The organism is Pseudomonas oleovorans subsp. oleovorans, assembly GCF_002197815.1.
Classification (GTDB): Bacteria; Pseudomonadota; Gammaproteobacteria; order Pseudomonadales; family Pseudomonadaceae; genus Aquipseudomonas; species Aquipseudomonas oleovorans.
The window spans coordinates 1-57,295 of record NZ_NIUB01000009.1; the positions used below are offsets into that span (position 1 = coordinate 1).

The following is a 57,295-nucleotide window of genomic DNA, read 5'->3' on the forward strand; positions in this document are numbered from 1 at the left end:
TAGGCTCGTCCGGAGAACGAGAAATCTCGCCTAGACAGCCGGAACAGACGATGATCACATCACCGCCAGCCCAGCTAGACCGCCTGATTGAGCGGCAGAGGCCTGGTCATCGCCCGACGGCCATGGCGGCTGGCTGCTTCGGGGGGCTTGCCTTGGGCAGGGCTGCAGCTTAGGTTGATGACATTGGGGCTACTACCGGCCCAATAGCAGTCCTTCAATGAGCGGTGCTCGAGTTGCCGCGCGTTTTTTCAAGGGCAAATGGAGACTCCTTCCGTCGAGACGCAGGGACCTCCATATGAAAATCGACGCTGAACGCCGATAGATGTCGTCATTATCGGTGGTAGGCAAGCCGCTTTAGCCACCGCATATTTTCCTGCGTCGTACTGGTTTGTTATTCGTGATGCTCGATGCCGATGATGGCCCCCGGCGGCGCCTAGCGTCACGGCTGGAACTCCTTGCGACTATTATCCCCAGCGAACTGGAGTTCAATTCCCGGCTGAATGATGCCTCCGGTTGAGGATGGCTACCCCACGCGCGATCACGTCGTCGATTACCTCGCGCGCTATGAAGATCGCTACCAGCTTGCGGTCCAGCGCCCCGTGCGGGTCAACTCGGTGGAACGCATCCCGGGGGCGCTGCGCGTTCGTGCCGAGCATGAGCATTGGGCGCCAGGGCGGTGGTAAGCGCCACCGGTACCTGGAGCCATCCACATATCCCCCACTATCCCGGCAGCGAGATCTACGGCGCCAGCAGTTGCACTCGGCCCACTATGTCGAGGCGCAGCCGCTCGCAGGTAAACGCGCGCTGGTGGTAGGCGGTGGCAACTCCGGGGCGCAGAACTAGCAGAGGGTTCTAAAGTGGCCGATGCCACCTGGGTGACGCCCATCAGCAATGGCCGCATTGACCTGCTTGGAGAAAGCGCGCATTTCGCACATCACCCGATCCGACTCCACTGCATCTAAATTAGATTCAGCACAGGCCGGACAGAACTCGCCAGTTACAGCAGTGATGACGGTGGTTGCACCCTTGTAGGTATAAGGCAGGTCGTGGGTGTCGTGGATCAATTCCGCTACGCCGCAAACAGGACATTTCATGTTCATAGCTCCTTGAAGGACACGATCAGCATGCCGTCAAAGATCGCCAGCGTAAGAATGCTTGCCTGGCGCCTGATGGCACTGAGCAACCTTTTTGTCCAAATGCCTTGCGACAACATAGCCTACGAAGCCCGCCACACTCAAGGCTACGAGTACGCCCCCTAATGCGATCATCAGCATGCTTGCCTGGTTCATCTGATTCTCCGTTCGCTGTGCCAGATATGACAATACCATCAGCTTGGCCTGCGCCTCATCGACTACACATAGCGGCATGATATCAACGGTCCGGGTCTGAGCGTGTTTGCCCGGCTCTTAACGACTACAAATTGCGGCAGCGTATCAGCGGTCCGCATGTGGTCGTGCTTGCGCCGGCTCTTAACAACTACAATGAATGCTCATGCTACTACCCGCCAAAAGTGTAAGCGATGGAACTGGTTGCGCCTAACTCCGCTGATTGAAACGATGGCTGCAGGTTCGATCGCAGATCCGCAACCTGAACCTCAAGTGAAGCCAGTCATGCGCTCTAAGTCATTTGATTTTGTTCTATCCAAAAGCGCTGGTTCCACTGGGCGATAGTCAAAGAGTGCTTCTGGCCAGAAAGGGGCCGACCCCGGCATTGGTGAGCCGGTCAGAAGCTGGGAATTACCAGCCGGCTGTAATTGGCCCAGAGTGTGTAAAAACACTTTCTTATCGTGTGTGCCTCAGCCCATTGCTCTTGGGCGTGGTGATTTCCCGATTACTTACCACGATCAGCGCTGGTAACGCCTCAGAGCGCGTATGAAGCGCTGCGGCACCTCCTGGAGCAGCAAAAAAAGGGGCTTTTACGCCGTCATCGCCTTCAACAAGCCTTCGGTGCCGATGATTTTCATCACCCGCTTCAAGTTATAGGCGAGCACATTCAAGCTCATTTCTGCACTCACCCCGTTCAGTTTTCGAGTCAGGAAGTGCATTGCCCCCATCCATTGTTTGAGCGTCCCGAAGGGATGCTCAACAGTCCGCTTTCGAACCCGCATCATCTCCGGTGCTTGGTTCAGCCGGCGTTGCATTTCCTCCAGCACAGCTTCATGTTCCCAGCGCCGTACTCGACGATTTGTGCTTGGCGTGCACTGGGTTTTCAGCGTGCAGCTCTGGCACTTTGAACTCCAGTAGCAGTGCATATTCATGCCTTTCTCAACGCTGGAGAATCGCCAGATCAGTGCCTCTCCCGCCGGACAGGTGTATTCGTTTTTCGTCGGGTCATACACGAAGGCATCTTTGTTGAATCGGCCATCAGCCTTGGCGCTTGAAGTCATTGGCTTAGGCACGTAGGCCATGATGTTTGCGTCGTGACAGGCAAGGATTTCTTCACCCTTGAAGTAGCCTCGGTCAGCCACCACGGACAGCGTTTCTTCGCCGATGGCTTCACGAGCCTGCTTCGCCATTGAACTGAGTTGGTCACGGTCGGAACCGCTGTTGGTGACCTCGTGAGCAACTATTAAATGGTGCTGCGTATCGACAGCCGTCTGCACGTTGTAGCCGACGATACCGCTGCCGCGCGTCATCATCGAACGGGCATCCGGGTCGGTCAGCGAAACCTGTTTGTCAGGGGCATCGTTGAGCTGAGTTTCGATCCCCTGAAGCTCTTTCATCTGCGCTTTGAGCTTGGCGATTTTATCTTCCAGGCTGGCCGTGTCTGGCGCGGCGGCGCCAGGAATCTGTCGATCAGCCGCATCGAGCGCAGCCAAATAACGGCTGATGCTCGCCTCGATTTCTTCCATGCGCCGCTTCAGTTTGGCGCTAGTGAAATTGCGGTCACGGTTGTTCACTGCCTTGAATTTGCTGCCGTCGATGGCAACCAAGTTTTCGCCAAACAACCCCAACTGCTGGCAGAGCAAAACGAACTGTCGGCAGGCGCCGCGAATGGCCTTGCTGTTGTCTTTTCGGAAGTTGGCGATGGTCTTGAAGTCGGGCATCAAACGCCCGGTTAGCCACATGAGTTCGACGTTGCGCTGGGCTTCTCGCTCAAGACGTCGGCTCGATTGAATGCGGTTTAGGTAACCGTAGATGTAGATCTTCAGCAGGATCGCCGGGTGGTAGGCAGGTCTGCCGGTTTCGGCTGGAATGACGCCATCAAAACCTAGCTTGGCCAAATCGAGTTCATCGACGAAAACGTCAACCACCCGAACCGGATTGGTATCGCTGACGTAATCGTCGAGGCTTTCGGGAAGTAAGGTGCTTTGGCCTCGATGTTCACCTTGGATAAACCGTTTCATGGGCGCCCCTTGCGGTGAGATTCTCCGAAATCATAGCAAAGGTTTACCGGGGCGTTTTTACACACTCTGGGCCGGATAGCGCCCTTCCACCGCCGGCACCATGCGGCAGGCATTTTTCTGAGTTCGGATCTCATTGATGTGCTGCCAATTGCGACTGGACGATATTCCGTAGTCCATCAGGTTACCGCCTCTAAGTTGTAGACGAGCTCACCAGCAGTTTGCGGCGGTGCGACAGGTCACGAATGATCAGTAATTGCGGGGGAACAACACAGAGGGCAGCGCGCAGACGAAATCGCTGCGACACAACGTACTAGGTATAAGGGACAATTGCGGCAAGGTGATTACCACGTTGCGACTCCGTCCGGCGCAGAAGCCCCAGATATCAGAAGGCTTTGTTGTAGAACAATGAGTAGGATTCGATTCCGTCGTTCGGCTGCTTGATGCCGGCGTTGGAGTAATGCATGGCACGCAGGCCGACCTTGCGCTCGCCCGGCAGCTTCAGGCCGGCGCCGATGCGGTTTTCGAAGTTGAACGAGGAACCCAATTGCTGCTCGCCGACATCGGTCTTGGAGAAGAATGCAACGCCAATCCCGGCTTCGACGAAGGGCGTGTATTTGAAGCCGCTGAACTCATAGACAAATACCGGGGCGAAGGACAGCGAGTGCGCACCGCTGTAGTCGTCACCGCCTTCCCAATAGGTATAGGCAGCTTCCCAGTAGCCGGTCAGCTGGCCAGTGCCGCTGTTCAGCCAGGTTTTGTCCCAGTCGAACGCCAGGCCGGCGCGGTAGCTCATGTCACCTTGACCGGTCATGCCCAGCGCGCCGGAAAACTCGGCGGCGCCAGCGGTGGCTGTGCCGGTAAGAAGTGCGATTGCCAACGACAGTGCGAAGCGGATTTTCATGCTTTCTCTCCTCTGGCTTTCCAAAACAATCAAACGTTGTCATAGCGGCCGGCGTAACGCCGACCGCCTTTTTATTGCGCGGACTCGTCGCGGTGCGCGATGTTCTCCGTCCATCCGCCGCCGAGCGCTCGGAACAGCTGCACCTCGCTGTTGAGCTGCAGCAGTCGGTCGCTGAGCAGCTGTTGCTGGGCAGAGAACAGTTCGCGTTGCGCATCGAGCACGGCCAAGTAGTTGTCGACACCCTCGTCATAGCGCTGCTGCGCCAGTTCCAGGTATTCCTGGGTGGTAGTGGTCAGGTCGGCCTGGGCCTGCAGCTGTTCTTCGAAGGTGCCGCGTGCGGCCAGGCCATCGGCGACTTCGCGGAATGCGGTCTGGATGGTCTGTTCGTACTCGGCGATGTTGATGTCCTTCTGCACCTCGGCGTAATCGAGGTTGGCCTTGAGCCGGCCGGCGGTGAAGATCGGGATGTTGATCTGTGGCATGAAACTCCAGGTGCCCGAACCGCCCTCGAACAGGCCGTCTAGCTCACCGCTCAGGGTGCCGGCGGCGGCTGTCAGGCGGATGCTCGGGAAGAACGCCGCGCGTGCTGCGCCAATGTTGGCGTTGGCCGCATGCAGGCGAAACTCGGCTGCGATGATATCCGGGCGGCGTAGCAGCAGGTCGGCCGGCATGCCCACCGGCAATTCTGCGAACATGCGATCACTGCCGGGTTCATCCGTGATATCGGCCGGCAGCTCGGTGCCGAGCAACAGGCGCAGCAGGTTGGCATCCTGCGCGACCAGGCGCGAATAGCGGGCGAACTGCACGCGCGCCTGCTCCACCAGGCTGCGGGCCTGACGCACATCCAATGCCGATGCCGTGCCAACGTCGTGGGCGGCCTGCACCAGGCTCAGGCTTTTGCCATAGCTGTAGAGCGTGTCGTGGGTCAGTTCCAGCAGGCCCTGGTCGGTGCGCCAGGTCAGGTAGGCCATGGCAACCTCGCTGACCAGTCCGATCTGCACGCTGCGTTGCGCCTCTTCGGTGGCCAGATAACGAGCCAGTGCGCTTTCTTCAAGGCTGCGCAGGCGACCGAAGAAGTCCAGCTCGTAGGCACTGACGCCGAGCGTCACGCCGTACTGGCTGGCGATATCCGCCTCGCCGGTGTTCGACAGATCGGCCGGCAGACGCTGACGCTGGCCGCTGCCGTCGATGCCGATGCTGGGGAATAGATCGGAACGGCTGATGCGATACTGCGCGCGGAAGGCTTCGACGTTCAGTGCCGCCTGGCGCAGGTCTCGGTTGTTCTCCAGCGAGATGCCGATCAGGCGTTGAAGCGTCGGATCGACGAAGAACTCCCTCCAGCCCAGCTCGGCGGTAGTGGTGCTCGCCGCTGCGCCCTGTTCATAGGCCGCGCCTTCCGGCCACTGCGCCTGCACCGGCATGTCCGGGCGCTGGTAGTCAGGAATCAGGCTGCAGCCGGACAGCGCCAGCGTCATCGCGACGGTCAGATGCTTGAGTCTCATGCGGATTCTCCTTCGCCATCGGCCTGAGCCTTCTTGCGTCCTTCAAACAGCTTGACCACCACCACGTAGAACAGCGGCACGAAGAACACCGCGAGCACGGTGGCGGTAATCATCCCGCCGACCACCCCGGTCGCCACCGAATGCTGGCTGCCGGCGCCGGCACCACTGGCCAGGGCCATCGGCAGCACGCCGAAGGTGAAGGCCAGCGAGGTCATGACGATGGGACGCAGGCGCAGACGTGCCGCGTGCACCGCCGCCTGGACCAGCGGCATGCCTTCCTTCTCGTAAAGGTCCTTGGCGAACTCGACGATGAGGATGGCGTTCTTCGCCGACAGACCGACCGTGGTCATCAGGCCGATCTGGAAGTAGACGTCGGCGGTGAGGTCACGGAACAGCGTGGCGAGCACCGCGCCGAGGATGCCCAGCGGCACCACCAGCATCACCGAAGCCGGCACCGACCAGCTCTCGTAGAGCGCGGCCAGACAGAGGAACACAATCAGCACGGTCAGCGCATAGAGCATCGGCGCCTGGTCGCCGGTCTGGATTTCCTCGTAGGACAGCCCGGTGTAGCTCAGGCCGATACCCGGCGGCAGCTGCTGCATGATTTCGGCGATGGCCACCATGGCGTCGCCGGTGCTGTAGCCCGGCGCCGGTTCGCCGAGGATTTCCACCGAGGAGATGCCGCCGTAGCGCTCCAGCTTGGGCGAGCCGAAGGTCCATTCGCCGGTGGCGAAGGCCGAGAATGGCACCATCTCGCCGAGGGCGTTGCGCACGTACCACTTGTCGAAGTCTTCCGGCGAGATGCGCGAAGCGTCTTCGCCCTGGATGTAGACGCGCTTGACCCGACCGCGGTCGATGAAGTCGTTGACGTACATCGAGCCCCAGGCCGCCGACATGGTCTGGTTGATCGAGGCGATGCTGACCTGCAGGGCGCGGGCCTTCTCATCGTCGATGTTGACCTGGAACTGCGGCTCGTCGTCCTTGCCGTTGGGGCGCACCGCGCGCAGCTTCGGATGCTGGTTGGCCAGCTGCAGGAACTGGTTGCGCGCCTCCATCAGCGCGGCGTGACCGACGCCGGAGTTGTCCTGCAGATAGAGGTTGAACCCCATCGCGTTACCCATTTCCAGGATCGCCGGCGGCACGAAGGCCATGACGGTGGCGTCCTTGATCTGGGCGAAGCGGGCGTTGGCGCGCTGGGCCAGGCTGAACACGTCCTGGCCTTCCGCGGCGCGCACGCTCCAGTCCTTGAGCATGACCAGACCGAGGCCGGAGTTCTGCCCGCGACCGGCGAAGTTGAAGCCGTTGACGGTCAGCACGTGCTGGATCAGCTGGCCTTCCTCATTGCGCAGGTAGTCGCTCACTTCCTGCAGTACCGCTTCGGTGCGTTCGGCGGAGGAATTCACCGGCATCCGCACCTCCACCATCATCAACCCCTGGTCCTCGTTGGGCAGGAACGCCTTGGGAATCTGGGTGAACAGGTAGCCGGTGCCGGCGGTGATCAGCACGAAGGCCAGCAGGTAGCGGCCGCGGTGCCTGAGCATGCCGCCGACGCCGCGCTCGAAGCGCGTCGCGCCGCGGTCGAAGCTGCGGTTGAACCAGCCGAAGAAGCCTTTTTTCTCGTGGTGGGCGTCGCCCTTGGGCTTCTTCAGGATGGTGGCGCACAGCGCCGGGGTGAAAATCAGCGCGACCAGTACCGAGAGGCTCATGCAGAGCACGATAGTCACGGCGAACTGCTTGTAGATGATGCCCGCTGAACCGCCGAAGAAGGCCATCGGCACGAACACCGCCGACAGCACCAGGCCGATGCCGACCAGCGCGCCCTGAATCTGCCCCATGGATTTGCGCGTCGCTTCCAGCGGCGTCAGCCCTTCTTCGTGCATCAGACGCTCGACGTTCTCAACCACCACGATGGCGTCATCCACCAGCAAACCGATGGCCAGCACCATGGCGTACATGGTCAGCACGTTGATGCTGAGGCCGAAATAAGGCAGCAGGGCGAAGGCGCCGAGCAGAACGACGGGCACCGCCAGGGTCGGAATCAGGGTGGCGCGGAAGCTCTGCAGGAACAGGAACATCACCAGAAATACCAACGCCACGGCTTCGATGATGGTGTAAATCACCGAACTGATCGAGGCTTCCACCACCGGGGTGGTGTCGTAGGGATAGAACACCTCGACCCCTTCCGGCAGATAGGCCTTCTGCTTCTCCATCACGGCTTTCACCGCCTTCACGGTTTCCAGCAGGTTGCCGCCGCTGGCCAGGCGCAGGGCCAGGCCCGCCGACGGTCTGCCGTTGTGCTTGCTGGAAATGGCGAAGTTGTCGGCGCCCAGCGCGACCCGGGCAACGTCCTTGACGCGGATCTGCGAGCCGTCGGTTTTGACCTTGACCAGGATTTCCTCGAACTCCTCGGGCGTGGTCATGCGCGTCTTGCCCAGCACTGTGGCGTTGAGCTGCACGCCGCTGCGGGTCGGCAAGCCGCCGAGCTGACCAGAGGAAACCTGCACGTTCTGCTCGCGAATCGCGTCTGCGACATCGCCCGGCGTCAGCTGATAGCTGTTGAGCTTGGCCGGGTCGAGCCAAATACGCATGGCGTAAGGCGAGCCGAACAGCATGTAGTCGCCGACGCCGTCGATGCGCGAGATCGGGTCCTGCAGCTGCGAAGCGATCACGTTGCCGAGGTCGAAGTTGCTCATCTTGCCGGTGCTGTCCGCCAGCCCGATGATCAGGAAGAAGTTCTGCTGGTACTTCACCACGCGCAGCCCTTGGCGCTGCACTTCCTCAGGCAGCCTGGGTGTAGCCAGCTGCAGTTTGTTCTGCACCTGGACCTGGGCGATATCCGGGTCGGTGCCCTGCTCGAAGGTCACGATGATGGTCATGCTGCCGTCGGAATTGCTCTCCGCGGACATGTAGCGAAAACCGTCGAGGCCGCTGAGCTGCTGCTCGATGACCTGCACCACGGTGTCCTGCACGGTCTGCGCGGAGGCGCCGGGGTAGCTGACCTGGATGGCCACGGCCGGGGCGGCGATGTTGGGGTACTGGCTGATCGGCATTTTCACCAGCGACAACGCGCCGGCGAGCATGGCGACGATCGCCAGCACCCAGGCGAAGATCGGCCGGTCAATAAAGAAACGGGACATTAAGCTTCAGCTCCTCAGTTGGCCGCGGCGGCGGTTGGCGTCGGGCCGAACTCGGCGACCAGCTTGACGTTCGTAGCTTCTACCGGCTTGACCTTGGTGCCGCTGCGTACCCGCTGTACGCCTTCGGTGATGACCTGCTCACCGTCGGCGATACCCTTGCCGATCAACCAGGCGTTGCCGACGGTGCGCAGGGTCTCGACTTCGCGAAGCTCGACGCTGTTGTCTTGCTTGACCACCCAGACGCTGGGTACGCCGCGGGCATCGCGACTGACCGCCTGCTGCGGCACGAGGATGGCGTCCTGCTGGGTGCCTTCCTTGAGCAGCGCATGCACGAACATGCCCGGCAGTAGCTTGCGGTCCGGGTTGGGAAACTCGGCGCGCAACGTCACCGAACCGGTGGTCGGGTCGACGCTCACCTCGGAGAACTTCAGGGTGCCGGGCAACGGATAGGCGCTGCCGTCATCGAGCGTCAGGCTGACCTCGGCCTGGTCACTGCCGGTTTTCTGCAGGCGGCCGGATTCCAGCGCGCGGCGCAGGCCGAGCAGCTTGGTGATCGGCTGGTTGACGTCCACGTATATCGGATCGAGCTGGGTCACGGTGGCCAGTTCCTGGGCCTGGCCGTTGGTGACCAGCGCCCCCTCGGTCACTGCCGAGCGGCCGATGCGCCCGGAGATCGGCGCCAGCACCTTGGTGTACTGCACGTCGATGCGTGCCACCTGCACTTCCGCCTGCGCCTGCTTCCAGGCGGCCTGGGCGTCGTCGTACTGCTGCTGGCTGACCGCATTGGTCTTCAGCAGGCGCTCGTAGCGGCGGGCCAGGTTCTCGGCGGTGGTCAGGTTGGCTTCGGCGCGGGCCAGGCGCGCCTCGTAGGTGCGCGGATCGATCTGGTACAGCTGCTGGCCTTTCTTCACCTCCGAGCCCTCGGTGAACAGGCGCTGCTGGAGGATGCCGGAAACCTGCGGGCGCACCTCGGCGACCCGGTAGGCGCTGGTGCGACCCGGCAGGTCGGTGGTCAGGGTCAGCGGCTGCGCCTGTACGGTGTAGACGCCGACCTCGGGCACCGGCGCCGCGGTTTGCGTCTTGTCCGACTCCACGCAGCCGGCCAGCAACAGTGCCGCCAGCGGAACGGAATGCCATGCGCGCGATTTAGCTTTTCGGTGATTCACCTGTTGTCTCCCCTCAAATGCACAAAGGCTGTACCATATAGCGATTCAGTGTATCACTATACAGTTCAGTAGAGACAACTCGGAATATGTAACAGGCCTGAACAAGGAACTGGCAACTCCGGTCCGCGACGTTGAAGAATGCCTGTTCACTCTTGCGAAGCTGCTGGAAAACCCCCGCAACCCAAGTGGGCGTAGTACATAAGAGGATGCTATGACACAGACAGACCAGGCCGCTGAAGCCGGCCGGCACAACGGTATTCAGGTAATCGCCCGCGCAGGAGCGATCATGCGGGCCCTGGGCGACAACCCCCAGGGACTGAGCCTGGCTGCTATCGCGCAGATCGTCGACCTGCCCCGCTCCACGGTGCAGCGCATCATCACCGCGCTGGAGGCCGAGTACCTGGTCGAGCCCCTTGGCCCCAGTGGCGGCTTCCGCCTGGGGCCGGCACTCGGGCAGCTGATCAGCCAGACCCAGACGGACATCATCACGTTGCTCAAGCCCTACATGCTCGAGCTCTCCGAGCAGTTGGGCGAGTCGGTTTGCGTCAGCACGCTGGTCGGCGCGAAAGCCTACGTGGTCGACCACGTCGTGGCCGAGCGTGAGCTACGTGTCGTGTTTCCCATTGGTATCAAGGCGCCGGCCTACGCGACTGCGAGCGGCAAGGCGCTGCTGGCGGTCCTGGCCGATGAGTGGCTGCAACAGCTGCTGCCCGACCCGTTGCCGATCGTAACTCCATGCACGCCTGACCGGATTACGCTGCTTGAGCAGCTCGGCCAGATCGCTGAGGGCGCCGTTGCCGAAGAGCATGGCGAGCTGATTGAAGGACTCAGCTCGTTTGCGATCACGCTGGAAACCTATTTGGGTCGGTACTCGATCGCAATCGTCGGACCGACAGCGCGACTAGTGACTCGACGTGAGCCATTTCAGCAGGCGCTGCGTCGCTGCCAGCAGAGCGTCGAGCGGGCGATCGGTCGGCGCGCCACGCATACATCCTGAGAGGCGAAAGCATGGCCAGACGAACCGCCGCTGAAGCGGAGCTGACCCGACGCAAGATTCTCATGGCTGCCAATGAAGTGTTCTGGGATGAAGGGGTCGATAACGCCGCGTTGGCGACGGTGGCCAAGATGGCGGGCGTCACACGCGGTGCGGTCTATTGGCATTTCAAAGACAAGCACGCCATCTTGAACGCGCTGTTCGACGAGTTATCGATTCCGCTTCGACAGCCGGTGCCTCGCAATGCCTGCCTTGACAACGCATGGACGTGGCTGGCGCGCGTTCTGCTGAATACGGTTGGCGACGACACGGCTCGAAAGCTCTTGAGCATCATGTTCCTTCAAGGTCCTACAGGCGAATGCGGAATCATTCGGGACGGCTTAACGCGGCTGCGCAAGCAGTTCATGCGGCAAATTGCGGCCATCCTCGAGTCCGCTTCTAGAAATGGCGAAATTTCTCCAGACATAAATCTTGAAATGGTCGAGGCGCTATTTCAGAGCGCTATCAGCGGTCTTTTATATGAATGTCTGCAACAGCCAGAGAACAAAGAGTCGCTAATACGTTCTGTGCTCGAATCACTGCTATGTCTGATCAAGTCGCCACCTGAGCATTTGTTAAAAGTGTCTGTGGCATCAGGAAATTGCCCGAACTCATGAGGGAGCGGAGTTCTTACCTGCCGCCAGGCACGTCTCGAACTGGATAGAGTGTTCAACGTAATTGAGGACTGTCGGCGGCGCCTCTCGAAAGGGCATGGTATGTAGCGAAACTGCCTGGCGCACGCAAACTCGCGCAAGAGCTACAAACAGCACCAGCTTGGTCGCAACTGGATCTGCCTTGCCACTGCATTTTTGTAGCAGCAACATTGCATCGATATTGAGTACGTGCGTCTTCACGACACCTGCGCCTGCAGCTCAGCATTACTGTCTATGAATCTGCGATGCTCGTTGCTAACTACGGTGAGGTAATATATCAATGAGTTTCCAGCGTGCACTACATCGGAGCGCGACGGCAGTTAAGCAATTAGCTTCACTCAGTTTTGAATCTCTACCTCATGGTGGGCTAGTCCCAAGTTTAGTGGCCAGTTGCATAAAATCAATCAGCCCTGCATTCGTGAGCACCTGATGACCGCTTTTGGCCGATTGTTCGCCCGGGCGAGCGGCAGCTTTGGGTCCAGAGTGTGTAAAAACACTTTCTTATCGTGTGTGCCTCAGCCCATTGCTCTTGGGCGTGGTGATTTCCCGATTACTTACCACGATCAGCGCTGGTAACGCCTCAGAGCGCGTATGAAGCGCTGCGGCACCTCCTGGAGCAGCAAAAAAAGGGGCTTTTACGCCGTCATCGCCTTCAACAAGCCTTCGGTGCCGATGATTTTCATCACCCGCTTCAAGTTATAGGCGAGCACATTCAAGCTCATTTCTGCACTCACCCCGTTCAGTTTTCGAGTCAGGAAGTGCATTGCCCCCATCCATTGTTTGAGCGTCCCGAAGGGATGCTCAACAGTCCGCTTTCGAACCCGCATCATCTCCGGTGCTTGGTTCAGCCGGCGTTGCATTTCCTCCAGCACAGCTTCATGTTCCCAGCGCCGTACTCGACGATTTGTGCTTGGCGTGCACTGGGTTTTCAGCGTGCAGCTCTGGCACTTTGAACTCCAGTAGCAGTGCATATTCATGCCTTTCTCAACGCTGGAGAATCGCCAGATCAGTGCCTCTCCCGCCGGACAGGTGTATTCGTTTTTCGTCGGGTCATACACGAAGGCATCTTTGTTGAATCGGCCATCAGCCTTGGCGCTTGAAGTCATTGGCTTAGGCACGTAGGCCATGATGTTTGCGTCGAGACAGGCAAGGATTTCTTCACCCTTGAAGTAGCCTCGGTCAGCCACCACGGACAGCGTTTCTTCGCCGATGGCTTCACGAGCGTGCTTCGCCATTGAACTGAGTTGGTCACGGTGGGAACCGCTGTTGGTGACCTCGTGAGCAACTATTAAATGGTGCTGCGTATCGACAGCCGTCTGCACGTTGTAGCCGACGATACCGCTGCCGCGCGTCATCATCGAACGGGCATCCGGGTCGGTCAGCGAAACCTGTTTGTCAGGGGAATTGTTGAGCTGAGTTTCGATCCCCTGAAGCTCTTTCATCTGCGCTTTGAGCTTGGCGATTTTATCTTCCAGGCTGGCCGTGTCTGGCGCGGAGGCGCTAGGAATCTGTCGATCAGCCGCATCGAGCGCAGCCAAATAACGGCTGATGCTCGCCTCGATTTCTTCCATGCGCCGCTTCAGTTTGGCGCTAGTGAAATTGCGGTCACGGTTGTTCACTGCCTTGAATTTGCTGCCGTCGATGGCAACCAAGTTTTCGCCAAACAACCCCAACTGCTGGCAGAGCAAAACGAACTGTCGGCAGGCGCCGCGAATGGCCTTGCTGTTGTCTTTTCGGAAGTTGGCGATGGTCTTGAAGTCGGGCATCAAACGCCCGGTTAGCCACATGAGTTCGACGTTGCGCTGGGCTTCTCGCTCAAGACGTCGGCTCGATTGAATGCGGTTTAGGTAACCGTAGATGTAGATCTTCAGCAGGATCGCCGGGTGGTAGGCAGGTCTGCCGGTTTCGGCTGGAATGACGCCATCAAAACCTAGCTTGGCCAAATCGAGTTCATCGACGAAAACGTCAACCACCCGAACCGGATTGGTATCGCTGACGTAATCGTCGAGGCTTTCGGGAAGTAAGGTGCTTTGGCCTCGATGTTCACCTTGGATAAACCGTTTCATGGGCGCCCCTTGCGGTGAGATTCTCCGAAATCATAGCAAAGGTTTACCGGGGCGTTTTTACACACTCTGGGCCGCTAGCCGCCGTTTTGGAGCGAAAGCAGTCAACCACAATCAGACATTGGTTGGATTGCTATGACGAGGCGCCATCAGCTCGTTGCTTGAGTTTCAGGCAAATGTTTTCCTCTCCCGCCTCAACTGACAGCTCATCACCCACACTCCATCTGAGCTGCTTAAGTAGCTCTGATGGAAGCTCAACGATGACGTCTCCGCTGCCATCCCCTGGGTCTTGGCATACAACTCGCCAGCTTTCAGATGTAGTAGTCATAGATTCACCCTCACGCACTAGGCACAGTATGGCAGCTTCATCTTGGGCAGATCCGCTGCAACCTTTCCTAAGCCGCCTCGCGTCCCCTGCCAATGAGCCAGGCATGCCTTTAACGCTCCGAGACAGGCATCGGCCGGCAAACCGTCAGGCTGAAACGATTCTGTCCTTGCCCAGGTTCTTGGCGTCGTACAGTGCACGGTCGGCCCGCTTGAGGGTGTCCTCGTAGGAGCGGTCTTCCGCTGCGATGGCGGTCACGCCCATGCTCGCGGTGACGACCACACTTTTTGCGGAGTACTGGCCCAGCTCTTGTCGGAAGCACTCATGCAGGCGCCTGGCGAGCCGCATGGCCTGCTCGAGGTCGGTTTTGGGCATGGCAACGACGAACTCGTCGCCTCCAAGGCGGCAGGCGGAATCGGTTTTTCGCAGCGTGGAACGGCAGATGTCGGCCACGGCGCGAATGATCTCGTCCCCGACGTGATGCCCCCTGGTGTCGTTGATTGTCTTGAGGTTGTCCAAGTCGAACATCAGGATCGATGTCGGCAGCGCATAGCGCATGGCGGATTCGTAGTGAAGCTTGAGGTCGCGTTCGAGCTTTCTTCGGTTGAATAGCCCGGTCAGCTGATCGGTATCGCTGAGCTCTCGAAGTCTGACTTCCAGCTGGTGCCGTTCCGAGATGTTGCTGGCCACCCACAGCACCACTTCCTCGTCGTCCACTCGGAAATCCAGCGCCTGGATGCGTCCTTCGAACCAGATCGGCTCCGTCGGGCCTTCGTCGGTCAGGCCCTTCACGTCCCGGTTGCTCAGCTCGTACTCCTCCACCAGAAGCTTGCGCGTCTCCAGCGCCCGGCCGATCTGTTCGAGAAACCAGCTGGCCTTCTCGGGCTTGATCAGATCCGGGATGTACAGCCCCACGAGGCCCTTGCCGTCATGGTAGTAGCGCGTGTCCCGGCCACCGAAAACCGCGACGTACCGGCCGCTGCGGGAAAGGATGAAGGCCGGGTCCGGCAAGGCATCGAGGATCCGGGACATCTGGTCAACGTCGATCATGGAGCACTTCTTCTGGAGCCGCCTGGGTGGCGGAGCCTGGTCAGGTGAAAGAAAGAACGCGGTCGTTCCAGCAGAGCGCCGGCGGCAGCGCACGATTGCCGGCGGTGCACGGACCGGCGTCCGACCTATAGTTTTTTGGTGCCGGCATCAAGATACGGAAAATATCATTACGCCATCACAAGGTGAACAGATAACGGTTGCGCGGGATTGCCCCTCCGCTCGCCAGCGGACCGGTGCGCCCAGCATGGTGGGCGCTCACGAGGCTACGCGCACTAGGGGTCGCAGGTATCGAGCCGGCTGCCTGGGTCGCCATACGGTGCCTCCCAGCTTGGCCTCGAGGCGTCACAGCCTCTTCGACAGGTCGTGGCGCCGGAATAAAACGTTCAGTGCGCCGAGACGACCGCCGGCTCGCCCTAGCCCCTCCCCTGGCGCCGGGCGCGGATGCCCTCGATCACAAGCACCAGAACCGCCGCCCAGATGCGCCATAGGTCAACCGCGCCGGCGCGATTCTTTCGCCGAGCAGCAGCGCCACCAGTACCAGCAGTACCGGCTTGACATAACTGAGCAGGCCGAACAGCGCGAGGTTTAGGCGCGTGGCGACGATCATCAGCGCCAGTGCCAAGGCGCTGAGGGCGCCGAGGCCGAAAATCAGCGATTGCAGCCGTGGGTTGTGCATGACCAGCTGCAGGACGGCGCCATCGGCCAAGGCAAAGGCGGCGGCGGCGGCGGCGGCGGCGGCGGCGGCGGCGACCGGCAGGCTGATCATCAGGTCCAGCCAACAGAAAGGAGGACAGATTTATTTAATGGGATCACTGCCCGCTTCTGGCCGGGAGTAGCCCTTTACCAGTGTCTAACTCTGGCCGAGCCCGGCCCGAAGCGTCTGACAGTAGTCGGCCAAGAGGTGACCTTGCAGACCTTGGGCCGCTGATTGGACTGAAGCGTGACAGCGCGAGGCGGTTCCTGAAGAGTTGGCTGAATCAGCAATGAAGTCTTGGCTTCTATTAGTAGTTCCATGTGCTAGATCAGGTTCTGATTTTACAATCTTCCTCAATCGGCTTCTGAATACGACCAGTTTCATCCAGCCTGGCGGTAATGAGCAGGTGAGCTGGAACGGTTCCACCCATTCTGCGGATGTATCCCTCTTTCTCAGCAAGCATGTTCACCTCTCTTGCAGAAGGGTAATGACGCAGAGCGCGCGTAGCCTGGCGTTTTATCTCATCGCTGACCTCGCTGCTGGTTGTCAGGCTGTTGAGGAATCGGCGCACCTCCATAAGTGCGGCAGTGCGTTCGATCGGCATAGTCATGGTGTCTCCGCAGCTCATCAAAATATGCTGGCCACGACAGCTGGTTCTGCTGTCTTCCGGGTTCCTGTGCCCAAGAGGATGTAAACGCTATTTTGGGTTTCAAAAAGGCAGTTACTTTTTCGATCGACCAGGAGCGTGCTTCTGACCCAATCGCCTGGAGAAAATCGACGAGCACTATCTGTTACTACGGTGTGGGCATAGAGAACGATTGGCTGAAAACCTTGCTCTGTAACCAGCGCTTTTTTGTCATCTGAAATATCGAGATCGACGAGAATCCATCGTCTCACTGAACAGTATGGTTTTCCAGGGCAGAGCTCTTGAGCCAGCGCGATGCCAGCTGCCTCATCGTCAGAGGCGTTATGTATTTCCTCGCTTTCACTTGATAGGAAATCACTGATTATTTTGATGCGTGTATCTGTCATTTAATGACCTCCGGCCTGCGACCACGATTACTTTTGCCTGCACTTTGATCCACGTGCTTGCCGTCGATGATTTGCCGAGCCAATGACGCGAACGATCACACAGAATCCACACGCTTCCACTACTCGGGCTATGCGGCGCGACATCAAAAACAAGCCAACAACTGCTGCCTGTAATGTTGAGAAAAGCTGACCTGATAAGCTGGCTCAGCTGCAAAAACAGCTAGCGAAATTGTGTTCGTTGCCCCCGACTCAATAGCCTGACCAGCCCGACCTAAGGCTGCACCATCCATCCCATCGATATGGCCGGCTGTAACAATCAAGTCAGGGTCCAAATCCGGGGTCGGTATCGAAATCCGTACTTCATTCAATACCGCCAAGTCATCCGGCAAGTCATTTGCTATTCGCTCCGCAAAGCCCTGCAGTTTTGGTTCCGCCAGCATGAATAGCCATGCTTGGTGATCAGATTCACCTGTGCGCCGAAGCACCCGTCCAAGTACTTGCCGGTAATGCAGCTCGGTGCGGATACGACTGAGATAGCAGCACACTTGCAGGCGCGGGATGTCGGTGCCTTCGCTGATCATTCCCACGGCGACAATCCAGCGGCAGCCGCTGCTCCGGAATGCATTGATCACCTGCTGCGCATCTGGGGTTTTGTTGGTCACGATACGGCACTCTTCCCCCATTGCTTCCAGAGCGAGTGCAACTTGCTGAGCGTGTTCAATATCGGTGGCCACCACCAAACCAGCTGCATCGGGTTTGGTCTGGTGTAGCTCGTTCAGCTTGTTGCGGCCAAGGTCGAGGGTTGGATTGATCACCTCGTCATGGCGCAGCAGTTCTTCATAGGTGACAGGCGACTCGCCCAACAGCTTGGCTATGCTGGGAAACAGCCTTACGGAACTGTCCGCACCCAGTTCTTCCGTGAGTTTCACTTTCTGATTGTCGAGCAGAACAATGCGAGGGGATCGGCACACACCATCCGCAATGGCATCTTTCAAGCCATAACGGTAATCGCAGATCAGATACCCCTCGGGCGACGAGTAGCGCGCCAGGGCGATGGCCTTGTCGTCCGAACGCCAGGGCGTACCAGACAGGGCTAATGTGAAGGCAGCGCGATCCTGTATCCGGTGCAGTATCTGCTGCCCCCAGGCATTACTGAGCAGGGGATCATGGCCGGCGCAATGGTGGATCTCATCGAAGACCACCAGCACTCGGTAGTCATCAAACAGCTGCCAGAATCCCTCATCACGGTATTCCATGGCCTGATAGGTATAGGCGCCACCGACGGCACCTATCTGGCCGTCGAGACGTCGGCCTAGCACAGTGGCAAAGGTCGAACGAAAACCCTCAACGACCTGGCAGGACGGCGCAAAGCACAGCACCAGATCAATTCTGCCCTGTTCAATCAGTCTGCTGGCCAGCTCAGCGGCCATGCGCGTCTTCCCAGCCCCCGGCGTTGCCTGGCAAAAGAAGTGCGGCGTGACGGTGAAGTGCTCCAGCGCCTTGGTGATGCAGTTGTTCTGCCAACTGCGTAGCGATCTACTCATCGTGGCGTAGCGAGCGTTTTGAGGGTCTTTTCGATGGCGCGTAGATGGCCCAGAAGACGAGAACTGCGATCCCTAGCCTCCAGGTAATCGCCTTCAACCTTGTCCCGCAAATGTGGCATCTCGTCCAGAAGCAGCTTGAATCGCTCCGCCTCGCCCATTGAAGTGAGAAAGTCCAAGCGGATTTCCTTGTGGAGCGCCTCCAGCTGCAAATCCGTATTGGCTGATGGCTTAAGCGGCAAAGCTTCCACGTCGAAAACTGCCGTGTCTGGTTCGGGCATTCCGGCAGCCATCAGGCTGTTCTCAAAACCGTTTTCGATCAGTTCCAGTTGCAGATGTGCCGGAATCGGCTGCAGGTGGTAGACCTGCCCTCGAACACGACGATCCTCATCCTGCGCAACCCAGCCCGCGCGCACTAATCGACGAATCTGCTCATACACATAGCGGCGCACATCGGTGATACGAAAATGTGTGCCACTCAGGCGAGCGGCATAGGCATCGCGCAGTTCACGGGTCGTAAAGGTTGTACGCCCTTGCTCCTGAAGCAGCTCATACAGACGCCTGTCGAAGATAAACGAGGCCGATTTCATTGAGGCACCAGAAGAGTTAACGCGAAAGAAATGCGGATTATAGTCCGTGGCCTGTGTGTCCGCAAACGCACGATAGTGCCGCCTCAAGTTGAATTGAGACGGTCATGGATAAGTTGGCGAAAGCGTTAGGGGAACGCATTCGAGTGCAGAGGAAAGCTTGCCGGATTTCCCAGGATGCACTCGCGCTGTCCTGTAACATCGACCGCAGCTACATGGGCCGAATAGAACGTGGTGAGGTCAACATCACGGTCGAGAAGCTATACCGCATCGCAGGCGAACTCGCCTGCGATCCCTCAAGCCTTCTTCCACGGCCGTCTGAAGTTTAGCCAGCGCAAGTAATGCCACCGCGCAAGAAATTCAGACAGCAGCGCCGCTGTTACTTTGTCCCAAGTCGCCAGCCGACGTCAGCATCTTCAAAATCACCAACGCAAATGCCCGGCTTTTGGTTTCGTTGTCCAGCACTTCCAGCGACAGCTTTTCGTGGTCGGTCATGGCGTCGAGTACGGTGTCGAGCACGCGCTTGGGGAACAGGCCGTGCATCACTTGCTCCACCGAGTGGCTGTTCACCTGGGCCATCACATCCTCTTGGCGGCTGATGCGCTGGGCGATGCCGGTGAGGAATTGCAGTTGGTCGTCGTCGCTCACTTCGGCACCGAAGATGTCGTTCAGCGCCTCGATGATTTCTGACAGGCGCTTTTTCTCTGGGTCATGCGGTTTACCGCTGCCCACGTCACTGCCGGGCTTGAGGGTGTACTCGCCTTCTTCTTCGCTCAAGCGCAGTTGGTGCTCGGCGCGTTTGCTCAGGCGGTAGTGGCTCAGTTGCAGCTCGCCCACGTCCACGTCGTCTTGTAGCAGGCGATCCACGCGCAGCAGCGGGTGCAGGTGCTTGGCGTACACGCAGAGCTGCTCCAGCTCGCGGTCCTCATAGGGCACGATCTGCGAGAGGAACTCGTACAGGCGCACAAAGCTCTGCAGGTTCTTGCGGAACAGGTCGAGCTGGTCCACCTGCTCGCCGGCCTCTTTCAGCGCGTGCTCAGCTTTTTTCAGGCCGGCGCTGTCACCGTTGGCTTCGGCTGTACGCTTGTAATCCAACGCCTGCTGGCGCGACTCCAGCGAGAAGGCATAACGCTTGGCAAAGCGCTCCTTGGCCGGTGTGCAGTAGTAACTCAGCTTGCTGGCCGCCGCCTTGGGGTCGAAGAAGGCCAGCGCAAACGCCGCCACTTCCTCCCAGTGGTAAATGCCCTCGGCATCCAGCTTCTTCTGCAGGTCATAGATGAGCTGCGGGTCGGTCACGTCGGTCAGCTCGGCCTTGGTGTAGTACGGCAGGAAGGCGTCGAGAATGTCCTGGGCGTCGTTGAAGAAGTCGAGGATGAAGGTGGGTTTGCTGTCGCCGAAGGTGCGGTTCAGCCGCGACAGGGTTTGCACGCAGTCCACGCCCTGCAGCTTCTTGTCCACGTACATCGCGCACAGCTTGGGCTGATCGAAGCCGGTCTGGTACTTGTTGGCGGCGATCATCACGTTGAAGTCCTGGGTGTCGAAGGCTTCCGCCAGGTCGCGCCCGTTCAGGCCGGGGTTGAGCAGGCTGCTGCTTTCCGTCACCTCTTCGGGGATCACCCCATCCGGCAGCACACTGCCGGAGAAGGCCACCAGCGGGTGCACATCGGTGTAGCCCATCTGCTGCACATAGGCCTGCACTGCCAACTGGTAACGCACTGCTTCCTGCCGGCTGCTGGTGACCACCATGGCCTTGGCCTGGCCGCCCAGCAGGTGGCGGATATTGGCGCGGAAGTGCTCGACGATCACCTCGACCTTCTGGCTGATGTTGTACGGGTGCAGGCGCACCCAGCGCGCCAGCTTCATGCGCGCCTTCTTCGAGTCCACTTCCTCGTCGTCGCCGTCCGGGTGGGCGATCTTCCAGGCGGTGCTGTAGGTGGTGTAGTTCTGCAGCACGTCGAGGATGAAACCTTCCTCGATGGCCTGGCGCATGGAGTACAGGTGGAATGCCTCGGGCTTGTTGTCGGCACTTGCCGGCAGCGCCGGGTTGGCCGGGCGCCCGAACAGCTCCAGGGTCTTGGCCTTGGGCGTGGCGGTAAAGGCGTAGTAGCTGATGCGCTCGTTGGGCGCACGGGCGGCCACGGCGGCGTCCAGCAGTTCTTCGGCGCTGATCTCTTCGGCATCCGGCGCATCGCTGCCGAGAATCTGCTTGAGCTTGCTGGCCGATGAGCCGGTCTGCGAGGAGTGCGCCTCGTCAGCGATCACCGCATAGCGGCCGCTGGCCAGCTTGGGGTACTTGTCCAGGGCATCGAACAATGCCGGAAAGGTCTGGATGGTGACGATGATGATGCGCGTCTGCTCGGCCAGCGCCTCGGCCAGTTGCTCGGATTTGCTCTGGCTGCCGATATCGCGGGTGATGCACTTGACCACGCCCTGGGCGTGCTCGAACTGGTAGATGGTGTCCTGCAGCTGCTTGTCCAGCACGGTGCGGTCGGTAATCACGATCACCGAGTTGAACAGGCGCTGGCCCTCGGCATCGTAGAGCGAGGCCAGTTGATGCGCCGTCCAGGCAATCGAGTTGGACTTGCCCGAGCCTGCGCTGTGCTGGATCAGGTAACGCTTGCCCGGCCCTTCGGCGCGGGTGGTCTCGATCAGCGTGTTGACCACTTCCCACTGGTGGTAGCGCGGGAAGATCAGGGTTTCCTTGGTGACGCGCTTGCCGTCTGCATCTTCCTTCACGCTCTTCTGCAGATGCAGGAAGCGGCCCAGCACCTTCAGCCAGGCATCCGGTTGGAACAGGCGCTGCCACAGGTAGCCGGTGGCGTACTGGCTGTCATCCGGCGCAGGCGGGTTGCCGGCACCGCCGTCGAGGCTGCCGAGGTTGAACGGCAAAAAGAAGGTGTCCTTGCCGGCCAGCTGGGTGGTCATCGCCACTTCATCCTGGCTCACGGCAAAGTGCACCAGCGCGCCGCGCTTGAAGCTCAAGAGCGGCTCGGGCTTGCGCGTGAGCGGGTCTTTCACCGGGCGGTCGTAGCGGTACTGGCGTTTGGCGTTTTCCACGCTCTGCTTGAACTCGCTTTTCAGCTCCAGCGTGGCGACAGGAATGCCGTTGACGAACAGCACCAGATCCAGACGGGGGTTGTATTCCCCCTCGCGGAAGTGAGGGGAATAAGACACCTCCGGCACCACGCGCAGGCGGTTGCACTGGTAGCGTTTGAGGGTGTCCGGGTTCATGCCGTGGTCGGGCTTGAAGCTGCACACCTCGATCTTCACCCCCGGCAGCTTGAAGCCATGGCGCAGCACATCCAGGGTGCCGTCCTGCTCCAGCTCGCGCACCAGCTTCTGCACCAGCACGCCTTCCGGGTTGTTGGGGTTGGCCTTGGCGAACTTGTCCCAGCGCTCGGGCCAAGCCTCCTTCAAGTAACCAAGAAAGTCCTCGGTATACAGGGCCGTGGAACGGTCGTAGCCGCTGGCCGGGCCGGTGAGCCAACCCTGGGCGACCATCGCGGTGATGATGTCCTGCTGGAATTGGGCTTCCTTGCTGTCCGCCATTTAGTTGGCCTCTGTTACTTCTAATTTTGGGGCTTGGTTGATGGCCGGCGGCTGCCAACCGCGAACATCGATTTTGCCGGTAACGGCGGCGGAGATCAGGGCGGAGCGACGCTCTTGGAGAAGCTCGACTGCAGAGCCACCTTCGGAGATCAACGCATCAATTTCTCCTACCAGCTTGTTGATGTACTCGGCGATGGCAACTTGCTCGTGGCTCGGGGGCACAGCTAGCCAAAAGGCGAGCAAGGATGACTGTGGCAAATTATTGGCCAATCCATTTCCGCCACTCAGCGCTTGTTCTATCTGGGCCCGCATAAACTGAGCATTCATCACCCAAACAAAAAAGGAACTGCTGATCTTTGCCTCCAAGTGGAGGCGAAAGATCTTGTCAGAAAGCATCAGCTTCTCGCGAACCTCTCCAAGCAGCGCAGTGGAACCTACTAATTCAGGTGAACCGCTTGCCCGGGACATCAATATATCGCCAGCACGAACTTCGTATTCAGCTACCGGCTCCAGCCAAGCAGGCAATGTCTTGTTCTCGGAAGGGTCGAATACCCCTCGATTGACACAACCAGCTTTTAGTACTCCCCAGGCATCCTCATCAGCAGGGTTTGCCTCGCATTCGGGGCTCCAGCCTTGCTCGATGGCACTAATTACCCGTCGGACAGAACAAACATCCCAATGCGCCGGCACCTCGCCCAGCCACTCTACGCCGGAGTCTTTCATCGGCACCGTCGGGTCGAGGCCTTTGGTTACGGCGCGGGAGATTACGGCCTGGCGCTTTTCCTTGAGCAGCTCGATCAGGCGCTGCTGCTCTTCGATCAGTGCGTCGATGCGGGCGGTTTCGTGGTCGAGGAAGCGGGCGATTTGGGTTTGTTCGGCAACTGGCGCAACTGGCATCGATAAAGAGCCGAACTGCTCATATGTAATTGTCCTCCCCTCTCTAATCCCAGTTGTTACAGACTGCAAAGCGGAGATGTAAGAGGCGTCTTTGAATAGATATCTGAGATAGCCAGGATTTAGATTTCTCTCATCTTTTCGCCGGAGAACGGTATATGCTGGACTAACACATCCATCATATGCTGAATGCTCAATACCCCCTTGAAAGGATCTGAGGCTAATAACAAAGTCGTTAGACTTTACGGCTCGGAAATTCTCAGTACCAGAAAGCGCCAAAACAACTTTTGTGTCATTCCTTTCCATGAAATCTTTTTGAGGAATAACACCGTATGCTTGGGTAGCAGCTAGCTGCTCAGCATCTGCGCTGGCCGACTCTCTAACATTGCCGAACATTCGCTTAGCAATGAACACAGCCCAGTGCCCGGGAATCTCTCCCAGCCATTCCACACCGGAATCCTTATAAGCCGGATATGCCGGAAAACTACTCGGGCTTTCCCTGCTCTCGCCCTGCGGGCCAACGGCAAAGCCGTTGTTCAAATTTGCTCCCGACAAATTTGTCATGCCGACAGCCCCTCTATCATCTGCTTGATGCGGTCGGTGCAGGCTTTAAGGTCGCGGTCGATCTCTTCCAGCGGGCGCGGCGGCTGGAATACATAGAAGTGGCGGTTGAAAGGAATCTCGAAGCCGACCACACCGACTTCGCCATCCTTTTCATCACGCTTGCTCTCGTCGATCCAGGCATCCGGCACATGGAGTTTTACTTCGCGCTCGAAGTAGTCGTATACCGACTCGCCCAGCGGCACGTTCTCGTTGTCGCGCAGGCCGGCATCGGCTTCCGGCTGGCCTTTGACCATGCAGATATCCGCTTCCGGGTCGCGCTCGCTCAGTGCGTTGAGGATGGCCTTCAGCTCGGGTGTGCTGGGCGATACGTCGTGGGCGTTGAGCGATTTTTTCAGCAGCTTGCTGAACTGCTCGCGGTTGCGGTGCAGCAGGCTGGCATCCATGGCCTGCAGGGCTTCGGTCAGGCGCTGGCGCGCCGGGGCTTCCAGTTTCTCGATGGCTTTTTCTTCCAGCACCTTGGCGATGCGCTCCGGGCTTACCTGGAAGTTCAGGCGCAGCGGACGCTCGACGGTGATACGCCGGTAGCCGAAGGCTTCAACGGGGAAGATTTTGCTCTGCGCAGTTTCCTCGAAGCGGCCATACAGGCGCACCAGTTCGTCGATCTGCTCCTCGGTGAGGTACTGGCGCTTGCTGCCCAGCGACTTGCGCATCTTGGCGAAGTGCTGGCTGCCGTCGATCAGCTGCACCTTGCCCTGGCGCACGGCGGCCTTGTGGTTGCTCAGCACCCATACATAGGTGGCGATGCCGGTGTTGTAGAACATGTCGGTGGGCAGGGCGATGATGGCTTCGACCAGATCGTTCTGCAGCAGGTAGCGGCGAATCTCCGACTCACCCGAACCGGCACCGCCGGTAAACAGCGGCGAGCCGTTGAGGATGATGCCGATGCGCGAACCGCCTTCACGCGGGTCACGCATCTTGCTGACCAGGTGCAACAGGAACAGCAGCGAGCCATCGGACACACGCGGCAGGCCGGGGCCGAAGCGGCCGTTGAAGCCTTTTTCGCTGTGCTCGTCGGTGATCTGCTTCTGGACCTTCTTCCACTCCACGCCGAACGGCGGGTTGCTGAGCATAAAGTCGAAGCGCTTGTCGGCGAGCTGGTCGTCGGACAGGGTGTTGCCCAGCTTGATGTTGGATACGTCCTGGCCCTTGATCAGCATGTCCGCCTTGCAGATGGCGTAGGACTCGGGGTTGAGCTCCTGGCCATGCAGCGACACGGTGACCTGCTGGCTGATGGACTGGATGTACTCGTCGCCCTCGGAAAGGAATCCGCCGGTCCCGGCAGTCGGATCGTAGATGGTGACGATGCTGTTGGGCTTGAGCTTGTCGTCCTGCCCGGTGATTACCAGCGAGGTGGTCAGGTGTACGATATCTCGCGGGGTGAAGTGCTCCCCAGCGGTTTCGTTGGAGCTTTCCGCGAACTTGCGGATCAGCTCTTCGAAGATGATGCCCATGCCGAAGTTGCTGATGCGCTCGGGGCTCAGGTCGGTGGCGGCGAAGCGCTGCACCACCTGATACAGCAGGTTGGCGGCAGAGAGCTGCTGCACGAAGTCTTCAAAGTGAAAGTGCTCGAAGATCTCGCGGGCATCCTTGCTGAAGGACTGCACATAGCTCATCAGGTCGGCGGCGGTCTGGGTGTCGGACAGGGTGCCGAGGGTCAGCGGCGAGGCGTTGAAGAACTGTTGGCCAGCGGCGCGTAGCAGGATCATCTCGCGCACGGTATCGGGACGGCCTTCCTGCGCAAAGGTCTGCTTGATCACCTCATCCTTGGTCGGCGCCAGCACGCATTCCATCCGGCGCAACAGGGTAAACGGCAGGATGATGCGACCGTACTGGGACTGCTTGAAGTCACCGCGCAGCAGGTCGGCAATCGACCAGAGAAAGGCGGCCGTCTGGGAATGGTTTTCCGTATTCACGCAACTGCTCCTTGGAATACGCGCAAAAACGCGAGTCTAACTTAGATGGCGGTTTTCACTTCACCTGCACAGCCAGAACTTTTTCAATGGCATCACGGAAACCCGGCTTGTGGATCGTCCTTCTCTTCACATCCACCAATTCGCCCCTGCTGCCAATCGACAGCCCCACTAGGCCAAGCGACGCCGGATCAATCGCAGCTTTCAACGCTGCCAACTCAGCATCATTCAAGAGCGGCCGAGTGGAAACGGCTTGTCCCGCTGTGCTTCCCAGGATGATCGGTGCGCCACTGTACTTAGCCTTCCGCGACTCCTTGGCCTTGAGCGCCCGCAACTCTTTGGCGAGCAGCCTCACGCTCATGCGCAGCACTGGGTCTTGGATGTGTTCGATCCAATCATTTGGATCAGCCTTTGTCTTACTGGCCTTGGGCAGCGACACGAGTCTCCAAGACTGGATCAGTTCCCGGTAATGCGCGCCGGTCGTATTGACGATGGACTTTTCCCCGGGAACCGGCAGCCCACGGTCTTTGCCAAGGGTGATGATGGTCTTGTAGGAGAAGTCCGAGGAATGCCGCTCATGCAGCAGCCGACACGCTTCATTGATGGCTTCCAGGCTGCGCTTGCGGCGGCTATCGCTGGCCTCGCTCATCAGCCGCCCGTAGGTGTCCTGCGGCGAAACAAGTTGGTCACTCATTAATAGAAGCCTCGTGGGTCAACTGGCACACGCGATTGGGATTAGAGAGAAGCTGTTTGATCTCGGTCGAAATGCGCGTCAGCTCCGGCTCGTGAGCGTCGATGTCGAGCAGCATCAGGTCGCCCGAAAACAGGTCGTCGATCTTTTCCCAGGACCCTAAACGCTGAAGGAGAATCCGGTTCATCTCGTTGGCAACGACCAGCTTCTGTTCGTCATCAAGCCTGTACATGGTCGGTGCCAAGCCGTTGTTCTCGGCCATACGGTCGATGGCCTGGGCGATCAGCGGCACGGCGCGCGAGGGATTGGCCGACCGATAGATAGTCGCGTTCTGGCAGATTTCGGCCAGCAAATGGTAGTTGGTCTTGGACTCTTCAAAAGCGACACCGACTTCGGCAAGATCGCCACCGGCGATTAGTCTGACGCCATTCTCGCCTTCGCCGCTCTGCTCGCCTTCTTTGATGAGTTTCAGGCAGCCTTGGACATAGTGATTGAGGGCTGCATAGTCAGTCAGCAGGCCGTCGAGCTTCCCGGCGCTGAGTTGCTGGTTGGCGCTCGCCTGCTTTCGAATCGAGTGCTGAGTGTCCGGCTGATTGGCCTGGCAGGCGTCATACCAGTCCTGTTCAAGCCGACCGACCTCCGCCGCGTAGCTCTGAAAACGTGCGCTTTCCGCGTGAATCTCCAACGCGAGTTCGTTGGCCAGCGCCACCAGGCCGCCAAGGAACGGAACCCCGGTGACAAAGAACCGACATCGCGGGCAATTTTTCTGCCCGAGATAGCCCGCCTCGACAGGGGCATAAAGACTTTCAACTTTTCTCTCGGCCACAGCCTCGCCGCCGATTTGGCATGCAGCGCCTGACATGGGACAGATGCCGTGATCGAATACCACGCAGGCCGAGTTCGGCACGTCAGATTCGAGCAGCAAGCGATTTCCGTCCGTTGCAATCAGTTGATGGCGAAGCGGCTGTAATCCCTGTGTGCTTACCGCTTCGGCATGGCGCTGAGTTGAGATCTGTGCGGCCCGCTTCTCAGTCTCGCCCATGGTGCGGCGCATCTGATCGTTGTTCAGCCTGATGTAGTAGATCGTCATCACTAGCGAGGCATGACCAACAAGCTTGGAGATAAGGTGAATAGGCGCTTCGCCGTCTGCGATGAACGCCGTGATCAGACTGACACGCAGGCTGTGCGGTGTGTAGGGGCTGATATAGCGCTTATTGTTCGCTTTGGAGCCGGGACTTTCGCTGGCAAGGTTTTCGCCAGTGCGCTGAATCGTGTAGAGCAATTCCGGCAAAGTATGAGTGAAAGCCGTTGTGGTGAATGCCGGCTGACCCGAGGCGTCCGTGCGGAACAGAAAGCATTGGGTGCCACGTGCCTGCAAAATCTTCTCATTGGTTTCGGCACGAAGCTTGATATCAGACCAGCGCGTCGGCTCTTTCAGCGGGTTGTACTTGGCTTGCCAGTCTCGCAGCAAGAGGAACCAATAGAGCAAATCATCAGGAATCCACTCAACTTCGTAGCCACCCTCCTGGCGTCCGGTCTTGTTGGTAGTCACATAGAGCTTTGGCGCGCCCTTGTCGCCGCGCTGTACCGCAGCCTGCGGGCGACGCTTCTTGCTCCCTTTCCCAGCCAGGGGGCCGATGTTCTTCTCCCAGCGAACACCGCCATGCTCAGCATCGAGAACGGCTATCTCTTTATCTGCCTCGCCGCTGTCCAGCCAGAGAATCTGTTGGCCGCGCAGCGCAAAACGCAACAGCGTGTAGAGCGCCACAAAACGAACAGGCGACCAAATCTGATAGCTGTTCACGACTTCGCGCTTGTCTTTCATCTTGCGGTCAGCCTTGACCACGCGCCAGATGCAGTTCGGATCGTCGCGGTCGATCAGCGACTCGTCCACATAAATCCAGTCGGCGCGGGTCGCAAAGAAGTCTTCTAGCAGCTTGTCGGACTTGACCCCGCAAGAAAGGATAGAGCGGGATCAAGGTGCTTTTTGACGCGTTGCCGTTCCTTTCAGACATCTGAGTCCGCTGGCGCGACCCCAAGGACGTATCTGCACGCCTGGGCCGCCGTTTGAGCGGCCTCAGGGCGTACCTTTCTACCTTTACGCGGCACGCAGTACATGCAGGCGCTTGATGTTCCAGGCCATGGTCACCAAGCTCCATTCACCTTGAGCCTTGGCGAGTCCGCGCATGCTCATTTGCCGCCAGCCCATCACCCGCTTGATGATGCCGAACACCGGCTCAACCGTCTGCTTGCGCAGTTTGTACAGCGCTCGGCCACTTTGCGTGCTCAGGCAATGGGCCATCTGCTCGACCGGGTCGCTCGTCTGCGGTGACGGCGAGTCGGCGGCAAAGCGCTCCAGCACGGGCAAATGATGCGATTCGCGCTTGAGCGCCAGCAGCGGTTCGATCTCGGCTGCGTGGCAGGCGCTCACGTTGGCTTGGCTGAAGAAGCCGTTGTCCGCAATCAGCGTTTGCACCTCGCCCAGCGCGGCGGGCAAGGCCGCAATGCGCTGCAGCGTAGGGACCACTTCGCGCTTGTCGTTGCTGGCCTGGGTGACATGCTGTGTGATGACCAGCATCGTCTCGACATCCACCCCGGCCTGAGCGTTGTAGCTCTGCTCGAAGCCGCCGCTTGAGGCGGGCATGATGCGCGATTCTTCATCGGTTAGATTGACTTGATCGCTGTCTTTGGGGCCGGCCGCAGGTGGTTCGGGATCCTTGCCCCGCGGCTTCTTGCCGGCCTTGCGTTGGGCCTGACGCTTGGCCGTCTTGACCTCGAATTCCTGCTGCTCGACGGCGTGTCGCTCAGCCGCGCGCTGCTCGATCTTGGCCTTGGCCTGGGCAATGGCGCTGAGCCGATCTTCACGCCGGGCAATCTCGGCCGGTACATCCATGCCATCGGGCACGGCGGCACGGTCACTGTTCTCGGCCAGCGTCAACAACTGCTGGACTTCCTCGCGTAACTGCACCTCGATCCTGTTGGCATAGCCCCAGGACAAGGCTTTGTGCTTACTGGCGTTGGCATCGATCTTGGTGCCGTCGAGCGCAATGTGGCCAAGCTTGAGCAGCTTCATCTCACGTGCCAGCAGCAGCACCTGGACGAACAGCGATTCGACCGCCGTCAGGAAGCGCCGACGGAACGTGGCCAGGGTGTCGTGGTCGGGGTGAGTGTTGGCCGCCACATAGCGAAACGCCACCGAGTCGTAGGTCGCGCGCTCGATCTTGCGGCTGGAGTGCATGCCGTTGGCGTAGCCGTAGATCAGCAGGCCAAGCAGCACGGCCGGATGGTGTGCGGCCGACCCCCGGCCGGCGTATTGGCCGGTCAGTTCGCGCAGATCGAGTTGCTCGATGACCTCAACCACGAATCGCGCCAAGTGATCATTCGGCAACCATTCGTCTACCGAGGGCGGCAGCAGGTACGCGGTGTCACGGTCAACTGGGACAAAACGGCTCATAGGGACGGGCTCTCGGTAGCAGAGCCCCGATTGTCGCGGATACCCCCAACGCGCGGAAGACTTGGAAAGTCCGACAGACTCCTAGGTGCGGCAAATCCCTCAGGCTGGGCCTAGTCTGCAATACCTGTTCGCCGTTCGGCACGAGGAAATTGCGCGCCCGGAGAATGTATTCATAACCGAGCGGCGGCTTGGTGGACTGGTTGGGCCGGTAGGCCTGCAAGCTATCTGCAAAGCCGGCCAGCAACGTTTGAAAGGGGTTCCGGAACTCAGCAAGCACAATGCGCTCGTCCGCGTCGGCATCGGTGCAGTGTTCATCCAAAAGCCAGCCGAAAAAGGCCGTGATAGCAGCGTGATAAGGCCTTTTTAGGGACTCGGCTTGGGCCTCGATGAACTGATGATAGGCCTCGATGGGGAATGGATTAGCGCGTAGCAGCAGGTACCTGGGTTCGTCGGGAAACCTCTGAACCCGATAGAAACCGCCCACAAAAAACCTGATCGCGGATTTCTTTGTGGAGATGTTCGTTTGGGTCTTCAGCCACCGCTCAACATTTGCCCACATAAGTGGGTAGTCGGCTAGCGCAGCGCTAGGATTGTCATTACCGAGGAACTCGTACCAGTCCACCCAGCCAGCGTCGGCATAGATCTTACCGGGCCTGGCCGGCAGCCGCGGGTCTTCGCTGTAGCGGCTATTGTAGTCGGGCTGATTCTTGATGCCCAGCGCCTGGGCTGCCGCCTGGGCCTCGGCGTAGGTCGGGTAAAAGTCGGGCCGTTCATTACCTAGGAACTCGTACCAGTCCATCCAGCCGGCATCGGCATAGGTTTGGCTGGGTCTGGACGGCAGCCGCGGGTCTTCGCGGTAGCGCTTTTTATAGTCGGGCTGATTCTTAATGCCCAGCGCCTGGGCTGCCGCCTGAGCTTCGGCGTAGGTCGGATAGAGGTCGGGCCGTTCATTGCCGAGGAAGTCGTACCAGTCAATCCATCCAGCGTCGGCATAGACCTCATCGGGGGAGTACGGCAGCCGGGGATCTTCGCGGTAGCGCTTTGCGTACTCGGACTGCCTCTTGATGCCCAGCGCCTGGACTGCCGCCTGGGCCTCGGCGTAGGTCGGGTAAAAGTCGGGCCGTTCATTGTCGAGGAAGACGTACCAGTCAATCCAGCCGGCGTCGGCATAGAACTGACTGGGGTTGAACGGCAGCCGCGGGTCTTCGCGGTAGCGTATTTTGTAGTCGGGCTGGTTCTTGATGCCCAGCGCCCGGACTGCCGCCTGGGCCTCGGCGTAGGTCGTGTAGAAGTCGGGCCGTTCATTGCCGAGGAAGTCGTACCAGTCAATCCAGCCGGCATCGGCATAGACCTCACTGGGGCTGGCTGGCAGCCGCGAGTCTTCGCGGTAGCGCTTTTTATAGTCGGGCTGACTCTTAATGCCCAGCGCCTGGGCTGCCGCCTGAGTCTCGGCGTAGGTCGTGTAGAAGTCGGGCCGTTCATTGCCGAGGAAGTCGTACCAGTCAATCCAGCCGGCATCGGCATAGAACTCATCGGGGCTGGACGGCAGTCGCGGGTCTTCACGGTAGCGCTTGGTGTACTCGGGCTGCCTCTTGACGCCCAGCGCCCGGGCTGCCGCCTGGGCCTCCGCGTAGGTCGTGTAGAAGTCGGGCCGTTCATTGCCGAGGAAGTCGTACCAGTCAATCCAGCCGGCGTCGACATAGAACTGACTGGGGTTGGACGGCAGTCGCAGGTCTTCGCGGTAGCGTTTTTTGTAGTCGGAATGCTTCTTGATGCCCAACGCCTGGGCTGCCACCTGTGCCTCGGCGTAGGTATAAAAATTCTTCTTGGTTGGCATCGGCATCAGTCCTTGGTCAAAGGTCGTGGGAATCATCTGCATACTGCAAGCGCAGCCGCTCCTCCAGGTCTCGGAGACTCTGGCGCATTTGCGCTGTCGTGGGCTGCGTGTAGGTCTGACTCGATGTGATCGACGCATGGTGCATGGCGTTTTTGATCAACAGCGGGGCGGCGCCACCCCGAGCCAGGCGCTGGCCATAGGCATGACGGTGGCCGTGCGGGGTTGTGCCCTCGATCTTCTCGTACGCTAACCCGATTCTCTCAATACCCAACTTGTGAGCCTTGCGGAACATTCGGTGTGAGTAAGGCTGACCGTCGCGGTTGGTAAAGGCATAGGGATGACCTTCGCTGGCCTTCGGCTTTAACCGCTGTTTCAGGTGATAGTCACGCCACAACTCGGCAAAAATCTGCCCGGCTTCATGGGGGAAGAAGAAGACCTCGAAACAGCGTCGGTGCGGGTCGGTTATCAGGCCGTTCTTCCACCCGAGGAACAGCGGGTCGATCGCTTTGACCAGCCGGTTGCGGGGTTGCAGGCCGTATTGGCTTTGAAGGTAAACAGCGCGGTTGGCCTTACCGCCAGGTGCCAGCCCGTATTCAGGGTGATAAATACGTACGATGACCTCCCCGGCCTCTAAGCTAACGTCATCACTCCAAAGCGAGAGCGCTTCGGACAGCCTCAATCCGCCGTAGTGCATGAGGTAGGTAATCAGGACATTTCGAAGGTCTATAGGCCCTCGTGAATCTCGTGACCGCCTGCGGAAACCCTCGCATACCAGCAGCTCGAAGTGTTCCTCTGGAAATGCCTTGGTGGGCGTTTGCCGTTCAACAGGCATCGTCCTTGAGCGCACGGCTCTGGACTGCTTCGTCTGCGACGTGGAACGCCAGAGGTGGGTAAGAAAGGCGTTATCTCTGCGGTGCGAATAGGCAGCCCAATTCAGCCGTTCCTCGTGCCTAGTCGCATGCCGCCAGTGATTGAGTTGCAGCTTGGCGTCTTCGTTGACGACAGCCAGCCAATCGCTAAATCGCGTGACATGGCCGATCAGCTTACCGGCATCGTCCGGTTGCCTTGGTTGCCACCACAGGCCTGAAGGGTCGCAGCTATTGGACACCGTGCCGGTGTAAAGCGCGTCTGAGAACGCCGTGAACAGCGCTCTCGGAGTGTCATAGAAGCCCTGGTTGGCCTCCATGTATTCCAACAGCAACTGCAACGCGAAAGTCGCAGACTCCTGCCAGGAACGGCTCTTGATCCGGTTCAGGTGCATGTATCGAGCGAACTGATCCAGAACGCCATGCTCGGTGACGATAACCGGCAGGATAATCTGAATGCCTGTCGAATCAGCCACAAAGGTTCTGAACTCACGATGAGACGATTCGAGGACAGTTGGCATGAGCGGCCCTACGATATTTCTTAGGTTTATGTACTCGTTTGGGGTAAATCTAGCTCTTAAACTCGTACCACCAAGCCCTCACCAAATAAATATCACGGATATCTATGCTGGATGTGGGCTTTTGAGTTGAGGTTTTGGACCACGTATCGGGGTAATCAGAAGGTGCACTGGTTCCAGGAGCAGCCGTTGGTAACCGGCAGAATCAGCGACTGCGCCTCGCTCGGCGGACGAAACACTGGTTCGATGTAGGCGATGGGAAAGGTGGCGGACATGCAGGCAGTCACTCGGTTGGTTGGCGCCCCGGCAGTTTATCCGGGCCTGGCGTGACTGCCGAGCCACTTAGGCCTTGGCCAAAGCTTCTGCACACCTCTCAGTTTGCGCTGAGGCCGGATGGCACGGCGCTCTGTTTCAACCCATCGACGATGATGGACGTGGGCTAAAGCCCACCCTACAGCACTACTCTTCGGGGCCGGGCGGAGCTCAGCTCCAGCCCACCAGCGATGCTAGACCTGGCCAAATCTCCCAGCAAAGCCGCGAAGCTCAGCCGCCGATGATCTTCATCACGGTGACACCGCCGGAGAAGGCCAGGTCCTGCTTGTCGCCGAGGGCCTTGACCAGCAGACGCTGCAGCGCCGGCAAGGCCTGGTGACGGGGTTTGTCCAGCAGGTCGCCAACGAAGTGGCGGTTGCTCGACGACAGGCAGCCGTGCAACCAGCCGGTAGACGACAGGCGCAGACGCGAGCAGGTACGGCAGAACGGCACGCTTTCGTTGGCAATCACGCCGAAATGACCGGCACCGGGAATGGCGTAACGCATCGCCGTGGCATCCACCGGAGCGCTGGCCTGAACGTACTGGTGACGGCTGCCGATCAGCTCGAGCAGCTCCGGCAGGCCGACGAATTGCTGGTTGAAGGCATTGGGGTCGCGCGCCAGGTGGCCCATGCGCATCAGTTCTATGAAGCGCAGCTCGAAACCGCGTTCCAGGCAGTACTCGAGCAGCGGCAGCACCTGGTCGAGGTTCTGCCCGCGCAACGGCACCATGTTGACCTTGATCTTCATCCCGGCTTCGCGCGCCGCTTCCATGCCAGCCAGCACGGTGGCCAGGTCGCCGCCGCGGGCGATGCTGCGGAAGGCGTCGGCGTCGAGGGTATCGAGGGAAACATTGAGACGGCGGATACCGCATTCGACCAGCAGCGGCAACTTGCGCTCGAGCAACTGGCCGTTGGTGGTGAGGCTGATATCGTCGAGGCCGAGTTGACTGACCTGGCGCAGGAAAGGCTCCAGGCGCGTGCTGACCAGCGGTTCACCACCGGTAATGCGCAAGCGCTCGATACCAGCGGCTTCGATCAGGTAAGCGACGCCACGCGCCATGGCGTCAGCGGAGAGTTCGTCCTGAGCGGCGACCAGACGCTTGCCGTTCGGCACACAGTAGGTGCAGGCGTAGTTGCAGGCGGCGGTCAGGCTGACGCGGAGGTTGCGGAAGCGTCTGCCCTGGCGGTCGACGATCATTGGGAGCTCCAGTTCGTTAAGAACCGGAGTATATCGCTATGTCAGCCACGGCACAGTACCGTGGCCGACATGCCAGGCATCAGGCGTCGCGCTTGCGCTTGTTACCCATGCGTACGCCGATATCCATGAGGAACTGGAAGAAGCCTTCCTGATCCTCGAGCACGTTGCTCCAGAACGGCGAGTGATACAGCGCCACGGCGCCGTGCACCAGGGCCCAGGCTGCGCAATAGTGGAAGTACGGCGGTACGTCTTCCAGCTTGCCTTCGGCGATGCGGCCCTTGATCTGCTGGGTCAGACGCTCGAAGTTGGAAGCACGGATCTTGTGCAGCTGCTCGACCATTTCCGGCACTTGATTACCCTTGACCACCTTCTCTTCCAGGCGGTCGAACAGGCGATAGCGCTGCGGATCGCGCATGCGGAATTCGAAGTAGGCACGCGACAGTGCTTCCTTGTCACGATCCACGTCGGCCGAATGCAGCAGCTCGTTGAGATCGCGCTCGTAGTCGAGCATCAGGCGCAGGTAGATCTCCGCCTTGGACTTGAAGTGCTTGTAGATAGTGCCTTTGCCGATACCGACCGCATCAGCGATCATCTCGACAGTAACGCTGTCTTCTCCTTGTTCGAGGAAGAGTTTCAGCGCGGTATCGAGAATTTCTTGCTCGCGGCGACGGAATTCGCGGACCTTACGGGGTTCTTTCTGCATAAAGGGACTACGGGGTCAAAAATCGAAGCCGCTTATTATGCCCAAATGCGGCCAAATTGCACGGATCATCCGACCATGTACGTGTTTCATGATGAGTTCCCCCTGGAAAATGGACTGCGCTATTTGAACCATGCGGCGGTCGCCCCCTGGCCGAAACGCAGCGCTGAAGCGGTGCGACGGTTCTCGGAAGCGAACGTGACCAGCGGCGCACGTGATTATCCCGACTGGCTGAAACTGGAGCGTAGCCTACGCGAACGCCTTGTGCGCCTGATGAACGCACCAAGCACCGGTGATATTGCGCTGGTCAAGAATACCTCCGAGGCGCTGTCCTTCGTGGCCTTCGGCCTGGACTGGCGAGCCGGCGACCAGGTGATCATTAGCGACGAGGAATTCCCTTCCAACCGCATCGTCTGGCTGGCGTTGGCCGCCCAGGGCGTGGAAGTGATCGAAGTCAGTCTCAAGGGCGACGATCCGGAAGCAGCGCTGCTCGCCGCCTTCACCCCGCGAACACGCCTGTTGTCGATCAGCGCCGTGCAGTTCGCCAGCGGCCTGCGCCTGGATCTGCCGCGCCTTGGTCGCGGCTGCCGCCAGCATGGCGTGCTGTTCTGCATCGATGCCATCCAGCAACTGGGCGCCCTGCCCTTCGACGTCCAGGCCTACGACTGCGACTTCGCCATGGCCGACGGCCACAAATGGATGCTCGGCCCAGAGGGCCTGGGGGTGTTCTATTGCCGCAGTGCGGTACGCGACCAGCTGAAACTGCACGAGTACGGCTGGCACATGCTGGAGCACGCCGGCGATTACACCCGCCAGGACTGGCAACCGGCCCGCAGTGCGCGGCGCTTTGAATGCGGCAGCCCGAACATGCTCGGCGCCTTCGCCCTGGAGGCGAGTTTGTCGTTGCTCGAAGAAGTGGGTATGGAGCGGGTCGGCGCCTTGCTGGAGGAACGGGTGCAGCGCCTCGACGACGGTATTCGCGCATTACCCGGTGCGGTGATTCATAGCCCGCTCGACCCCGCGCGCCGTGCCGGCATCCTCAACTTCAGCCTGGCAGGCTGGCATAACCCCGCGCTGTATCAACGTCTGCGCGAGGAACAGGTGATCTGCGTGCAGCGCGGGCCAGGCGTGCGCCTGTCGCCACATTTCTATACCAGCGAGCAGGTGATCGAAGAGACCTTGGGCCTGCTAACCCAGCTGGCAAAAGGATGAGAATCTGCGCACGGCCTGCTGCGCGTCGGCCCTGCCGCGTTAAAAACAAGCTCGGGCGGCTCATTTACAACTCGTAAACTCCCCGCCCTCGCTTTTTTTTGCCTTGCAGGACTCTAGCTCGCAACGCCGTGAACAGATTCGGCGGACTCAGCAGCGTCCGCGGTATTCCAAATCCGTTTAAAAAACTCAGGCTTTGGCCTGGACGCTCGCTGATCATGGCTAATACTGGAACTTACTGGTGTACGGCATCTCCCCCCAAGTGCCCCGCCAGCCAAGGTACCGTGGACCGCGTACCTTGATTTACTCCTAATGGTCTTAACCCGGATTCATCCCCCAGAGTCCGGGTTTTTTTTGCTCAGCGGATCGCCGTTCCCGTAGGGTGGGTTAGCCGCCTGTCAAGGTCGCTGACTGCTTCGCTGGATCTGGGTGCGGCGTAACCCACCATCGATTCAACGTCTTACACCGCTTGGTGCGCACGGCGCACCCTATGGCCCGTTGTGCGTCAGCCACACCAGCCAACGGGAACAGACGCTTGAAGTTGCTCGAGGTCTGCTCAGCCAGCACCTCGTAGCTAACCCCACGCAGCACCGCCAGGTACTCGGCCACTTCACGTACGTATTGCGGCAGGTTGGGCTTGCCTCGGTGCGGCACGGGCGCCAGGTAAGGCGAGTCGGTTTCCACCAGCAGACGGTCAGCCGGCACCTGGCGCGCCACATCGCGCAGCGCCTCGGCATTGCGGAAGGTGACGATGCCGGACAGGGAAATATAAAAACCTATGTCCAGCGCGGCCCTGGCCATCTCCCAGTCTTCGGTGAAGCAATGCAGCACGCCAGCCTGTGGCAGCGCCGCTTCGCGCAACAACGCCAGGGTGTCGGCGCGGGCCTCGCGGGTATGTACGATTACCGGCTTACCCGTGATGCGCGCCGCCTCCAGGTGCAGACGGAAAGAGGCCTGCTGCAACGCAGCGGATTCCGGCTCGTAGTGGTAATCCAGACCGGTCTCACCAATGGCCACCACCTTCGGGTGCGCCAGCTCACCGAGTAGCCAATCCAGCGCCGGCTCGGCGCCCGGCTCCAGATCCAGCGGATGCACGCCCACCGAACAATCGACATCGGCATAGCGCTCGGCCAGGCCCTTGACCGTGGCGGCGTTGTCGGCGCTGACGCCAATACACAGGAAATGCCCGACGCCGGCGGCGCGCGCCGCATCCAGGGCGGCATCCAGCGAGCCACCGTGAGCAGCGAGGTCGAGACGATCAAGGTGGCAATGGGAGTCAATCAGCACAGCGGGAGAACTCGAGCAAAGGGAAAGCCCGAATTGTAATCGAAAGTGGCAGGCGCCTGGACGCTCTGGAGGAGATACTTCGACCGCGAGGACAGTACGCGCGCGGCCAGCGGGTTACATGGTGTGAGTCGGGCGGTCGGACTTCAGCGCGCCAGCGAGGTAGGTTTCGATCTTGTTGCGCGCGGTGTTGTCGCCGTCGTTGAACTGCACGCCGACACCGGCAGCGCGGTTGCCCTGGGCGCCTTTCGGGGTAATCCACACCACCTTGCCGGCCACCGGGATTTTCTCCGGCTCATCCATCAGGTTGAGCAGCATGAACACTTCGTCACCGAGCTTGTAGCTCTTGTTGGTGGGAATGAAGAGACCGCCATTCTTGATGAAAGGCATGTAGGCCGCGTACAGCACGGACTTGTCCTTGATGGTCAGGGACAGAATTCCGTTACGGGGACCCAGATTGGGTGGCAGGCTCATCAGCGCATTCCTGGCGTTTATTGCTTAATGCCTGATTCTAGGGCCTGACCATACTCATGCGCAAACAACCAGGTGGCAGGCAGCCAGCAGAATGTGACGCCCTGCCGAACCCTGCTCCGACGCGACTCAGCCCCGATCCTGCGCCGGCAGTGCCGCCCATTGCACCAGCAAGGCTTCCAGTAGCAGCACACGATTGAGGTTGGCTTTACCCATCACCTTCTGCCTTTGCGCGAGCAGCCATTCCTGAATCGCCAATACCTTGGCCTGCGCGCTCTTGTCCGCCAGGTACTGCACCACCTTGCGCATATCGACCTGGCCCAGGCCTTCCTCGTCCTTGGTCAGTTGGTAGCGCAACATCAGTTGCGCCCAGTCGCAGAACCAGTCGAACAGCAGATTCAGCGGCAGTGAGTTCCAGCTTTCCGCCAGTTGGCTCGGGGAGATCTGCTGCTTGAGCAGTTTTTTCACCCCCTCCACGGCCTGGGCACGCTGTTCGCGCACACCTTGAGCATGCAGGCGCACGGCAGCCAGCGGCGAACCCGCCGCGAGCGTGAGCAGGTCGGCGCGCTCATCGTCACCCAGTTCGGGCAGTGCCTGGGCCAGCCAGGCCAGGCTCATCGCCTCGCTCGGCAAGGGGCAGGCCTGCTGCACGCAGCGACTCTTGATGGTCGGCAACAAGCGGCTGGGCTGGTGGCTGATAAGCAGCAGCACGGTATTGCCGGAGGGTTCTTCCAGGCTCTTGAGCAGCGCGTTGGCGGCGTTGAGGTTCATCGCCTCGGCCGGCTCCAGCAGCACCACCTTGCGCCCACCCAGCTGCGCGGTCTGCACCACGAAGTCGACCAGCTCACGCACCTGATCGACCTTGATCGGCTTGTCCGCCTCTTCGGGCTCCAGCACGTAGTTGTCCGGGTGCGTACCGGCAGCCAACAGATGACAGGATTTACAGTTGCCACAGGCATCCAGCCCATTCGGGTTCTGGCATAGCAGGCGCGCCATCAGGCGCTCGGCCAGCGCACGCTTGCCGATGCCGGCCGGACCATGCAGCAGGTAGGCATGGGCGTGCTGGCTACGCCCGGCGAGTTGCTGCCAGAGCGCTTGTTGCCAGGGATAGACATCAGCCACGGCAAGCCTCCAGCAGGCTCGGCAGCAAGGCATCGATATCGGCCTGCACCTGAGCCAGGGTCTGCCCGGCATCCAGCACGCGATATCGTTGTGGCGCCTGCTCGGCGCGCTGCAGATAGGCCTGGCGTACCGCTTCGAAGAAGCCACGGCCTTCCTGCTCGAAACGATCCAGGCGACCGCGAGCCGAGGCGCGAGCCAGACCGATCTCCACCGGCAGATCAAAAATCAGCGTCAGATCAGGGCGCAGCTCGCCCTGAACGAACTGCTCAAGCTGCGCGATGCGTTCGATGGAAAGACCCCGACCACCACCCTGGTAGGCGTAGGTGGCATCAGTGAAACGGTCGCACAGCACCACGCTGCCCTTGGCCAGAGCCGGACGAATGACCTGCTGCAGATGCTGGGCACGGGCGGCGAACACCAGCAGCAATTCGGTATCGGCCGCCATCGGCTCATCGCTAGGATCGAGCAGCAATTCACGGATCCGCTCGGCCAGCGGCGTACCACCTGGCTCACGGGTCAGCAGCACATCGATGCCCTGCTCGCGCAGGCGCTCGGCCAGGTATTCGCGGTTGGTGCTTTTGCCGGCGCCTTCCGGGCCTTCCAGGGTAATAAACAGACCGGTCATGGGTTGCCCTTATTCGGTTTCGGCCGCCGCGCGTGGCGCGGGGCTGGAGCGGTAGTCGGCACGACGCTTGAGCTGATATTCGCGCACCGCGCGGTTGTGCTCGGCCAAGGTGTTGGAGAACACGTGGCTACCGTCGCCTCGCGCGACGAAATACAGTGTGGTGCCATCGAGCGGGTTGAGCGCGGCGTGAATCGCCTCGCGGCCAACCATGGCGATCGGCGTCGGCGGCATGCCGTCGATGGTATAGGTGTTGTAGGGCGTTGGCGTACGCAGGTCGGCGCGGGTGATGCGGCCGTTGTAGCGCTCGCCCATGCCGTAGATGACGGTGGGATCGGTCTGCAGGCGCATGCCCATGCGCAGGCGACGCACGAACACGCCAGCAATCTCGCCGCGCTCTTCGGGTACACCGGTTTCCTTCTCGATCATCGAGGCCATGATCAACGCGTCGTACGGCTCGCGATAGGGCAAACCCTCGGCGCGCTGCTGCCACTCTTCAGCCAGAACACGCTCCAGACGGGCGTTGGCCTGCTTGAGCAGGTCTTCGTCGCTCATGCCGCGCACGTAACGATAGGTATCGGGGAAGAAACGCCCTTCCGGGTTCTGCCCGGCCATACCCAGGCGCTCCATCAGCTGGGCATCGCTGAGATCGGCCAGGCGCTGCTCCAGACGCTCCTGGCGGGCCAGAGCGGCGCGCACCTGGCGGAAGTTCCAGCCCTCGACCAGGGTCAGGCTGTACTGCACCACCTCACCGCGCTGCCACAGGCCAAGCATGTCGCGGGCGCTGAGTTCCGGTAGCAGGCGGTATTCGCCGCTGTGCATGGCAGGCGCATTCAGATTGAAGCGCCAGTAAAGGCGCAGCCAGAAGGCATTGTCGATGACACCTTCTGCTTCCAGACGATTGAGCAGGCCGCTCGGCGTAGCGCCGGACGGCACCTCCAGAAGCATTTCTTCAGCCAGATGCAGAGGCTGCTCCAGCGCTCTTTGCTGCTGCCAGGCAGCACCAACTACCAGTAGAGCAGCCAACAACACGCCGCATTCAAGCAGCACCAGGATCTTGCGTAGCACCAGTTAGTTACTCAGTAGGTCGCAGACGATGGCCTGCAGTTTACGGGTGAGCGGCCCGACCGACCAGTGTCGCTCTTGCAGCGCCCGTACAGGCCAGATGCCGTAAAGGCTGTTGCAGAGAAAGACTTCATCGGCATCCAGGAGTTCGTCGAAGGAAACATCGCGTAACTCGACAGACAGCCCGAGCAACTGCGCCTGCTGCAGGATCTCCGCACGCATCACCCCGGCCACGCCACAACGCGACAGCTGCGCACTGACCAACCCGCCATCGACGACCAGGAACAGGTTGCTGTACACCCCCTCGATGACCCGGCCACTGCTGTCGCGCATCAGGCCCTCGGCACACTCGGGGTCCTGCCATTCGGCTCGGGCCAGTACCTGTTCCAGGCGATTGAGGTGCTTGAGCCCGGCCAGCAGTGGTTGCTCAGCCAGACGCGTCTCACAGGGAAACAGTCGCACGCCCTGCTCGGCATGCGCAGCGGGATACTGCGGCAGCGGCGCCGCCTGCAGGATGCGCAGCGGCTGACAGGGTTGCGGCGGCGCGTAGCCACGCTGGCCCTCACCGCGGCTGACGATGAGTTTGGCGACGCCCTCACCCAGCAGCCCGGCGAACGCCTGTAGCTCGTGCTCAATGAGAACCAGATCGAGGGGAATGGACAGGCGCCGACAACCATCGGCCAGGCGCGCCATATGCCGCGCCAGCAGCGGGATGCGCCCGCCGCGCACGGCGATGGTCTCGAACAGACCATCGCCATAAGCCAGGCCACGGTCGCGAACCGACAACTGCTCGCCGGGCGCACCGTTGACCCAGCTCAGCATCAGCCGTGGTACCGACGGAACAGCAGTGAGCCGTTGGTGCCGCCGAAGCCGAAGGAGTTCGACAGGGCGATTTCGATCGGCATGGCCTTGGCCTGATGCGGCACGAAGTCCAGGTCGCAGCCTTCGTCCGGCTCGTCGAGGTTGATGGTCGGCGGCGCCACCTGATCACGGATCGCCAGCACGCTGAAGATCGCCTCCACCGCACCTGCCGCACCGAGCAGGTGGCCGGTCATGGATTTGGTCGAGCTGACCGACAACTGGTAGGCGTGATCACCGAACACGCTCTTGACTGCCGCAGCTTCGGCAATATCGCCAGCCGGGGTCGAAGTGCCGTGGGCGTTGATGTACTGCACCTGGTCGGCATTGACACCGGCATCGCGCAGGGCGGCGGCCATGCAGCGCGCCGCGCCGGCACCGTCCTCGGGCGGCGAGGTCATGTGGAATGCATCGCCACTCATACCGAAGCCGATCAGCTCGGCATAGATGGTGGCACCACGCGCCTTGGCGTGTTCCAACTCCTCCAGCACCAGGGCGCCGGAACCGTCGGACAGCACGAAACCGTCACGGCCCTTGTCCCATGGACGGCTGGCCTTGGTCGGCTCGTCGTTACGCGTCGACAGCGCACGCGCGGCACCGAAGCCGCCCATGCCCAGGCCGCAGGCTGCCATCTCGGCGCCGCCGGCGACCATCACATCGGCTTCGCCATAGGCGATGTTGCGCGCGGCCATACCAATGCAGTGCGTGCCGGTAGTGCACGCCGTGGCGATGGCGTAGTTCGGCCCCTGCAGACCCAGGTGGATCGACAGGAAGCCGGAAATCATGTTGATGATCGAGCCAGGCACGAAGAACGGCGAAATGCGCCGCGGCCCTTGCTCGTGCAACGACTTGCAGTTGTTCTCGATATTGGTCAGGCCGCCGATGCCGGAGCCCATGGCCACACCGATACGCTCACGATTGGCGTCAGTGATGTCCAGCCCGGAATCACGCACGGCCTGGAAGCAGGCAGCGAGACCGTACTGGATGAACAGGTCGAGCTTGCGCGCCTCCTTGGCGGAGAGATATTCCTCGACATTGAAGCCCTTGAGCGACCCGCCAAAACGGGTGGAGTAGGCCGACAGGTCCATATGCTCGATCAGACCGATGCCACTGCGCCCGGCCAAAATGCCCTGCCAGCTGCTCGGCACATCGTTACCCAGTGGCGACAGCATGCCCATACCGGTAACCACGACGCGTCTACGCGACACAGCAATCTCCTCTTGTTCTACTCAGGCGCCACATGCGCCCTGCACGTAAAGAAAAACCGCACGCCTGATTAGGGCAGTGCGGCTTTTCTCGATCAGAAAGCTGACGGTGACTTATTGCGCGTGGGCAGTCACGTAGTCGATAGCTTCTTGAACGGTGGTGATTTTCTCAGCTTGCTCGTCCGGGATCTCGGTCTCGAATTCTTCCTCGAGAGCCATCACCAGCTCAACGGTGTCAAGAGAGTCGGCACCCAGGTCTTCAACGAAGGAAGCGCTGTTGGTTACTTCCTCTTCCTTGACGCCAAGTTGCTCAGCAACGATTTTCTTGACGCGTTCTTCGATGGTGCTCATACCTTGTTTTCACTCCTATTGGACAAATCCAGGCAGCTGGTAGCGGCCAAGTGTATAGAAAGGGTTTTTAGCATTTCAAGCTGAATGCCGGGGAGCCCCCAGGAACACTTCAACGATCTGTCTATAAACCTGTTGCAGCTTTATAACGGATTTTAGACAGCCACTATGACAGTTTTCTGATGGCTCGCGTCACATTCGAGAGCCTCCGGGCATTCGGAGGCGCCCTTTTTAACTCATGTACATACCGCCGTTCACCGGGATAGTAGCCCCTGTGACATAACCTGCGCCATCGGAAGCCAGGAAACCGACTACCTTGGCGATCTCTTCGGCCTGCCCCAAACGGCCCAGCGGAATCTGCGTCAGCAGCGCGTCGCGCTGGCCTTCCGGCAGCTCACGGGTCATATCGGTGTCGATGAAACCTGGGGCCACCGAGTTGACCGTGATACCGCGCGAGCCGACTTCACGCGCCAGGGCGCGGCTGAAACCTTCCAGACCAGCTTTGGCTGCAGCGTAGTTGACCTGACCGGCATTGCCCATCGCACCGACCACGGAGCCGATGTTGATGATGCGGCCGAAACGAGCCTTGGTCATGCCACGCAGCACGGCCTTGGACAGACGGTAGAGGCTGTTCAGGTTGGTGTTGATGACGTCATGCCACTCGTCGTCCTTCATGCGCAGCATCAGGTTATCGCGGGTGATACCGGCGTTGTTGACCAGGATCAGCGGCTGACCAAGATGTTGCTGGATATGTTCGAGGGTGGTGGCAACCGATTCGTCGTTGCTCACGTCGAGCACCAGACCGGCGCCTTCGACGCCATTGGCCTTGAGGGTTTCGGCGATACGCTCAGCACCCGAGGCACTGGTCGCGGTGCCGATGACGATGGCGCCCTGACGACCCAGTTCCAGAGCGATTGCCTGACCGATACCACGGCTGGCGCCGGTGACCAGTGCGACTTTACCTTGCAGACTCATGTTCGTTCTCCTTGCTCAAGCCAGGGCTGCGCGAGCGGCAGCAAAAGCATCCGGGGTATCCAGGTTGTGAGTATTGATGCCTTTGACGCAGCGCTTGTTCAGGCCGCTCAGCACCTTGCCAGGGCCGCATTCGATCAGATCGGTCACGCCCTGTTCGGACAGACGCACCATCGACTCGACCCAGCGTACCGGGCTGTATAGCTGCGCCAGCAGATCAGCCTTGAGGGTGCCCAGATCGGATACCACGGCGGCACTGACGTTCTGCACCAGCGGGATTTGTGGTGCCTGCCAGCTCAGCGCCTCGACCGACTCGGCGAAACGCTCGGCTGCCGGCTTCATCAGCGCACAATGCGACGGCACGCTGACCGGCAGCGCCATGGCGCGCTTGGCGCCACGGGCCTTGCAGGCTTCGATGGCGCGCTCGACGGCAGTGGCGCTACCGGCGATCACCACCTGGCCGGGGGCATTGAAATTCACCGCACTGACCACATCACCCTGCGCCGCTTCGGCGCAGGCAGCCAGCACGTCGGCATCTTCCAGACCGAGGATGGCGGCCATACCGCCCTGCCCGGCCGGAACAGCCTGCTGCATCAATTGACCACGACGCTCCACCAGCTTCACGGCATCGACAAAGGCGATGCTGCCAGCTGCGACCAGCGCGGAGTATTCACCCAGGCTGTGACCAGCAACGAAAGCGGGCTTGGCACCACCCTCGGCCTGCCACAGACGCCACAGGGCGATGGAAGCAGTGAGAATGGCCGGCTGGGTCTTGTCGGTCTGGTTCAGTTGCTCTTCCGGCCCTTGCTGGGTCAGTGCCCAGAGGTCGTAGCCGAGCGCTTCGGAAGCTTCGCCGAAAGTATCGAGCACCAGCTGCTGCCGGGCACCGTGGTCGGCAAGCATGGTCAGGGCTTGCGAGCCTTGACCGGGGAAGACGAATGCGAGGGATGCAGACATGAATAAGTCCCTTGAGTCGAAAAACCAACGCCAGGCGAGCCTGGCGCAGCAAACTGACAGTTGGATGACAGGCTGCGCGCAGCGGTCACATTCCGCCGCACGCCACGCCCTGAAGGGCGCCTCTAAAAACGTAGGCGAGGCAGCCAGCGCAAGGCAAAAACAGGCGAAAAAGCGCAGTTTACGCGCTGTAAATGAGCATTTTGATCGGACTCGCGCACGAGCCTGTTTTTAACGCCGCGATGGCAACGCAGGTAGTTTTTAGAGCTGCCCTGAAAACGTGACGAGTTTACAGTAACAAGTCCTCGAGGCGACCATGCAGTCGCTGCGGCAAATTCTCCTGCACCTCGCGCAGCGCACAGCGAATGGCACTCTGAAAGCTTTCCTGGCCAGCCGCACCATGACTCTTGACCACGATGCCCTGCAGACCGAGAAAGCTCGCACCATTGTGCCGCGCCGGCGCCAGATCAGCCTTCAGGCGTCGCAACAACGGCATCGCCAGGGCACCTATCGCCTGGGCGAACAACCCATCGCTGAACAGCGTCTCGACCCGCCCGGTGATCATCTTGGCCAGGCCTTCGCTGGATTTGAGCAGGATATTGCCAACGAAGCCGTCGCACACCACGACATCGGCTTCGCCGCGATACATGCCGTCGCCCTCTATGTAGCCGATGAAGTTCAGCCCATGCGCCTGCTGCAGCATATTGGCCGCCAGCTTGACCTGCTGATTGCCCTTGATGTCTTCGGTACCGACATTGAGCAAGGCGACTCGCGGCCGAGAAACGCCCAGCGTCTCGGCCGCCACGGCGCCCATGATCGCGAACTGATAGAGGTGCTCGGCACTGCAATCGACGTTGGCGCCCAGATCCAGCAGGTAGCAGTGACCGCGCTCGGTGGGAATCGGGCTGACCATGGCCGGCCGATCGATCCCCGGTAGCGTCTTCAGCACGTAACGCGACAGCGCCATCAGCGCACCGGTATTGCCGGCACTGACGCAGGCATGCGCCTGGCGCTGGCGCACCAGCTCCAGCGCCACGCGCATCGAGGCATCCGGCTTGCCGCGCAGGGCCTGAGCCGGACGTTCGTCCATGGCGATCACTTCACTAGCGTGATGAACCTGCAGGCGCGAGCGATCGACGCCGGACTGGCGAGCGAGCTGTTCTTCGATAAGGGGAGCTTGGCCGACGAGGGCCAGGTGCAGCGAGGGGAATTCGGCCAGCGCAGAAATGCAGGCCGGAACAATGCAGTGGGGACCGAAGTCCCCACCCATTGCATCAATCGCGATGATCGAGGCGGACAAGGATTACTCGTCAGCGCCCTTGTCGATCACTTTGCGACCACGGTACACGCCTTCCGGAGAAACGTGGTGGCGCAGGTGAACTTCACCGGTGCTCTTCTCTACGGACAGGGTGCTGGCCTCGAGGGCGTCGTGCGAACGACGCATGTCGCGGGCGGAACGGGATTTTTTGTTCTGCTGAACAGCCATAATTGATTAACTCCTAAACGTTTGGGTCACGCTTTAACTGCGCCAATACACTGAACGGGTTGGACCGCGATACCTCGTCCTCGCCTGGCACGGGCTCATCGAGACCGTCCGGCTGCTGGCAATCACCAGGGGCATGAGCAGGAACGATGGGCAAGGCGAGAAGCAACTCTTCCTCGACCAGACCAAGCAGCTCCAGCGGCTCTTCGCCCACTTCCAGCACGTCGTAGCCCTTAGGCAAGGACTGAGTGTTCGCTCCAACCCGAACCACGGCGTATTCACATTCGCTGCGGATGGGTAGCGCGACCAGCTCCAGACAACGCTGGCAGACCATTTTGACCTCAACCTCGAGCTCACTGCGGATAACCACAGTTTTCTGCTCGTCACGGGCGAAATGAAACTTCGCCTGCACCGCGCCAACCGTATCGGAAAGCGGGTCGCAAAGACGCGGCAGGCTGGCCAGTTCGAGCCGCCCTTCAAGGGTAGCTTCGCGGTCGGCGAGCTTGCGCGGATCAACGTGAGGTGGAATCGGCCCATTCAACATAGGCGCAGCATTCTAGGGATGCACCCTGCCCATGTCAAAGGAAATTCAGCCTGTCTTCAGGGGCACCTCTAAAAACTACCAGCGTTGCCATCGCGGCGTTAAAAACAGGCTCACAGCCGAAGGCTGAACGCGCTTTAGCGCGACCCCGAAGGGGTGAGCGAAGCGAATCAAGCGCTCATTTACAGCGCGTAAAGTCGGGTGCGACCCCGGTCGTTTTTCGCCTGCTTTTATGGGGCCGCCATCGGTATTGCGCTGACTGCCTCGGCTCGGGCTTCCTGCTTCGCTCTACCTCCTGCATCCTTGCAGTCGTCGCCTACGTTTTTAGAGGCGCCCACAAGTAGCGGCGATCAGTAGAATTCCCCGCGCACCTATATAAAAGGAAGAGAACATGCCCGCATTGCTGCTCGCCTCCAGTTCACCCTACCGTCGCGAGCTGCTCGAACGCCTGCAACTGCCCTTTACCTGGCAATCGCCGAGCATCGACGAAACCCGCCTGCCCGGCGAAGCAGCCATCGACCTGGTCAAGCGCCTGGCCGAAGAAAAGGCCCGCGCCCTCGCCGCCAGCCATCCTGAGCATCTGATCATCGGCTCGGACCAGGTCGCCGCACTCGGCGATGGACAAATACTCGGCAAACCCCACGATCTGCCGAGAGCCCAGCAACAGCTGCGCGCCGCCAGCGGTAGCAGCGTCACCTTTCTGACCGGACTGGCACTGCTCAATTCGAGCACCGGCAAATGCCAGGTCGAATGCGTACCCTTCACCGTGCATTTTCGCCCACTGAGCGACGAGCAGATCCTGCGCTACCTGCAACGCGAGCAGCCATTCGATTGCGCCGGCAGCTTCAAGTCCGAAGGTCTGGGCATCAGCCTGTTTCGCAGCACCGAGGGCGAAGACGCCACCAGCCTGGTCGGCCTGCCACTGATTCGCTTAGTGGACATGCTGATCAACGAAGAAATAGAAGTGCCGTAGGGCGGGTGCAACCCGCCAATCTCGGTCGACGGGTTGCACCCGCCCTACGGGGTACGCCCTAACGCAGCGTCGGCCCCTGAAAGCCCATCCACAACGCGATTCGATCCGCCACACTGGTACCCAGACGCTTGGCGAAGCGATCAAATGGCGTATCACGCTGAGTGAAGTCGACCATCTCTTTCTGGCCAATCACCTCGCGCGCCACATAGCTGGCACTGCCCAACGCATCGACCAACCCCAGCTGCAGCGCCTGCTCGCCCGACCAGACCAAACCCGAGAACAGTTCGGGATACTCGTCCGCCTTGAGACGCTCACCGCGCCCCTGCCTCACGCTTTCGATGAATTGGCGATGCGTGGTCTCCAGCACCCCTTTCCAGAAGCGGGTTTCCTCTTCCTTCTGCGGCTGGAACGGATCGAGAAACGCCTTGTGCTCACCCGAGGTGTAGACGCGACGCTCCACACCAAGCTTCTCCATGGCTTCGACGAAACCGAAGCTGGCCGCCGTGACACCAATAGAGCCGACCAGACTGGCCTTGTCGGCATAGATCTCATCAGCCGCACTGGCAATGTAGTAGGCACCGGAGGCACCCAGATCACTGATTACCGCATAGACCTTGGTCTGCGGATATTCGCCGCGCAAACGACGGATCTCGTCATAGATGTAGCCGGACTGCACCGGGCTGCCGCCCGGGCTATTGATGCGCAGGATCACACCTTTGGTATTGGCGTCCTCGAAGGCGGCGCGCAGACTGCCCACCACCTTGTCAGCACTGGCCTCTTCACGATCAGCGATCATGCCGCGAATGTCGATCAATGCCGTATGCGCAGTGGTGGTCGAGGCCGACTTCAGGTTGAGCGCTGGCAACACCAACGCCAGCGCACCAAACAGGTAAATGAAGGTCAGCAGCTTGAAAAAGATGCCCCAGCGCCGCGAGCGACGCTGCTCCTGAACACTGGACAACAGCGCCTTCTCCAGCAACTTCCAGCTTTTGGCATCCTCACCAGACAAAGACGATGACTTCCACTCATCCGACATGCTCACTCACCTCTGCAGGACGCTGCGCCTGACGGCCTTCCAGCCATGCACGCAGCTCATTGAATTCATTGATCGTCAAACGCGGCGAGCACTCGCGCAGCACCGACAACGGCTGTGCACCGAAACCTACCGCCACGGCATCCATCCCGGCATTGCGCGCCATCAGCAGGTCGAAGGTCGAATCCCCCACCATCAGCGCGCGCTCGGGCTGCACCCGGCAATGTGCAAGAATCTCATGCAGCATCAGCGGATCAGGCTTGCTCGCCGTCTCGTCGGCGCAACGGGTGATATCGAAGTAATCCAGCCAACCCTTGTCAGCCAGCACCCGATGCAACCCCTTGCGCCCCTTGCCAGTGGCCACGGCAAGACGATAACCCTGATCTCGAAAGACCTCGAGCGACTCGCGCACACCCTCGAACAGTGGCGACGGCTCGGTTTCCAGCGCCAGATACTGCTCGCTGTAGGCACGCCGGATGGTTTCGATTCGCAGCGGCTCATCGAGTTCCGGGTAAAGCGTGCGAATCGCCACACCCAGCTCCAGACCAATGATCCCGCGCACCGCAACATCCGTGCAGCGCGGCACGCACGCCACATCAGCAGCACGGTGCATGGCCTCGACGATACGGCCGATGGAATCCACCAGCGTGCCATCCCAATCGAAAATCAGTAGCTGATAATCAGGCACTCAGACGCTCCAGGGTCTTGGCCCACATCTCATCCACCGGCGCCTCGAGCTTCAGCACGCCACCATCGGGCAGCGGCACGTGCAACTCATAAGCATGCAGGAACAGGCGTTTGCCGCCCAACTCGCGAATCTCGCGGGAGAAGTCGTCATCGCCGTATTTGCTGTCACCGGCAATACCATGGCCTGCATATTGCGCGTGCACACGAATCTGGTGGGTACGACCAGTGATCGGCCTGGCTTCGACCAGCGTGGCGAACTCGCCGAAACGGCGCAGCACACGAAATACCGTGAGCGCCTCCTTGCCCTCGGGATTCACCTCGACCATACGCTCGCCGGAGCGCAGGTTGCTTTTCAGCAGCGGCGCGGCGATCTGCTTCTTGGCAGTCGCCCAGTGGCCACGCACCAACGCCATATAGCGCTTGTCCACGCCATCGCCGCGCAGCGCTTCGTGCAGGTGGCGCAGCATGCTGCGCTTCTTGGCGATCATCAGTAGACCGGACGTATCGCGATCGAGACGATGCACCAGTTCCAGATCCTTGGCATCGGGACGCAACTGGCGAAACGCCTCGATCACTCCGTAATTCAAACCGCTGCCGCCATGCACGGCGATACCGGCCGGCTTGTTCAGCACGATCAGCGCCTTGTCCTCATAAACGATGGCGGCTTCGAGGCGCTGCAGCAGCCCCTGCGCCAGCGGCTCGGGCTCATCGCGCTCAGCCAGGCGCAGCGGCGGCACGCGCACCACGTCACCAGCCTGGAGTTTGTATTCGGGCTTGATCCGCCCCTTGTTAACCCGCACTTCGCCCTTGCGCAGAATGCGGTAAATCAGGGTCTTGGGCACGCCCTTGAGCTGTGTCCTGAGGAAGTTGTCGATGCGTTGGCCGGCGAGATCCGGTGCAACCTCGATCAGCTGAACGCCGGAGATTGGAGAGGCGGGAGTAGTCATTGCGCAATCATAACAATTTTTTATGGAATTGAAGCACTTAATCATTGCTGCTATAGTCGCGAACGCCGCCAAAAGCGGCCTGGCTTGCGGATGAATGCCAAACTTGCCATCCCCTGCCCGCGCAAACGTATTTGGACGTGAGGCCGTCCGACGGATTCTTCAGGTTAGAAAGGCCGCAAAAGGCCACGAAGACTTCGGAAATAAAGCCTTGAGTATGATGCGCGATTCGCCCACCGGGCGGTCGCGGTAACTGACAACCGCTGCGGAATCCGCGCGCGGCACCCGATTTTCAGCGATACGTGTAGGGTGGAGATGTACAACTGTCGGACTGCGTAGCATATCGCTTGATCAAAGACGCCTCATCTCGTCCGCTACCGCCAGTTGATTCCTCTTCCTGACTGAGTGCTTTCTGTCACCACAGCAAGCAGGAGACGTCCGTCGCGACCGCGGCCCGATAATGGCTGACCGTCGCTAGACAGTGGAACGATTTACGACCGTTTCTGACGCGCCTGACACCGACCCTGAGAGTCGTGTGTGCCTAACGTGGCTTCCGCTAGCCCCGGAACCCATTGGTACCACATGAAAAGAATGCTAATTAACGCGACTCAGCCTGAAGAGTTGCGTGTTGCCCTGGTAGATGGCCAAAAACTCTACGACCTGGACATCGAGTCCGGCGCCCGTGAACAAAAAAAGGCCAACATCTACAAAGGCCGCATCACCCGCGTTGAACCCAGCCTCGAAGCCGCTTTCGTCGACTTCGGCTCCGAACGCCACGGCTTCCTCCCCCTCAAAGAAATCTCCCGCGAATATTTCTCCAAGTCTCCTGAAGGCGGCCGCGTCAACATCAAGGACGTGCTCAAGGAAGGCCAGGAAGTCATCGTCCAGGTCGAGAAAGAAGAACGCGGCAACAAGGGCGCAGCCCTGACCACGTTCATCAGCCTGGCCGGCCGTTACCTGGTGTTGATGCCGAATAACCCGCGTGCCGGTGGCATCTCCCGCCGCATCGAAGGCGAAGAGCGCAACGAATTGCGTGAAGCGCTGAATGGCCTCAACGCTCCGGCCGACATGGGTCTGATCGTGCGCACTGCCGGCCTGGGCCGCTCCAGCGAAGAAATGCAGTGGGACCTCGACTACCTGCTGCAACTGTGGAGCGCCATCAAGGAAGCCTCCACCAGCCGCCCTGCCCCGTTCCTGATCTATCAGGAATCCAACGTCATCATCCGCGCCATCCGCGACTACCTGCGCCAGGACATCGGCGAAGTGCTGGTCGACAGCGTCGAAGCCCAGGAAGAAGCGCTGTCCTTTATCCAGCAGGTGATGCCGCAGTACGCCAGCAAGATCAAGCTGTACGAAGACAGCGTGCCGCTGTTCAACCGCTTCCAGATCGAAAGCCAGATCGAAACCGCCTTCCAGCGTGAAGTGAAACTGCCGTCCGGTGGTTCCATCGTCATCGACCCGACCGAAGCCCTGGTGTCCATCGACATCAACTCGGCGCGCGCCACCAAGGGCAGCGACATCGAGGAAACCGCGCTGCAGACCAACCTGGAAGCGGCCGAGGAAATCGCCCGCCAGCTGCGCCTGCGCGACATCGGCGGCCTGATCGTCATCGACTTCATCGACATGACCCCGGCCAAGAACCAGCGCGCCGTCGAAGAGAAGGTGCGTGAAGCCCTGGAAGCCGACCGCGCCCGCGTCCAGGTCGGCCGCATCTCGCGCTTCGGCCTGCTGGAAATGTCCCGTCAGCGCCTGCGTCCGTCCCTCGGCGAGACCAGCGGCATCGTCTGCCCGCGTTGCAACGGTCAAGGCATCATCCGCGACGTCGAATCCCTGTCGCTGGCCATCCTGCGCCTGATCGAAGAAGAAGCGCTGAAGGATCGCACCGCCGAAGTCCGCGCTCAGGTACCGATCCCGGTCGCCGCCTTCCTGCTCAACGAGAAGCGCAACTCGATCACCAAGATCGAACTGCGCACCCGTGCGCGTATCGTGATCCTGCCGAACGATCACCTGGAAACCCCGCATTTCGAAGTGCAGCGCCTGCGTGACGACAGCCCGGAAGCCCTGAGCGGCCAGACCAGCTACGAAATCGCCGCCACTGCGGAAACCGAAGAAACCGCCGCCCAGCCGGCCGCCGCCACGCGCACTCTGGTTCGCCAGGAAGCCGCGATCAAGGCCGCACCGCGCAGCAGCGCCCCGGTCGCTGCCGAGCCACAGACCCCGCTGGCTCCGAGCAAGGCGCTAGAGCCAAGCCTGTTCAAAGGCCTGGTGAAATCGCTGGTCAGCCTGTTCGCCGGCAAGGAAGAAGAAGCCAAGCCCGCAGTCGTCGAGAAGAAAAGCAACGAGCGTCCGCCGCGTGAAGAGCGCCGCAACGGTCGTCAGCAGAGCCGTAACCGTGGCGGTCGCCGCGATGACGAGCGCAAACCTCGTGAAGAGCGCGCCCCGCGTGAAGAACGTCAGGCCCGTGAACCGCGTGAAGAACGCCAACCTCGCGAAGAGCGTCAACCGCGTGAAGAGCGCGCCCCACGTGAGCCGCGCGAAGGTCAGGAAAATCGCCGTGAGCGCAAGCCGCGCGAAGAACGCGCCCCGCGTGAAGAGCGCGTGCGTGAACTGCGTGAACCTATCGCAGCCGATACCGATGCCGATGCTGGTAACGAGCAACGCGAAGAGCGTGCCGAGCGCCAGCCGCGTGGTGAACGTCAGGAGCGTCAGCGTCAACCGCGTGAAGAGCGTCAGCCGCGTGCCGAGCAAACCGAGGCCCTGCAGGACGAAGCACTGCCGAACGAAGAGCAACTGCAGGACGACGAGCAGGACAGCAACGATGGCGAGCGCCCACGTCGCCGTTCCCGCGGTCAGCGTCGTCGCAGCAATCGTCGCGAACGTCAGCGTGATGCCGATGGCAACCTGATCGAGAGCGCCGAGAACAGCGAAGCTGCCGGTAACGACGCTCAGACCGTCACCCCGGTCGCCGTGGCTACTGCCGCTGCCGTGGTTGCAGAAAGCGTCGACAGCAGCGAAGCCGTTGCCAGCGAGGCTCCGGTCAGCGAAGCCCCGGCCGTCGAAGCCCCGTCTGTTCAGGTTGAAGAAGCCCCTGCTGCTCAACCGGTCGAGGCGCAAACCGAGGCTGCTGTGAGTGAAGTGGCTGAAGCTGCTCCGGTCGCAGAGAAAGCGGTTGAGGCAGAACCGGCCGCAGTCGAAACCCCTGCTGCCGTTGAAGCGCCAGTTGCCGAGCCGGTCGCTCAAGCTGAGCCGACTGTCGAAGTTGCCCAGGAGCCTGCTCCGGCACCGGTCGAGCAAGCACCTGCTGCCGCAGCGGTTCCGGCCAATGCCACTGGCCGCGCACCGAACGACCCGCGTGAAGTGCGTCGTCGTCAGCGTGAAGCTGAGCGCCTGGCGCGCGAAGCTGCACAGGCCGCCGCTGCAGCCCCGGCTGTAGAAGCTGCCCCAGTAGTCGACGCCGCTCCGGTCGCTGAAGCAAGCGCCCCGGCAGAAGCCGAAGCCGCTGTAGTCGAAACAGCTCCTGTAGTCGAGCCGGTCGCTGAAGCCGAAGCCACCTCTGTCGTAAGCGAGCAACGCGTGAGCGATGCGGTAGAGCAAGCGCAGCCGGAAGAAGAAACGCCAGCCGACAAGGAGGAGGTCAAGCCCCAGGCTTGATCCTCCTGCGGTAAGTAAAAAGGGGATGCCTAGGCATCCCCTTTTTCATTTCCGTGTCTGGCGCTGCAGAAGCGTAGCCGGATGCAATCCGGGAGCGGCAGGCAGCGGATCACGCCCTGCCTACAGTTCAGAGCACGTTGGGCTCGATCTCCAACTCAACACCGAAGCGCTCGAATACATCGCTCTGGATACGCTGCGCCAGCTGCAGCAGTTGCGCGCCCGTGGCCTTGCCGTAATTGACCAGCACCAGCGCCTGCAAACGATGCACGCCGGCATCGCCCTCGCGAAAGCCTTTCCACCCTGCCCGCTCGATCAACCAGCCAGCCGCCAGTTTGACCAGGCCATCACCAGCCGGATAGCTGACCAGATCGGCACGCTCGGCGCGAATGCGCTCGGCCAGCTCGAACGAAACCAGCGGATTCTTGAAGAAGCTGCCGGCATTACCCAGCTCGGTGGGATCTGGCAGCTTTTCGCTGCGGATGGCGCAGATCGCTCGACTGACATCGGTGGCGGTCGGCACTTCGACGCCCATCTCCGCAAGGCGCTGGCGCACCGGGCCGTAGTCAAGGCGCAGTGCAGCCAGACGGCTCAAGCGGAAACGTACGCGCAGGATCAACCAGCGCCCGGCTTCGCGCTTGAACAGACTGTCGCGGTAGGCGAAGGCACAGTCTTCCAGCGCGAAGTCGCGCAGCTCGCCGCTGTGCCGATCCAGAGCGGTCAGGCCGGCAAACAGATCCTTGATCTCCACACCATAGGCGCCAATGTTCTGCATCGGCGCAGCGCCCACGGTACCGGGAATCAGGCTGAGGTTTTCCAGGCCATTGAGGCCCTGCGCCAGGCTCCATTGCACGAACGGATGCCAGGGCTCGCCGGCTTCGGCCTCCACCAGCACCTGCTCGCCGTCGTCCTCGAGGATACGAATGCCACGGCTGGCCATGCGCAGTACCAGCGCCTCGACATCGCGGGTCAGCAGCAGGTTGCTGCCACCGCCGATCACCAGCAGCGGCAAGCCCTGCTGCCCGGCCAGGCGTAGCGCCTCGCGCACTTCGTCATCGTTGTGGGCTGCGGCGAAATGCCGGGCACGCACCTCGACACCAAAGCTATTGAAGGCCTTGAGCGACACATCACTCTGCAGATTCAGGCTCACAGGCGCCCCTTGATTTCCACCAGCAGCGCATCACTGGCTTGCTCGATCAGATCCAGCACCTGCTCGAAGCCATCGTCGCCGCCGTAGTAGGGATCAGGCACCTCATCCAACGCCAGTTCATAGCGACGCAGATAAAGGTCGAGATCAGCCCGAGCAGCCGCCGGGCGCAGCGTCTTGAGATTGCGCAGATTGCTCTGGTCCATGGCCAGGATCAGGTCAAAACGTTGAAAGTCAGCAGCCTCGACTTGACGTGCACGCAGCGCCGACAAGTCATAACCCCGACGCAACGCGGCCTGACGGGTGCGACTGTCCGGCGCCTTGCCGACGTGCCAGTCACCAGTGCCGGCGGAATCCACCTGCACACGACCGTCCAGCCCTGCCGCACGCAGCTTGTGGCGCAGCACGCCTTCAGCCGTGGGCGAGCGGCAGATATTGCCCAGGCAAACGAACAGAACCTTCATCAGGCCCCCAGCAGGTGGCGCACCCGCTCCAGGTCTTCGGCGGTATCCACGCCAGCAGCCGGCGCTTCGAGCGCATCGGCGACATGGATGCGCACGCCGTTATACAACGCGCGCAACTGCTCCAGGCACTCGGTGTCTTCCAGCCAGCACGGGCCCCAGGCAACGAAGTCATGCAGAAAACCCGCGCGGTAGGCATAGATACCAATGTGGCGACGGTATGGCACACCTTGCGGCAGCACATCGCGGCACTTGGCAAAGGCATCGCGCGCCCAGGCCAGCGGTGCACGGCTGAAGGTCAGCGCCAGGCCACTCTTGTCGGCCACCACCTTGACCACATTGGGGTTGAATAGGGAGGTGACGTCCTCGATGGGCTCGGCCAGGGTGGCGATACCGGCCTGCGGATTGGCCGCCAGGTTGGCTGCCACCTGATCAATGATCACAGGCGGAATCAGCGGCTCGTCGCCCTGCACGTTGACCACAATGGCGTCGGCCGGCAAACCGAGCTGGGTGGCGACTTCGGCCAGGCGGTCGGTGCCGGAGTTGTGATCCTCGCGGGTCAGCAGCACCTCGGCGCCAAAGGCCTGGCAGGCTTCGACGATACGCGCATCGTCGGTGGCGATGACCACGCGCTGGGCCGAACTCTTCTTCGCCTGCTCCCAGACATGCTGCACCATGGGCTT

Annotated in this window: 48 protein-coding genes and 4 pseudogenes (1 of these 52 cut by a window edge); 8 read left to right on the forward strand and 44 right to left on the reverse strand. The window is 60.5% G+C overall.

The genetic code is table 11. From position 1 onward, the window contains the following. Positions 1-318 precede the first annotated feature (318 nt). Positions 319-884, forward strand: a pseudogene (locus tag PSOLE_RS24595) (NAD(P)-binding domain-containing protein); the annotation flags it as partial. Here the strand turns inward: PSOLE_RS24595 and PSOLE_RS07030 are convergent. The 6 genes from PSOLE_RS07030 to PSOLE_RS07055 all read right to left on the reverse strand — a co-directional run bounded on the left by PSOLE_RS07030 (position 840) and on the right by PSOLE_RS07055 (position 10,052). Continuing rightward, positions 840-1,100, reverse strand: coding sequence for a type II toxin-antitoxin system MqsA family antitoxin (locus tag PSOLE_RS07030; RefSeq protein WP_322726717.1), 261 nt, complete (start codon positions 1,098-1,100; stop codon positions 840-842). The pseudogene PSOLE_RS24595 and the gene PSOLE_RS07030 sit on opposite strands and share 45 nt — an antisense overlap. Positions 1,101-1,915: 815 nt before the next feature. Continuing rightward, positions 1,916-3,346: an IS1182 family transposase gene (locus tag PSOLE_RS07035; protein WP_088339302.1), complete on the reverse strand. Its 1,431-nt coding sequence runs from the start codon at positions 3,344-3,346 to the stop codon at positions 1,916-1,918. A gap of 382 nt (positions 3,347-3,728) precedes the next feature. Beyond that, positions 3,729-4,247, reverse strand: a complete 519-nt coding sequence (locus PSOLE_RS07040) for an acyloxyacyl hydrolase (protein WP_074861333.1) — start codon at positions 4,245-4,247, stop codon at positions 3,729-3,731. Between the two features lie 71 nt (positions 4,248-4,318). Next, positions 4,319-5,749: a multidrug efflux RND transporter outer membrane channel subunit TbtM gene (gene tbtM, locus PSOLE_RS07045; protein WP_074861336.1), complete on the reverse strand. Its 1,431-nt coding sequence runs from the start codon at positions 5,747-5,749 to the stop codon at positions 4,319-4,321. Next, positions 5,746-8,886, reverse strand: a complete 3,141-nt coding sequence (tbtB, locus tag PSOLE_RS07050) for a multidrug efflux RND transporter permease subunit TbtB (RefSeq protein ID WP_074861338.1) — start codon at positions 8,884-8,886, stop codon at positions 5,746-5,748. Before tbtB ends, tbtM begins: the two co-directional genes overlap by 4 nt. Positions 8,887-8,900: 14 nt before the next feature. Beyond that, positions 8,901-10,052, reverse strand: a complete 1,152-nt coding sequence (locus PSOLE_RS07055) for an efflux RND transporter periplasmic adaptor subunit (RefSeq protein ID WP_074861340.1) — start codon at positions 10,050-10,052, stop codon at positions 8,901-8,903. Between the two features lie 211 nt (positions 10,053-10,263). On the opposite strand from PSOLE_RS07055, the gene tbtR reads away from it, so the two are divergent. Beyond that, complete coding sequence (gene tbtR, locus PSOLE_RS07060; protein WP_074861342.1) at positions 10,264-11,049, forward strand: tribuytltin resistance regulator TbtR; 786 nt, start codon at positions 10,264-10,266, stop codon at positions 11,047-11,049. A gap of 11 nt (positions 11,050-11,060) precedes the next feature. Further along, positions 11,061-11,702 (forward strand): TetR family transcriptional regulator, encoded by a 642-nt coding sequence (locus PSOLE_RS07065; RefSeq protein ID WP_074861344.1) that lies wholly within the window; start codon positions 11,061-11,063, stop codon positions 11,700-11,702. 671 nt (positions 11,703-12,373) lie between these two features. Here the strand turns inward: PSOLE_RS07065 and PSOLE_RS07070 are convergent. The 8 genes and pseudogenes from PSOLE_RS07070 to PSOLE_RS07100 all read right to left on the reverse strand — a co-directional run bounded on the left by PSOLE_RS07070 (position 12,374) and on the right by PSOLE_RS07100 (position 19,033). After that, positions 12,374-13,804 carry an IS1182 family transposase gene (locus PSOLE_RS07070; protein WP_088339303.1) on the reverse strand — a complete coding sequence of 477 codons (1,431 nt, stop codon included), beginning with the start codon at positions 13,802-13,804 and terminating at the stop codon, positions 12,374-12,376. Between the two features lie 130 nt (positions 13,805-13,934). After that, positions 13,935-14,129 (reverse strand): AbrB/MazE/SpoVT family DNA-binding domain-containing protein, encoded by a 195-nt coding sequence (locus PSOLE_RS24600; RefSeq protein ID WP_074861159.1) that lies wholly within the window; start codon positions 14,127-14,129, stop codon positions 13,935-13,937. 144 nt (positions 14,130-14,273) lie between these two features. Further along, positions 14,274-15,176, reverse strand: coding sequence for a GGDEF domain-containing protein (locus tag PSOLE_RS07080; RefSeq protein ID WP_074861157.1), 903 nt, complete (start codon positions 15,174-15,176; stop codon positions 14,274-14,276). Between the two features lie 413 nt (positions 15,177-15,589). After that, a pseudogene (locus PSOLE_RS07085) lies at positions 15,590-15,954 on the reverse strand (EamA family transporter RarD); the annotation flags it as partial. Positions 15,955-16,198: 244 nt separating this feature from the next. Next, a complete protein-coding gene (locus PSOLE_RS07090) occupies positions 16,199-16,480 on the reverse strand; it encodes a BPSL0761 family protein (RefSeq protein ID WP_074861161.1) in 282 nt (93 codons plus the stop codon). A 17-nt stretch (positions 16,481-16,497) separates the two neighbouring features. Further along, complete coding sequence (locus tag PSOLE_RS23630; protein ID WP_074861154.1) at positions 16,498-16,902, reverse strand: DUF6957 family protein; 405 nt, start codon at positions 16,900-16,902, stop codon at positions 16,498-16,500. Between the two features lie 143 nt (positions 16,903-17,045). Next, positions 17,046-18,446 (reverse strand): DEAD/DEAH box helicase, encoded by a 1,401-nt coding sequence (locus PSOLE_RS07095; RefSeq protein ID WP_074861152.1) that lies wholly within the window; start codon positions 18,444-18,446, stop codon positions 17,046-17,048. Then, positions 18,443-19,033 (reverse strand): hypothetical protein, encoded by a 591-nt coding sequence (locus tag PSOLE_RS07100; protein ID WP_044316199.1) that lies wholly within the window; start codon positions 19,031-19,033, stop codon positions 18,443-18,445. The genes PSOLE_RS07095 and PSOLE_RS07100 overlap by 4 nt, the downstream gene beginning before the upstream one ends. A 104-nt stretch (positions 19,034-19,137) precedes the next feature. Here PSOLE_RS07100 and PSOLE_RS07105 point away from each other — a divergent pair, with 104 nt between their 5' ends. Next, complete coding sequence (locus PSOLE_RS07105; RefSeq protein ID WP_074861150.1) at positions 19,138-19,359, forward strand: helix-turn-helix domain-containing protein; 222 nt, start codon at positions 19,138-19,140, stop codon at positions 19,357-19,359. A 31-nt stretch (positions 19,360-19,390) separates the two neighbouring features. On the opposite strand, the gene PSOLE_RS07110 is transcribed toward PSOLE_RS07105, so the two are convergent. From PSOLE_RS07110 to PSOLE_RS07160, 11 genes and pseudogenes are all read right to left on the reverse strand, one after another. Continuing rightward, positions 19,391-22,579: a type I restriction endonuclease subunit R gene (locus PSOLE_RS07110; protein ID WP_074861148.1), complete on the reverse strand. Its 3,189-nt coding sequence runs from the start codon at positions 22,577-22,579 to the stop codon at positions 19,391-19,393. Next, complete coding sequence (locus PSOLE_RS07115; RefSeq protein ID WP_083393770.1) at positions 22,580-24,013, reverse strand: restriction endonuclease subunit S domain-containing protein; 1,434 nt, start codon at positions 24,011-24,013, stop codon at positions 22,580-22,582. 20 nt (positions 24,014-24,033) lie between these two features. Next, the gene (locus tag PSOLE_RS07120; RefSeq protein ID WP_074861143.1) at positions 24,034-26,010 is read right to left on the reverse strand and encodes a type I restriction-modification system subunit M; all 1,977 of its coding nucleotides are present in this window, start codon (positions 26,008-26,010) and stop codon (positions 24,034-24,036) included. Positions 26,011-26,065: 55 nt separating this feature from the next. Beyond that, positions 26,066-26,701, reverse strand: a complete 636-nt coding sequence (gene gmtX / locus PSOLE_RS07125) for a gamma-mobile-trio protein GmtX (RefSeq protein WP_074861141.1) — start codon at positions 26,699-26,701, stop codon at positions 26,066-26,068. After that, positions 26,694-28,664 carry a VPA1269 family protein gene (locus PSOLE_RS07130; protein WP_342210469.1) on the reverse strand — a complete coding sequence of 657 codons (1,971 nt, stop codon included), beginning with the start codon at positions 28,662-28,664 and terminating at the stop codon, positions 26,694-26,696. The genes gmtX and PSOLE_RS07130 overlap by 8 nt, the downstream gene beginning before the upstream one ends. A gap of 132 nt (positions 28,665-28,796) precedes the next feature. Then, the gene (locus PSOLE_RS07135; protein ID WP_074861392.1) at positions 28,797-30,152 is read right to left on the reverse strand and encodes an IS1182 family transposase; all 1,356 of its coding nucleotides are present in this window, start codon (positions 30,150-30,152) and stop codon (positions 28,797-28,799) included. Continuing rightward, positions 30,130-31,989 (reverse strand): VPA1269 family protein, encoded by a 1,860-nt coding sequence (locus PSOLE_RS07140; protein ID WP_169716114.1) that lies wholly within the window; start codon positions 31,987-31,989, stop codon positions 30,130-30,132. The genes PSOLE_RS07135 and PSOLE_RS07140 overlap by 23 nt, the downstream gene beginning before the upstream one ends. Before the next feature lie 16 nt (positions 31,990-32,005). After that, entirely contained in the window at positions 32,006-33,376 is a 1,371-nt protein-coding gene (gene gmtY / locus PSOLE_RS07145; RefSeq protein WP_074855971.1) for a gamma-mobile-trio recombinase GmtY, read from the reverse strand. Positions 33,377-33,534: 158 nt separating this feature from the next. Further along, positions 33,535-33,648: pseudogene (locus tag PSOLE_RS07150) on the reverse strand (radical SAM protein); the annotation flags it as partial. A gap of 268 nt (positions 33,649-33,916) precedes the next feature. Then, complete coding sequence (locus tag PSOLE_RS07155; protein ID WP_017677598.1) at positions 33,917-34,885, reverse strand: GTP 3',8-cyclase MoaA; 969 nt, start codon at positions 34,883-34,885, stop codon at positions 33,917-33,919. Positions 34,886-34,964: 79 nt separating this feature from the next. Next, complete coding sequence (locus PSOLE_RS07160) at positions 34,965-35,588, reverse strand: TetR/AcrR family transcriptional regulator (RefSeq protein ID WP_074855967.1); 624 nt, start codon at positions 35,586-35,588, stop codon at positions 34,965-34,967. Positions 35,589-35,663: 75 nt separating this feature from the next. Between PSOLE_RS07160 and PSOLE_RS07165 the strand changes: the two genes are divergently transcribed. Continuing rightward, positions 35,664-36,797, forward strand: coding sequence for an aminotransferase class V-fold PLP-dependent enzyme (locus PSOLE_RS07165; protein ID WP_074855966.1), 1,134 nt, complete (start codon positions 35,664-35,666; stop codon positions 36,795-36,797). Between the two features lie 513 nt (positions 36,798-37,310). Here PSOLE_RS07165 and PSOLE_RS07170 read toward each other — a convergent pair. The 10 genes and pseudogenes from PSOLE_RS07170 to fabD form a co-directional block, all read right to left on the reverse strand. Continuing rightward, positions 37,311-38,081 (reverse strand): annotated as a pseudogene (locus PSOLE_RS07170) (TatD family hydrolase); the annotation flags it as partial. A 114-nt stretch (positions 38,082-38,195) separates the two neighbouring features. After that, the gene (locus PSOLE_RS07175) at positions 38,196-38,552 is read right to left on the reverse strand and encodes a PilZ domain-containing protein (protein WP_003245164.1); all 357 of its coding nucleotides are present in this window, start codon (positions 38,550-38,552) and stop codon (positions 38,196-38,198) included. A gap of 126 nt (positions 38,553-38,678) precedes the next feature. Continuing rightward, the gene (locus PSOLE_RS07180) at positions 38,679-39,671 is read right to left on the reverse strand and encodes a DNA polymerase III subunit delta' (protein ID WP_074855965.1); all 993 of its coding nucleotides are present in this window, start codon (positions 39,669-39,671) and stop codon (positions 38,679-38,681) included. Beyond that, complete coding sequence (gene tmk / locus PSOLE_RS07185; protein WP_003461940.1) at positions 39,664-40,296, reverse strand: dTMP kinase; 633 nt, start codon at positions 40,294-40,296, stop codon at positions 39,664-39,666. Before tmk ends, PSOLE_RS07180 begins: the two co-directional genes overlap by 8 nt. 9 nt (positions 40,297-40,305) lie before the next feature. Next, positions 40,306-41,361 (reverse strand): endolytic transglycosylase MltG, encoded by a 1,056-nt coding sequence (gene mltG, locus PSOLE_RS07190; protein ID WP_074855963.1) that lies wholly within the window; start codon positions 41,359-41,361, stop codon positions 40,306-40,308. A gap of 3 nt (positions 41,362-41,364) precedes the next feature. Next, positions 41,365-42,180, reverse strand: a complete 816-nt coding sequence (gene pabC / locus PSOLE_RS07195; RefSeq protein WP_003461944.1) for an aminodeoxychorismate lyase — start codon at positions 42,178-42,180, stop codon at positions 41,365-41,367. Further along, positions 42,180-43,424: a beta-ketoacyl-ACP synthase II gene (fabF, locus tag PSOLE_RS07200; protein ID WP_003461946.1), complete on the reverse strand. Its 1,245-nt coding sequence runs from the start codon at positions 43,422-43,424 to the stop codon at positions 42,180-42,182. The genes pabC and fabF overlap by 1 nt, the downstream gene beginning before the upstream one ends. 111 nt (positions 43,425-43,535) lie before the next feature. Beyond that, a complete protein-coding gene (gene acpP / locus PSOLE_RS07205; protein WP_003245177.1) occupies positions 43,536-43,772 on the reverse strand; it encodes an acyl carrier protein in 237 nt (78 codons plus the stop codon). A gap of 228 nt (positions 43,773-44,000) precedes the next feature. Further along, positions 44,001-44,744, reverse strand: coding sequence for a 3-oxoacyl-ACP reductase FabG (gene fabG, locus PSOLE_RS07210; RefSeq protein WP_003245179.1), 744 nt, complete (start codon positions 44,742-44,744; stop codon positions 44,001-44,003). A 15-nt stretch (positions 44,745-44,759) separates the two neighbouring features. Then, positions 44,760-45,698 (reverse strand): ACP S-malonyltransferase, encoded by a 939-nt coding sequence (gene fabD, locus PSOLE_RS07215; RefSeq protein WP_003461948.1) that lies wholly within the window; start codon positions 45,696-45,698, stop codon positions 44,760-44,762. Between fabD and PSOLE_RS23635 the strand changes: the two genes are divergently transcribed. Beyond that, entirely contained in the window at positions 45,697-45,930 is a 234-nt protein-coding gene (locus PSOLE_RS23635) for a hypothetical protein (protein WP_115288454.1), read from the forward strand. The genes fabD and PSOLE_RS23635 overlap by 2 nt on opposite strands. Positions 45,931-45,984: 54 nt before the next feature. Here the strand turns inward: PSOLE_RS23635 and plsX are convergent, their stop codons facing one another. The 3 genes from plsX to PSOLE_RS07230 are packed head-to-tail and all read right to left on the reverse strand — an operon-like array spanning position 45,985 to position 47,722. Then, positions 45,985-46,995, reverse strand: a complete 1,011-nt coding sequence (gene plsX / locus PSOLE_RS07220) for a phosphate acyltransferase PlsX (RefSeq protein ID WP_074855961.1) — start codon at positions 46,993-46,995, stop codon at positions 45,985-45,987. A gap of 3 nt (positions 46,996-46,998) precedes the next feature. Then, complete coding sequence (gene rpmF / locus PSOLE_RS07225; protein WP_003245185.1) at positions 46,999-47,181, reverse strand: 50S ribosomal protein L32; 183 nt, start codon at positions 47,179-47,181, stop codon at positions 46,999-47,001. A gap of 13 nt (positions 47,182-47,194) precedes the next feature. Next, on the reverse strand, positions 47,195-47,722 hold the full coding sequence (locus PSOLE_RS07230; RefSeq protein WP_003461952.1) for a YceD family protein: 528 nt from the start codon (positions 47,720-47,722) through the stop codon (positions 47,195-47,197). 388 nt (positions 47,723-48,110) lie between these two features. On the opposite strand from PSOLE_RS07230, the gene PSOLE_RS07235 reads away from it, so the two are divergent. Continuing rightward, positions 48,111-48,692: a Maf family protein gene (locus PSOLE_RS07235; protein ID WP_003461954.1), complete on the forward strand. Its 582-nt coding sequence runs from the start codon at positions 48,111-48,113 to the stop codon at positions 48,690-48,692. A gap of 58 nt (positions 48,693-48,750) precedes the next feature. On the opposite strand, the gene sppA is transcribed toward PSOLE_RS07235, so the two are convergent. Genes sppA through rluC form a run of 3 tightly spaced genes read right to left on the reverse strand, consistent with a single transcriptional unit; the run spans position 48,751 to position 51,359 of the window. Then, positions 48,751-49,728: a signal peptide peptidase SppA gene (gene sppA / locus PSOLE_RS07240; protein ID WP_074855959.1), complete on the reverse strand. Its 978-nt coding sequence runs from the start codon at positions 49,726-49,728 to the stop codon at positions 48,751-48,753. Continuing rightward, positions 49,718-50,413, reverse strand: coding sequence for an HAD-IA family hydrolase (locus PSOLE_RS07245; protein WP_074855957.1), 696 nt, complete (start codon positions 50,411-50,413; stop codon positions 49,718-49,720). Before PSOLE_RS07245 ends, sppA begins: the two co-directional genes overlap by 11 nt. Beyond that, complete coding sequence (gene rluC, locus PSOLE_RS07250) at positions 50,406-51,359, reverse strand: 23S rRNA pseudouridine(955/2504/2580) synthase RluC (RefSeq protein ID WP_074855955.1); 954 nt, start codon at positions 51,357-51,359, stop codon at positions 50,406-50,408. Before rluC ends, PSOLE_RS07245 begins: the two co-directional genes overlap by 8 nt. A gap of 579 nt (positions 51,360-51,938) precedes the next feature. Between rluC and rne the strand changes: the two genes are divergently transcribed. Continuing rightward, a complete protein-coding gene (gene rne / locus PSOLE_RS07255; protein WP_074855953.1) occupies positions 51,939-55,007 on the forward strand; it encodes a ribonuclease E in 3,069 nt (1,022 codons plus the stop codon). 127 nt (positions 55,008-55,134) lie between these two features. Here rne and murB read toward each other — a convergent pair whose 3' ends face one another. The 3 genes in view from murB to kdsB are tightly spaced (each overlapping or abutting the next) and all read right to left on the reverse strand, a layout consistent with a single transcriptional unit that may run on beyond the window. Further along, positions 55,135-56,154, reverse strand: coding sequence for a UDP-N-acetylmuramate dehydrogenase (gene murB / locus PSOLE_RS07260; RefSeq protein WP_003461965.1), 1,020 nt, complete (start codon positions 56,152-56,154; stop codon positions 55,135-55,137). Then, a complete protein-coding gene (locus PSOLE_RS07265) occupies positions 56,151-56,615 on the reverse strand; it encodes a low molecular weight protein-tyrosine-phosphatase (protein ID WP_003461968.1) in 465 nt (154 codons plus the stop codon). Before PSOLE_RS07265 ends, murB begins: the two co-directional genes overlap by 4 nt. After that, a protein-coding gene (kdsB, locus tag PSOLE_RS07270) for a 3-deoxy-manno-octulosonate cytidylyltransferase (RefSeq protein ID WP_003461969.1) crosses the window boundary here: on the reverse strand, positions 56,615-57,295 show its 3' portion. Its footprint extends 84 nt past the window's final position; only the last 681 of its 765 coding nucleotides appear in the window; the start codon falls outside the window, past its right edge; the stop codon is at positions 56,615-56,617. The genes PSOLE_RS07265 and kdsB overlap by 1 nt, the downstream gene beginning before the upstream one ends.

What these genes read in the sequence shown, in the direction of transcription:
- fabG (WP_003245179.1), bottom strand. Translation starts at nt 44,744, where the DNA reads ATGAGTCTGCAAGGTAAAGTCGCACTGGTCACCGGCGCCAGCCGTGGT.
- gmtY (WP_074855971.1), bottom strand. Translation starts at nt 33,376, where the DNA reads ATGCCAACTGTCCTCGAATCGTCTCATCGTGAGTTCAGAACCTTTGTG.
- PSOLE_RS07090 (WP_074861161.1), bottom strand. Translation starts at nt 16,480, where the DNA reads ATGACTATGCCGATCGAACGCACTGCCGCACTTATGGAGGTGCGCCGA.
- PSOLE_RS24600 (WP_074861159.1), bottom strand. Translation starts at nt 14,129, where the DNA reads ATGACTACTACATCTGAAAGCTGGCGAGTTGTATGCCAAGACCCAGGG.
- PSOLE_RS07105 (WP_074861150.1), top strand. Translation starts at nt 19,138, where the DNA reads ATGGATAAGTTGGCGAAAGCGTTAGGGGAACGCATTCGAGTGCAGAGG.
- rne (WP_074855953.1), top strand. Translation starts at nt 51,939, where the DNA reads ATGAAAAGAATGCTAATTAACGCGACTCAGCCTGAAGAGTTGCGTGTT.
- PSOLE_RS07080 (WP_074861157.1), bottom strand. Translation starts at nt 15,176, where the DNA reads ATGATCGACGTTGACCAGATGTCCCGGATCCTCGATGCCTTGCCGGAC.
- PSOLE_RS07135 (WP_074861392.1), bottom strand. Translation starts at nt 30,152, where the DNA reads ATGAGCCGTTTTGTCCCAGTTGACCGTGACACCGCGTACCTGCTGCCG.
- PSOLE_RS07035 (WP_088339302.1), bottom strand. Translation starts at nt 3,346, where the DNA reads ATGAAACGGTTTATCCAAGGTGAACATCGAGGCCAAAGCACCTTACTT.
- PSOLE_RS23635 (WP_115288454.1), top strand. Translation starts at nt 45,697, where the DNA reads ATGAATAAGTCCCTTGAGTCGAAAAACCAACGCCAGGCGAGCCTGGCG.
- pabC (WP_003461944.1), bottom strand. Translation starts at nt 42,180, where the DNA reads ATGCTGAGCTGGGTCAACGGTGCGCCCGGCGAGCAGTTGTCGGTTCGC.
- rpmF (WP_003245185.1), bottom strand. Translation starts at nt 47,181, where the DNA reads ATGGCTGTTCAGCAGAACAAAAAATCCCGTTCCGCCCGCGACATGCGT.
- PSOLE_RS07165 (WP_074855966.1), top strand. Translation starts at nt 35,664, where the DNA reads ATGTACGTGTTTCATGATGAGTTCCCCCTGGAAAATGGACTGCGCTAT.
- gmtX (WP_074861141.1), bottom strand. Translation starts at nt 26,701, where the DNA reads ATGAGTGACCAACTTGTTTCGCCGCAGGACACCTACGGGCGGCTGATG.
- PSOLE_RS07070 (WP_088339303.1), bottom strand. Translation starts at nt 13,804, where the DNA reads ATGAAACGGTTTATCCAAGGTGAACATCGAGGCCAAAGCACCTTACTT.
- PSOLE_RS07110 (WP_074861148.1), bottom strand. Translation starts at nt 22,579, where the DNA reads ATGGCGGACAGCAAGGAAGCCCAATTCCAGCAGGACATCATCACCGCG.
- PSOLE_RS07265 (WP_003461968.1), bottom strand. Translation starts at nt 56,615, where the DNA reads ATGAAGGTTCTGTTCGTTTGCCTGGGCAATATCTGCCGCTCGCCCACG.
- tbtB (WP_074861338.1), bottom strand. Translation starts at nt 8,886, where the DNA reads ATGTCCCGTTTCTTTATTGACCGGCCGATCTTCGCCTGGGTGCTGGCG.
- sppA (WP_074855959.1), bottom strand. Translation starts at nt 49,728, where the DNA reads ATGTCGGATGAGTGGAAGTCATCGTCTTTGTCTGGTGAGGATGCCAAA.
- tmk (WP_003461940.1), bottom strand. Translation starts at nt 40,296, where the DNA reads ATGACCGGTCTGTTTATTACCCTGGAAGGCCCGGAAGGCGCCGGCAAA.
- PSOLE_RS07040 (WP_074861333.1), bottom strand. Translation starts at nt 4,247, where the DNA reads ATGAAAATCCGCTTCGCACTGTCGTTGGCAATCGCACTTCTTACCGGC.
- PSOLE_RS07175 (WP_003245164.1), bottom strand. Translation starts at nt 38,552, where the DNA reads ATGAGCCTGCCACCCAATCTGGGTCCCCGTAACGGAATTCTGTCCCTG.
- PSOLE_RS07230 (WP_003461952.1), bottom strand. Translation starts at nt 47,722, where the DNA reads ATGTTGAATGGGCCGATTCCACCTCACGTTGATCCGCGCAAGCTCGCC.
- PSOLE_RS07235 (WP_003461954.1), top strand. Translation starts at nt 48,111, where the DNA reads ATGCCCGCATTGCTGCTCGCCTCCAGTTCACCCTACCGTCGCGAGCTG.
- PSOLE_RS07030 (WP_322726717.1), bottom strand. Translation starts at nt 1,100, where the DNA reads ATGAACATGAAATGTCCTGTTTGCGGCGTAGCGGAATTGATCCACGAC.
- PSOLE_RS23630 (WP_074861154.1), bottom strand. Translation starts at nt 16,902, where the DNA reads ATGACAGATACACGCATCAAAATAATCAGTGATTTCCTATCAAGTGAA.
- tbtM (WP_074861336.1), bottom strand. Translation starts at nt 5,749, where the DNA reads ATGAGACTCAAGCATCTGACCGTCGCGATGACGCTGGCGCTGTCCGGC.
- PSOLE_RS07065 (WP_074861344.1), top strand. Translation starts at nt 11,061, where the DNA reads ATGGCCAGACGAACCGCCGCTGAAGCGGAGCTGACCCGACGCAAGATT.
- PSOLE_RS07155 (WP_017677598.1), bottom strand. Translation starts at nt 34,885, where the DNA reads ATGATCGTCGACCGCCAGGGCAGACGCTTCCGCAACCTCCGCGTCAGC.
- PSOLE_RS07095 (WP_074861152.1), bottom strand. Translation starts at nt 18,446, where the DNA reads ATGAGTAGATCGCTACGCAGTTGGCAGAACAACTGCATCACCAAGGCG.
- PSOLE_RS07160 (WP_074855967.1), bottom strand. Translation starts at nt 35,588, where the DNA reads ATGCAGAAAGAACCCCGTAAGGTCCGCGAATTCCGTCGCCGCGAGCAA.
- acpP (WP_003245177.1), bottom strand. Translation starts at nt 43,772, where the DNA reads ATGAGCACCATCGAAGAACGCGTCAAGAAAATCGTTGCTGAGCAACTT.
- rluC (WP_074855955.1), bottom strand. Translation starts at nt 51,359, where the DNA reads ATGACTACTCCCGCCTCTCCAATCTCCGGCGTTCAGCTGATCGAGGTT.
- tbtR (WP_074861342.1), top strand. Translation starts at nt 10,264, where the DNA reads ATGACACAGACAGACCAGGCCGCTGAAGCCGGCCGGCACAACGGTATT.
- PSOLE_RS07100 (WP_044316199.1), bottom strand. Translation starts at nt 19,033, where the DNA reads ATGAAATCGGCCTCGTTTATCTTCGACAGGCGTCTGTATGAGCTGCTT.
- fabD (WP_003461948.1), bottom strand. Translation starts at nt 45,698, where the DNA reads ATGTCTGCATCCCTCGCATTCGTCTTCCCCGGTCAAGGCTCGCAAGCC.
- PSOLE_RS07140 (WP_169716114.1), bottom strand. Translation starts at nt 31,989, where the DNA reads ATGCCAACCAAGAAGAATTTTTATACCTACGCCGAGGCACAGGTGGCA.